The 43,220-nt window shown below is 66.5% G+C and carries 39 protein-coding genes, 1 tRNA gene and 1 pseudogene; 29 read left to right on the plus strand and 12 right to left on the minus strand.

What is annotated here, in order from left to right:
- Window positions 1–17 precede the first annotated feature (17 nt).
- The 6 genes from trpA (at window position 18) to NV1_RS17255 (ending at window position 5,454) form a co-directional block, all read left to right on the plus strand.
- A complete protein-coding gene (trpA, locus tag NV1_RS17230) occupies window positions 18–809 on the plus strand; it encodes a tryptophan synthase subunit alpha (RefSeq protein WP_084525476.1) in 792 nt (263 codons plus the stop codon).
- A 62-nt stretch (window positions 810–871) separates the two neighbouring features.
- The gene (gene lgt / locus NV1_RS17235) at window positions 872–2,092 is read left to right on the plus strand and encodes a prolipoprotein diacylglyceryl transferase (protein ID WP_067892441.1); all 1,221 of its coding nucleotides are present in this window, start codon (window positions 872–874) and stop codon (window positions 2,090–2,092) included.
- A 109-nt stretch (window positions 2,093–2,201) separates the two neighbouring features.
- Window positions 2,202–2,699: a TM2 domain-containing protein gene (locus NV1_RS44945; RefSeq protein WP_067892443.1), complete on the plus strand. Its 498-nt coding sequence runs from the start codon at window positions 2,202–2,204 to the stop codon at window positions 2,697–2,699.
- A 130-nt stretch (window positions 2,700–2,829) separates the two neighbouring features.
- Window positions 2,830–3,054, plus strand: coding sequence for a hypothetical protein (locus tag NV1_RS17245; protein WP_067892445.1), 225 nt, complete (start codon window positions 2,830–2,832; stop codon window positions 3,052–3,054).
- 81 nt (window positions 3,055–3,135) lie between these two features.
- The gene (gene pyk, locus NV1_RS17250) at window positions 3,136–4,557 is read left to right on the plus strand and encodes a pyruvate kinase (protein WP_084525477.1); all 1,422 of its coding nucleotides are present in this window, start codon (window positions 3,136–3,138) and stop codon (window positions 4,555–4,557) included.
- Complete coding sequence (locus NV1_RS17255; RefSeq protein WP_245713768.1) at window positions 4,558–5,454, plus strand: acyl-CoA thioesterase; 897 nt, start codon at window positions 4,558–4,560, stop codon at window positions 5,452–5,454.
- Between the two features lie 10 nt (window positions 5,455–5,464).
- Here the strand turns inward: NV1_RS17255 and NV1_RS17260 are convergent, their stop codons facing one another.
- The 4 genes from NV1_RS17260 to NV1_RS17275 all read right to left on the minus strand — a co-directional run bounded on the left by NV1_RS17260 (window position 5,465) and on the right by NV1_RS17275 (window position 7,683).
- Entirely contained in the window at window positions 5,465–5,827 is a 363-nt protein-coding gene (locus NV1_RS17260; RefSeq protein ID WP_245713769.1) for a hypothetical protein, read from the minus strand.
- A gap of 152 nt (window positions 5,828–5,979) precedes the next feature.
- Entirely contained in the window at window positions 5,980–6,606 is a 627-nt protein-coding gene (locus NV1_RS17265; RefSeq protein WP_067892449.1) for an arsenate reductase/protein-tyrosine-phosphatase family protein, read from the minus strand.
- A gap of 145 nt (window positions 6,607–6,751) precedes the next feature.
- The gene (locus NV1_RS17270; protein WP_067892451.1) at window positions 6,752–7,270 is read right to left on the minus strand and encodes a phenylacetaldoxime dehydratase family protein; all 519 of its coding nucleotides are present in this window, start codon (window positions 7,268–7,270) and stop codon (window positions 6,752–6,754) included.
- A 326-nt stretch (window positions 7,271–7,596) separates the two neighbouring features.
- A tRNA-Leu gene (locus tag NV1_RS17275) sits at window positions 7,597–7,683 on the minus strand.
- Between the two features lie 207 nt (window positions 7,684–7,890).
- Here NV1_RS17275 and NV1_RS17280 point away from each other — a divergent pair.
- The 8 genes and pseudogenes from NV1_RS17280 (at window position 7,891) to NV1_RS17310 (ending at window position 18,349) form a co-directional block, all read left to right on the plus strand.
- Window positions 7,891–8,511 carry an ANTAR domain-containing response regulator gene (locus NV1_RS17280; protein ID WP_067892454.1) on the plus strand — a complete coding sequence of 207 codons (621 nt, stop codon included), beginning with the start codon at window positions 7,891–7,893 and terminating at the stop codon, window positions 8,509–8,511.
- A 238-nt stretch (window positions 8,512–8,749) separates the two neighbouring features.
- Window positions 8,750–9,940 carry a branched-chain amino acid ABC transporter substrate-binding protein gene (locus NV1_RS17285; protein WP_245713772.1) on the plus strand — a complete coding sequence of 397 codons (1,191 nt, stop codon included), beginning with the start codon at window positions 8,750–8,752 and terminating at the stop codon, window positions 9,938–9,940.
- Between the two features lie 157 nt (window positions 9,941–10,097).
- Entirely contained in the window at window positions 10,098–11,132 is a 1,035-nt protein-coding gene (locus NV1_RS17290; protein ID WP_067892458.1) for a branched-chain amino acid ABC transporter permease, read from the plus strand.
- A 142-nt stretch (window positions 11,133–11,274) separates the two neighbouring features.
- The gene (locus NV1_RS17295) at window positions 11,275–12,507 is read left to right on the plus strand and encodes a branched-chain amino acid ABC transporter permease (protein ID WP_067892460.1); all 1,233 of its coding nucleotides are present in this window, start codon (window positions 11,275–11,277) and stop codon (window positions 12,505–12,507) included.
- A 41-nt stretch (window positions 12,508–12,548) separates the two neighbouring features.
- Window positions 12,549–13,460, plus strand: a pseudogene (locus tag NV1_RS47215) (ABC transporter ATP-binding protein); the annotation flags it as partial.
- A gap of 189 nt (window positions 13,461–13,649) precedes the next feature.
- The gene (locus NV1_RS47220; protein WP_245713773.1) at window positions 13,650–14,345 is read left to right on the plus strand and encodes an ABC transporter ATP-binding protein; all 696 of its coding nucleotides are present in this window, start codon (window positions 13,650–13,652) and stop codon (window positions 14,343–14,345) included.
- A gap of 158 nt (window positions 14,346–14,503) precedes the next feature.
- Window positions 14,504–17,239, plus strand: a complete 2,736-nt coding sequence (gene polA / locus NV1_RS17305; protein ID WP_067892462.1) for a DNA polymerase I — start codon at window positions 14,504–14,506, stop codon at window positions 17,237–17,239.
- A 675-nt stretch (window positions 17,240–17,914) separates the two neighbouring features.
- The gene (locus NV1_RS17310; RefSeq protein ID WP_067892464.1) at window positions 17,915–18,349 is read left to right on the plus strand and encodes an alpha-isopropylmalate synthase regulatory domain-containing protein; all 435 of its coding nucleotides are present in this window, start codon (window positions 17,915–17,917) and stop codon (window positions 18,347–18,349) included.
- A 66-nt stretch (window positions 18,350–18,415) separates the two neighbouring features.
- On the opposite strand, the gene trxA is transcribed toward NV1_RS17310, so the two are convergent.
- Window positions 18,416–18,790: a thioredoxin gene (gene trxA, locus NV1_RS17315; RefSeq protein WP_067892466.1), complete on the minus strand. Its 375-nt coding sequence runs from the start codon at window positions 18,788–18,790 to the stop codon at window positions 18,416–18,418.
- 446 nt (window positions 18,791–19,236) lie between these two features.
- Between trxA and NV1_RS17320 the strand changes: the two genes are divergently transcribed.
- From NV1_RS17320 to NV1_RS17335, 4 genes are all read left to right on the plus strand, one after another.
- Window positions 19,237–20,316, plus strand: coding sequence for an isocitrate/isopropylmalate dehydrogenase family protein (locus tag NV1_RS17320; RefSeq protein WP_067892512.1), 1,080 nt, complete (start codon window positions 19,237–19,239; stop codon window positions 20,314–20,316).
- A gap of 153 nt (window positions 20,317–20,469) precedes the next feature.
- On the plus strand, window positions 20,470–21,378 hold the full coding sequence (locus NV1_RS17325; protein ID WP_067892468.1) for an ABC transporter substrate-binding protein: 909 nt from the start codon (window positions 20,470–20,472) through the stop codon (window positions 21,376–21,378).
- Window positions 21,379–21,382: 4 nt separating this feature from the next.
- Window positions 21,383–22,339, plus strand: a complete 957-nt coding sequence (locus NV1_RS17330) for an amino acid ABC transporter permease (protein ID WP_067892470.1) — start codon at window positions 21,383–21,385, stop codon at window positions 22,337–22,339.
- Window positions 22,340–22,380: 41 nt separating this feature from the next.
- On the plus strand, window positions 22,381–23,133 hold the full coding sequence (locus NV1_RS17335; RefSeq protein ID WP_067892514.1) for an amino acid ABC transporter ATP-binding protein: 753 nt from the start codon (window positions 22,381–22,383) through the stop codon (window positions 23,131–23,133).
- Between the two features lie 118 nt (window positions 23,134–23,251).
- Here the strand turns inward: NV1_RS17335 and NV1_RS17340 are convergent, their stop codons facing one another.
- Window positions 23,252–24,160: a LysR family transcriptional regulator gene (locus NV1_RS17340; protein WP_067892472.1), complete on the minus strand. Its 909-nt coding sequence runs from the start codon at window positions 24,158–24,160 to the stop codon at window positions 23,252–23,254.
- Window positions 24,161–24,231: 71 nt separating this feature from the next.
- Between NV1_RS17340 and NV1_RS17345 the strand changes: the two genes are divergently transcribed.
- The 4 genes from NV1_RS17345 (at window position 24,232) to NV1_RS17360 (ending at window position 27,929) form a co-directional block, all read left to right on the plus strand.
- Window positions 24,232–25,602, plus strand: a complete 1,371-nt coding sequence (locus NV1_RS17345) for an FAD-binding oxidoreductase (RefSeq protein ID WP_067892474.1) — start codon at window positions 24,232–24,234, stop codon at window positions 25,600–25,602.
- Between the two features lie 259 nt (window positions 25,603–25,861).
- Window positions 25,862–26,803 carry an SPFH domain-containing protein gene (locus tag NV1_RS17350; RefSeq protein WP_067892477.1) on the plus strand — a complete coding sequence of 314 codons (942 nt, stop codon included), beginning with the start codon at window positions 25,862–25,864 and terminating at the stop codon, window positions 26,801–26,803.
- A complete protein-coding gene (locus NV1_RS17355) occupies window positions 26,803–26,985 on the plus strand; it encodes a type II toxin-antitoxin system antitoxin (protein ID WP_067892479.1) in 183 nt (60 codons plus the stop codon). The genes NV1_RS17350 and NV1_RS17355 overlap by 1 nt, the downstream gene beginning before the upstream one ends.
- Before the next feature lie 191 nt (window positions 26,986–27,176).
- The gene (locus NV1_RS17360; protein ID WP_067892481.1) at window positions 27,177–27,929 is read left to right on the plus strand and encodes a hypothetical protein; all 753 of its coding nucleotides are present in this window, start codon (window positions 27,177–27,179) and stop codon (window positions 27,927–27,929) included.
- A gap of 10 nt (window positions 27,930–27,939) precedes the next feature.
- Here NV1_RS17360 and NV1_RS17365 read toward each other — a convergent pair whose 3' ends face one another.
- Entirely contained in the window at window positions 27,940–28,839 is a 900-nt protein-coding gene (locus NV1_RS17365; protein ID WP_067892483.1) for a class I SAM-dependent methyltransferase, read from the minus strand.
- 279 nt (window positions 28,840–29,118) lie between these two features.
- On the opposite strand from NV1_RS17365, the gene rpsA reads away from it, so the two are divergent.
- Both rpsA and NV1_RS44565 read left to right on the plus strand, forming a co-directional pair.
- Entirely contained in the window at window positions 29,119–30,600 is a 1,482-nt protein-coding gene (gene rpsA / locus NV1_RS17370; RefSeq protein WP_067892485.1) for a 30S ribosomal protein S1, read from the plus strand.
- A gap of 83 nt (window positions 30,601–30,683) precedes the next feature.
- Window positions 30,684–31,316, plus strand: a complete 633-nt coding sequence (locus NV1_RS44565) for a TetR/AcrR family transcriptional regulator (RefSeq protein WP_067892488.1) — start codon at window positions 30,684–30,686, stop codon at window positions 31,314–31,316.
- On the opposite strand, the gene NV1_RS17380 is transcribed toward NV1_RS44565, so the two are convergent.
- On the minus strand, window positions 31,262–33,520 hold the full coding sequence (locus NV1_RS17380; protein ID WP_067892490.1) for an MMPL family transporter: 2,259 nt from the start codon (window positions 33,518–33,520) through the stop codon (window positions 31,262–31,264). The genes NV1_RS44565 and NV1_RS17380 overlap by 55 nt on opposite strands.
- Window positions 33,521–33,722: 202 nt before the next feature.
- Here NV1_RS17380 and NV1_RS17385 point away from each other — a divergent pair, with 202 nt between their 5' ends.
- On the plus strand, window positions 33,723–35,252 hold the full coding sequence (locus NV1_RS17385; RefSeq protein WP_067892493.1) for a phospholipase C: 1,530 nt from the start codon (window positions 33,723–33,725) through the stop codon (window positions 35,250–35,252).
- Window positions 35,253–35,262: 10 nt separating this feature from the next.
- On the opposite strand, the gene NV1_RS17390 is transcribed toward NV1_RS17385, so the two are convergent.
- A complete protein-coding gene (locus NV1_RS17390) occupies window positions 35,263–35,478 on the minus strand; it encodes a hypothetical protein (protein ID WP_067892495.1) in 216 nt (71 codons plus the stop codon).
- A 308-nt stretch (window positions 35,479–35,786) separates the two neighbouring features.
- Between NV1_RS17390 and coaE the strand changes: the two genes are divergently transcribed.
- Window positions 35,787–36,974, plus strand: a complete 1,188-nt coding sequence (gene coaE, locus NV1_RS17395) for a dephospho-CoA kinase (RefSeq protein WP_067892516.1) — start codon at window positions 35,787–35,789, stop codon at window positions 36,972–36,974.
- A gap of 4 nt (window positions 36,975–36,978) precedes the next feature.
- Here coaE and NV1_RS17400 read toward each other — a convergent pair whose 3' ends face one another.
- On the minus strand, window positions 36,979–37,506 hold the full coding sequence (locus NV1_RS17400; RefSeq protein ID WP_067892497.1) for a ribonuclease FAU-1 family protein: 528 nt from the start codon (window positions 37,504–37,506) through the stop codon (window positions 36,979–36,981).
- A 45-nt stretch (window positions 37,507–37,551) separates the two neighbouring features.
- Window positions 37,552–38,160, minus strand: a complete 609-nt coding sequence (locus tag NV1_RS17405) for a DUF402 domain-containing protein (protein ID WP_245713770.1) — start codon at window positions 38,158–38,160, stop codon at window positions 37,552–37,554.
- A gap of 270 nt (window positions 38,161–38,430) precedes the next feature.
- On the opposite strand from NV1_RS17405, the gene uvrB reads away from it, so the two are divergent.
- Complete coding sequence (gene uvrB, locus NV1_RS17410; protein ID WP_067892500.1) at window positions 38,431–40,602, plus strand: excinuclease ABC subunit UvrB; 2,172 nt, start codon at window positions 38,431–38,433, stop codon at window positions 40,600–40,602.
- 182 nt (window positions 40,603–40,784) lie between these two features.
- On the opposite strand, the gene NV1_RS17415 is transcribed toward uvrB, so the two are convergent.
- Window positions 40,785–41,258, minus strand: coding sequence for a VOC family protein (locus NV1_RS17415; protein ID WP_067892502.1), 474 nt, complete (start codon window positions 41,256–41,258; stop codon window positions 40,785–40,787).
- A gap of 77 nt (window positions 41,259–41,335) precedes the next feature.
- On the opposite strand from NV1_RS17415, the gene NV1_RS17420 reads away from it, so the two are divergent.
- Both NV1_RS17420 and NV1_RS17425 read left to right on the plus strand, forming a co-directional pair.
- A complete protein-coding gene (locus NV1_RS17420; protein ID WP_245713771.1) occupies window positions 41,336–42,199 on the plus strand; it encodes an AraC family transcriptional regulator in 864 nt (287 codons plus the stop codon).
- A gap of 493 nt (window positions 42,200–42,692) precedes the next feature.
- Complete coding sequence (locus tag NV1_RS17425; protein ID WP_067892505.1) at window positions 42,693–43,148, plus strand: universal stress protein; 456 nt, start codon at window positions 42,693–42,695, stop codon at window positions 43,146–43,148.
- Window positions 43,149–43,220 lie beyond the last annotated feature (72 nt).

The following is a 43,220-nucleotide window of genomic DNA, read 5'->3' on the forward strand; positions in this document are numbered from 1 at the left end:
TCGCAGGAGGAGCGGAAGTGAGCCGGTTGGCGGAGATGTTCGCGGCGTGCCGCGCCGAGCACCGGGCCGCGCTGATCGGTTACCTGCCCGCCGGCTATCCGGATCTGGCCGGTTCCATCGCCGCGTGCCGGGCGATGGTCGAATCCGGTTGCGACGTCATCGAAGTCGGCGTCGCGTATTCCGACCCGGTGATGGACGGGCCCACCATCCAGGCCGCCGCCGAGCAGGCGTTGCGGGCCGGGGTACGGGTGCGGGACGTGTTCGCCGTGGTCGAGGCGATCACGGCGGCCGGTGGCAAGGCCGTGGTGATGACGTACTGGAATCCGGTGCTGCAATACGGCGTCGACCGGTTCTCCCGGGATCTGGCCGCCGCGGGCGGCCTGGGCATGATCACCCCGAATCTGATTCCGGAGGAGGCGCAGGACTGGTTCGCCGCCTCCCGGGCGCATGGTCTGGACCGGATCTTCCTGGTCGCGCCGTCCTCCACCGAAGAACGTCTGGTCAAGACCATCGAGGCCAGCAGCGGTTTCATCTATGCCGCCTCGACGATGGGCGTGACCGGCGCACGGGCCGCGGTGTCCTCGATGGCCCCGCAATTGTGTGCGCGGATCCGGGCCCATTCCGATATCGCGATCGGCGTGGGCCTGGGTGTGCGCAGCGGTGCGCAGGCCGCGGAGATCGCCGCTTACGCCGACGGTGTGATCGTCGGGTCGGCCCTGGTCACCGCCGCCGGTCAGGGGCTGGACGAGGTTCGCGCGCTGACCGTGGAGCTCGCCGAGGGCGTGCGTTCGGCGGCCGTCGCCACCTAGCGCGTCGATGTCCGGCCGACCGCGCCGCGTGCGGTGCGAGCGGTTTCCGTTACGGTGGGCCCGTGACCTACCGAGTCCTGGCCGAGAGTGTTGTCGCCAACAGTGCCCTGCACGGTTCCGTGCTGGCCTATATTCCGAGTCCGCCGCGCGGCGTCTGGAATCTCGGGCCGTTACCGCTGCGGGCGTATGCGGTATGCATCATCATCGGCATCATCGCCGCGATCTGGTGGGGCGAGCGGCGTTGGCAGCAGCGCGGCGGCCGGGCGGGCGCGGTGCTGGACGTGGCGATGTTCGCGGTGCCGTTCGGCCTGGTCGGCGGGCGGCTCTACCACGTGTGCACCGACTGGTACCGGTATTTCGATACGGGCAAGAATCCCTGGGACGCGCTGAAGGTCTGGGACGGCGGTCTCGGCATCTGGGGGGCGGTGCTGCTGGGCGGCGTCGGCGCCTGGATAGGTTGCCGGGTATACCGAATCCCGTTGCCCGCCTTCGGTGACGCGATCGCGCCGGGCATTCTGCTGGCCCAGGCGATCGGCCGGTTGGGCAACTACTTCAACCAGGAACTGTACGGCCACGACACCACCAAGCCGTGGGGTCTGGAGATCTATCTGCGCTTCGACCACAACGGGCAGCTGGACATGATGAACGGCGTGTCCACCGGAGTCGTCCAGCGCATCGTGCAACCCACCTTCCTGTACGAGCTGGTGTGGAACCTGATCGGCGTGGTGTTGCTGATCCTGGCGGACCGGCGCTGGCGGATCGGCCACGGACGGCTCTTCGCGCTGTACGTCGCGATCTACACCTTCGGCCGATTCTGGGTTGAGCTGCTGCGCGACGACGACGCCACGCACATCTTCGGTATCCGGATCAACTCGTTCACCTCGACGATCGTATTCGTCTGCGCCATCGCCTATTTCGTGCTCGCCACCAAGGGACGTGAGGCCGCGGCGACGCTGCAGCCCGGTGGCGACCGGCCGTGGCCGTGGCAGTTCGGCGCCTTGCGCGAGCACGCCGCGCAATCGGCGGCGACGGAAGCGGATTCGGCGCTCACCACGAATGCCGACGACACCGAGGCCGCCGGGGCCGACGCCGAGGATCGGGCGCCCGACGAGGACGCCGGGAAATCGGATGCGTCATCGCGGGAAGCGGAGCAAGCTGAGCCCGGCGAATCCGGAGCGGACGAGCGGACTTCCGGTAGCGAAAACGAGGCCGCCGGCGATGAGGAGTCGACGGTGTCCGCAACGGCGGAGTCGTCGGGAACCGCGGCGAAATCCGCCGAGTAGAACCGGAATCGATATCCGATCCGCCACGACCCGGCGGGCGGGGTGAGGCGGGTCGCGGTGATGCGGCCCGCGGACGAGGAGGACAGATGACCGAGCACGAGGTGCGGCAGTGACCGACCCCTATCAACAGCCCGGCTACGGGCCGCAGTACGGCGCACCGGGCACCGGCCCGGGTATCGGCGGGCAGCCGTACGGGCAGCCGCAGTACCCGCAGGACGCGTACGGGCAGCCGCAGGACGCGTACGGGCAGTCCAACCCCTACAACCAGCAGGTGTACGCACAGCAGCCGGGCGGCTACCCGCAACCCGGCTATCCGGCCGGTCCGTACGGCCAGCCCGGAATGGATCCGCAGGCGCCGTTCGGTCGCGATATGTACGGCATGCCCTACTCGGACAAGTCGAAACTGGTGGCGGGCCTGCTGCAACTGTTCCTCGGCGGTTTCGGAGCCGGGCGATTTTACCTGGGCTACAACGGGATTGCCGTCGCACAACTGCTGGTCACCATCTTCACCTGCGGTCTGGGCGGTATCTGGCCGCTCATCGATGCGATCATGATCTTCCTGGGCAATGTGCCCGACACCTACGGCCGACCGCTACAGGAAAGCTGATTCGCCGGTCGCCGGAATTCGGCTCAGCGCAAGCGAAATCCTGTGGACAACGGGCGCGCATGTCGTGGGTTGCGCCGGTTCTGTTCGTCGGGCCCGTGTCGGCGGGCCCGCCTGGCGGAGCGGTAATCCATTGCACCGCAAGCTGTTCGCCGCCGTGCAGGAATTCGGCACCGCACTGATATCCCCGATTTCGGTAACCGAATTGTTGCCGGTGACGCGATCGACGGCCGCTCCGCCCCTCGATCCCGTCGGGCTCCCCGGCGTGGCCGCCCGCTATTGCCGGATGATCTATCTGGTGCTCGGATTTGCGCAAACTTGTGTCGAGACCGGGGTGGCCGGACATCTCGGCGGGTGAGCCGGATCATAGGCTCGCCCTATTGATAGCGAAGGGTATGCCCACTCGGCGAAGCGGACCGGGCAGGACTAGGCTCGAGCCGTGATGCGACGGACAAAGATTGTGTGCACCCTCGGGCCGGCCACAGCCTCCGAGGACCGGATCCGCGAACTTGTCGAAAGCGGCATGGATGTGGCCCGGCTTAATTTCAGTCACGGCGAACACGCCGATCACGCTGAGAACTACGAGAAGGTGCGGAAGGCCGCGGATCACCTGGGTCGCGCCGTCGGCATCCTGGCCGATCTACAGGGCCCCAAGATCCGGCTCGGCCGGTTCGTGGACGGCCGCACGACGTGGGCGACCGGCGAGGAGGTGCGCATCACCGTCGAGGACGTGGAGGGCACCCACGACCGCGTGTCCACCACGTACAAGGAACTGGCCGCCGACGCCAAGGCGGGCGACCGGCTGCTGGTCGACGACGGCAAGGTCGGGCTGACCGTACTGCGCGTCGAGAACAACGATGTCGTCTGCCGGGTGACCGAGGGCGGACCGGTGTCGAACAACAAGGGCGTGTCGCTGCCCGGTATGGATGTTTCGGTTCCGGCCTTGTCCGACAAGGACATCGCCGACCTCGAGTTCGCGCTGAAGCTGGGCGTCGACTTCATCGCGCTCTCGTTCGTGCGATCCCCGGCGGATGTGGAACTGGTGCACGACGTGATGGATCGCGTCGGCCGTCGCGTCCCGGTGATCGGCAAACTGGAGAAGCCGGAGGCGATCGACAATCTCGAGGCGATCGTGCTGGCCTTCGACGCGATCATGGTCGCGCGCGGCGACCTGGGCGTCGAGCTGCCGCTCGAGCAGGTGCCGCTGGTGCAGAAGCGTGCCATCCAGATGGCAAGGGAGAACGCCAAACCCGTGATCGTGGCGACCCAGATGCTGGAGTCGATGATCACCAATTCCCGCCCGACCCGCGCCGAGGCCTCCGATGTCGCCAACGCGGTGCTGGACGGCGCGGACGCGGTGATGCTCTCGGGCGAGACCTCGGTCGGCGAGTACCCGATCGAGACGGTCCGTACGATGGCACGCATCGTGCATGCCGTGGAATCCGAAACCTCCACGCGGGTACCGCCGTTGACCCATGTGCCGCGCACCAAGCGCGGTGTCATCTCCTACGGGGCCCGCGATATCGGCGAGCGGCTCAACGCCAAGGCGTTGGTCGCCTTCACCCAGTCCGGCGATACCGTGCGCCGCCTGGCCCGCCTGCACACCCCGCTGCCGCTGCTGGCCTTCACCCCGCTGCCGGAGGTCCGCAGCCAGCTGTCGCTGAGCTGGGGCGTGGAGACGTTCATCGTGCCGACCGTGCGCACCACCGATGAGATGATCGGTCAGGTCGACAAGGAACTGCTGTCGCTGAACCGGTACGCCAAGGGCGATCTGGTCGTCATCGTGGCCGGTTCTCCGCCGGGAACCATCGGTTCCACCAACCTGATCCACGTGCACCGCATAGGCGAGGAGGACCATTAGTTGAGTACGTCACTGGGCGAATCGGTGTCTACGGGAACAGGCGATCTGGACGTTCTGCTCGGTCTGCTCGACCTCGAGCAGACCGGTGCGGACACGTTCCTCGGCCAGCATCCGGAGAAGGTGTGGAGCCGGACATTCGGCGGACAGCTGGTCGCGCAGGCGATCATCGCCGCCGGGCGTACCGTCGGCCCCGAACGTCCGGTGCACGCGGTCAACGCGCATTTCGTGCGCGGCGGCGATGTGAAGAAGCCGATCGAATACCGGGTGGAACGGCACCGGGACGGCCGTGCCTTCGCCAATCGCACCGTCACCGCCTATCAGGACGATCAGGAGCTGTTCGTCATGCTGGCGGCCTTCCAGGACTACGGCAAGGGCCTCGAGCACGCCACCCCGCAGCCCCAGGTGCCCGATCCGGACGGTCTGCCGCGGGTCGAGGAGTCCTTCGAGGGTCTCGAGGACCGGCTGCAGATGTTCGTCCAGGCTCCGCATCCGATCGATATGCGGTACACCAACGATCCGGCGTGGATCCTGAAGGGTACCGGCGAAACCCTCAACCACAACCGGGTGTGGATGAAGGCGGACGGCACCCTGCCCGACGATCCGCTGATTCATGTTGCGACGCTGGGTTATTCGTCGGACACCACGGTGCTGGATTCGATCATCACCACGCACGGCCTGTCCTGGGGCTTCGACCGGATCGTCGCGGCGACGGTGAATCACTCCATCTGGTTCCACCGCCCGTTCCGCTTCGACGACTGGGCCCTGTACGCCACCCAGTCGCCCGTCGCCGCCGGTCAGCGTGGTCTTGCCATGGGGCACTTCTATTCTCGCGCAGGCGAATTGCTCGCCACGGTCGTCCAGGAAGGCGTCATCCGGCACTTCCCGGCCAGGCGCTGAGCCGCGCGGCTCAGATCAGTTCGCGGTTCTCCTCGAGGTCGAAACTCTCCCGGTACAGGGTGTGAATCTCGTAGGGGACCGCGTCCTCGGCGGCGATGCACAGCATCAGGCGGGTCTCCAGCCGGGCCAGATTGGCCTCGGTGAGCAGTTTCGCGTCGCCGACGAGGCTCAGCGCGATCTCGTAGGTGCGGCGATCGCCGGGGTCGCTGCCCGGATGGTCAAGGCGCCATTGGGTTTCCAGCACCGTGTGGCTCGGCTGATCGGGGTCGACCGGCAGCGTGAACCGCCAGGCGAACAGATCGCGGTCGGCCACGTGTTCGTCGACCACCCGGCGGACGGTGGCCACGACACGATCGAGAGTTTCGGGTGTCACGTAAACATGGAGCGAAACATCCGAAATGCGTTTCGGCATGTCTGAGTCCTGTTCTTGTGTCGAACCTTCGGCGGGCCATTCGCCCGGCAGTGTAGTCGCTCGCCGCCGCAAATGGGGAGGACGCTCCGTCCTGGAGAGTCGGCGCGAATTGCTCAGGCCTGGCGGCCGATTCGAGTGATGTCGATGACCGGCGGCTCGTCCTGCCGCCCACCGGGCAGTACCACCAGACGCGGTCGGCCGCGGTCGTCGGTGGTGCGCCCGGCCGGCATGCACAGCGCGAGCAGTAGCGGCCCGAGGGTTTCGGCGATGTGGTCGCCGACCTCGCAGTACTTCTCCGGGGACAGGCCCACCGGATCGGCGATGTTCTCCCGGCCCACCAACGCCAGATCGTTACGGGCCCGATCCATTTCGGGGACGGTGCGCGCACCGCTGACCTTGGCGATGCGGTGCGCCTGCAGCAGGGTGAAGGTGCGGGGCCGCGCGCCGGGAACGTGCGAGACGATATCGTCGCGAATCTGTTCGGTCATGGCCAGGACCAGATCGGCGCGGTCGACCATCTCCGGCTTCAGGCGGCGGGCGCGGAAACCGCTCGCGTTCGCGCCGAGTCCGGTGATCGTCTGTGCCGCAAGCGGTTCCACGCCGAAGCCGACCAATGCCCGGGTTCCCGCGCTCTCCGCGGTCAGCTCGTACAGTCCGTGTTCGTCCGCCAGTGCGCGGGTGAGGCGTTCGGCGATCACCGAGCGGCACACATTGCCGGTGCAGACGAACAGGACATGCATGGCAGGTACGGTATGCGCCCGCGGGCGCGGCGAGAAGACACCAATAGCGGAAATCGGTCATTGTCGCCAGATGTTCATTTCCGTGTAGCGAGTCGCGCGAGAAACGTTTGCTTGCGAGTCGCTGAATTCCCTCGAATGCGGGAAATTATTTGCCGCCGGAATCTTCGCGATAATAAGTCTTTTCACCGACCACGGGCGCGGTCTTCGGATCCGCGTCCTCGACCCGCCCGCGCGTGGAGAACAGCCGTCCGCGCATCGGCACCGTGGGCGCGACGCGGGCCAGCCCGGTCGGGGTGGTCATATCGTCGTACATGGTGTCGATGCCGCCGCGCCGGAAGTACGCCTCGTGCCAGAATCCGGTACCCCCGGAATCCCGCAGAAAACGCTGCCACCAGTCGCGATGCGGTGCCGAGCGGGTCCATCGCTCCAGGCTGTCCAGGTCGCGCCAGTACTGTCGCGCACCCCAGTGCGGCGGGAAAAGCGACCAGATCAGATCCTCGTGCAGCAGCAGCCCGTCGGGGTGATCGCGATGTGAGCGATAGAGTTTCGGCCCCAATCCGAGCAGTCGCAGCATGCCCCGCGGCCGCCGCACGCGCATACCCAGATAAACGACGACCAGGTCCGGATATTCGGACAGATCCGCGGTGAGTCGATTCACGCGCATTCGCGACCTCCCATCGAGCCGGGGTGCGGATAACCCCTGTCCTGTTTGCACGTAATACGCCGGTGATCGGTTCGATCGGCACGGTCGTCGGGGGCCCGGGAGCCGATTCGGGTCCGATATCCTCCGCCATCGATTGTCCGTCGATTTGCTGATCGGCGAAAGTGTCATCACGGTCGAAGTCGGCTCGATATTCCGCCGGACCTGCTCGGCGTCGCGGGGCCGCGAGGGGCGATTACCTCGGAGACGGTGATCGGCACGGCTCGCCGCGACGCCGGACAACGTTGTGCGGCAATGCAGTACGACAGGAGTCGCAGCGGCCGCGAACTTGGTGCCGAGTGTGGGACTCGAACCCACACGTCCTTTCGGACAACGGTTTTTGAGACCGTCGCGTCTGCCTGTTCCGCCAACTCGGCGCACCGGATCCAAATCATAGCCGGTGACCCTGCCGAGAACCGAATCGGTGTGATACTGCCCCGGTTCGTGCTGGGTAAGTGGGTTCTCGGCGGTGTTGAACGGTACGCTTCAGGGAACTCGGATGCGTATCGTAGCGGTCCGTCGAGGGCGGCGTCGGACTGTATCGGAGCATCGAGTGTCGGCATCGGAATACGAGGGGTCTGTCTATGGGAACGTCAACAGGGGGCGCGAAGAAGGATGGGGCGACCGCCGCCAAGCGCGTGGTCGTGGCCGAGGACGAGGCACTCATCCGGATGGACCTGGTGGAGATGCTCACCGAGGAGGGATACCAGGTCGTCGGCGAGGCGGGCGACGGCCAGCAGGCGGTCGATCTGGCCGCTGAGCTGCGACCCGATCTGGTGATCATGGATGTGAAGATGCCGCGCCGCGACGGTATCGATGCCGCGGCGGAGATCGCGACCAATCGTGTTGCTCCCGTTGTGATTCTGACCGCGTTCAGCCAGCGCGACCTGGTCGAGCGGGCGCGGGACGCGGGCGCGATGGCCTACCTGGTCAAACCGTTCACCAAATCCGATCTGGTACCGGCGATCGAGCTGGCGGCCAGCCGTTTCCACGAGATCACCGCACTCGAGAGTGAGGTCGCGAGCCTGTCCGAGCGGCTCGAGACGCGCAAGCTCGTCGAGCGCGCCAAGGGTGTGCTGATGCAGACGCAGGGGTTGTCGGAGCCGCAGGCGTTCAAGTGGATACAGCGGACCGCGATGGACCGCCGCACGACGATGAAGGCGGTTGCCGAGGTCGTATTGGACAACCTCGCACCCAAGTCGTAGTAGCGACCTATTTGCCACCGATTTACACGGCGGAAACACGATCTTGACGAATATTCGGGATCGAAGTAGCACTTATGGCTCGAATGTGATGCGGAGCTAACGTCACACCGCTATGTTCTGAGCTTGGCCGACATGGTCGGCCCTCTCGGCAACCCCGGGGGATCGGTGAACATAGAGGTGAATCGTGCTTGGTTCAATAACGCGGAGCACCACGCGCACTCGCGTGGTTCGCGGAGCGTTGGTGATCGGAGCGGCGGCCGTACTGGCCGTGGCCGGTTGCAGTAGCAAATCGACGTCGAACAGCGCCGGTGGCGGCAGTGGAACCGGTCTGTCGATCAAGTCGCTGGTGCAGATCGATAGCCAGGGCAAGGCGGTAACCCAATCGGGTACGGCCCAGGCCGCCGATCCCGCGGGCGACGGCAAGGCCAAGTGCGCGCCCACCACGGCGATCGCGATGGCCGGTGCGCTCACGGGGGCGAATTCCGCACTCGGCATCAACATCGTCGATGGCGTGAAACTGGCTGTCGAGCAGCACAACAAGGCCAACCCGGGGTGCCAGGTGCTGGTGAAGCCGTTCGATACCGAGGGCGATCCGCAGAAGGCGAGCCAGGTCATCCCGACCGTCATCAGCGATCAGTCTGTGACCGCGCTGATCGGTCCCGCCTTCTCGGGTGAGACCAAGGCGACCGGCCAGATCATCAGTGACGCCGGACTTCCCGCGCTGACCTCCTCGGCCACCAACGCCTCGCTGACCAAGAACGGGTGGAAGACCTTCTTCCGCGGTCTGGCCAATGACGATCTGCAGGGCCCTTCGGTCGCGCACTACCTGACCGGCGCGGGCGGCTTCAAGAAGATCTGCGTGGTGCAGGACGACTCCGATTACGGTGTGGGCCTTGCCAAGTCGGTGATCGCCGCGCTCGGCTCGTCGTCCGATGAATCCTGCGCGGCTCAGGTGAAGACCGGTGACAAGGACTTCTCCGCGACAGTTTCCAAGCTGTCCGCCGCCAAGCCGGACGCGATCTTCTACGCCGGGTACTACGCCGAGGCGGCCCCGCTGGTGGAGCAGCTGCATTCGGCCGGGGTGACCGCGACCTTCGTCTCCGACGACGGCACCAACGACCCACAGTTCGTCAAGCAGGCCGGTGACTCCTCCAAGGGCGCACTGCTGTCCTGCCCCTGCGGCCCCGCGCCGGACTCCTTCGCCACCGCCTACAAGGACCTGAACAAGCAGGATCCGGGCGTGTATTCGGTCGAGGCGTACGACCTGACCACGATCGTGCTGAAGGCGATCGACGCGGGCAAGGTCACCCGTCCCGAGGTGCTCGATTTCGTGCGCAACTACGATGGCCAGGGCCTGGCCCGGCACTACAAGTGGGATGGCACGGGCGAACTTTCGAACGCCCTGATCTGGATGTACCAGGTCAAGTAGGGACCAACCCCGTATCGGCAACAGCGTGCACCGGTAGGCGAACCCATCGTCCCGGTGCACGCCCCTTCCATCACCTCGGCAGGGGCACCGTGCTTCCGCTCCGGCGGCGCGCATCGGGACTCGGGCACGCTGTTTCCCACGATGACGAGAGTGTCGAATGTCTGTAACCGTATTGGCGGATCCCGCGCTGTATGCCGGGACCATTGATTTCAACATTTCCGGGGTGGCCGACCAGTTCTGGCAGCTCACCGTCGACGGTTTGAGCTACGGCGCGATCTACGCGCTGGTGGCCGTCGGTTACACCCTGGTCTACGGCGTATTGAGGCTCATCAACTTCGCCCATTCGGAAGTCTTCATGTTCGGCATGTTCGGACAGTATGTCGGATTGGAGCTGCTGGGGTTCTCCGCCAGTGGGAACACCTATTCCGAGGGCCTGCTGATGACGATCGTCTACCTGCTGGTGGCGATGCTGATCGGCATGGCAGTGTCCGGTGCGACCGCCGTCGGCCTGGAGCGGGTGGCCTACCGGCCATTGCGCAAGCGCGGCGCCAAACCGCTGATCTTCCTGATCACCGCGATCGGCATGTCCTTCGTGCTGCAGGAGTTCGTGCACTACGTGCTGCCGAAAATCGTGCCCGGGCTGGGCGGCACCAATCCGCAGCAGCCGATCAAACTCGTTGCGCCCAAACAGGAATTCTCCCTGTTCGGGGCCTCGGTGACGAATGTCGCGATCGTGATCGTACTGGCCGCCGTCGCGTTGGCCGCGCTCACCGAGATCCTGATCAACCAGACCAGATTCGGCCGCGCCATTCGCGCGGTCGCCCAGGACCCGGACACCGCGACGCTGATGGGCGTATCCCGCGAACGGGTCATCATGCTGACCTTCCTGATCGGCGGTCTGCTGGCCGGCGCCGCCGCGACGCTCTACACCTTGAAGGTGCCACAGGGCATCGTCTTCAACGGCGGATTCATCCTGGGCGTCAAGGCGTTCAGCGCCGCGGTGCTCGGCGGTATCGGCAATCTGCGCGGCGCACTGCTGGGCGGTCTGCTGCTGGGCCTGGCCGAGGACTACGGCCAGATCCTGTTCGGCACCCAGTGGCGTGACGTGGTCGCGTTCGTGGTGCTGGTGGCGGTGCTGATGTTCCGCCCGACCGGCATCCTGGGGGAGAGTCTCGGAAAGGCACGGGTATGAGCGTCAGGCCCGGAGGCGGCAGCTTGCGTAACCACGGAGGGCCCGTGAATGCCCGGATGGACGCTGCTATGAGCGTCAGGCCCGGAGGCGGCAGCTTGCGTAACCACGGAGGGCCCGCGAATGCCCGGATTGGACAGAGCGCATGAGCGAGGCGACGAAGGTTCCGGTGACCTCCACCGCACCGCGGCAGCCGCGTGGTGTCGGTGATGCGATTCGCGGCTGGTGGGGTGGGCTGTCCCGGCCCGCGCAATGGGCGTTCGGCGTGCCCGCGGTCATCGTGCTCGGGCTGATCGCACTGTTCCCGCCGCCGCTGATCAACACCCCCGGCACCAGTTTCGGCGGGGTGATGGCGCAGTTCGCGATGTACGCCCTCATCGCCATCGGCCTGAACGTCGTGGTCGGGCAGACCGGCCTGCTGGATCTGGGTTATGTCGGCTTCTACGCGGTCGGGGCCTATACGGTCGGAATTCTGACCAGCCCGAACAGCCCGTTCCACTCGAATTCCGGTGTTTTCGATTCGAAGTGGGCGTGGCTGCTGTGCGTGCCGCTGGCGATCCTGGCGACCGCCGCATCGGGTCTGATTCTGGGCACCCCGACGCTGCGGCTGCGCGGTGACTATCTGGCGATCGTGACGCTCGGATTCGGTGAGATCGTGCGATTGCTCGCCGACAATCTGGGCGGGGTCACCAACGGCAGCCTCGGCCTGGCGGGCATTGCCTATCCGCATCTCGGCGAGTCGAAAACCCACACCGGTGGCTACTTCTCGGCCGGGAATCTGGGTGATCGCAATTCCGGGAACCTGCTGGACCGGGCGAACTCCGGGGTCTGGTGGTTCTGGCTCGGCATGCTGCTCGTGGTCGTCGTGCTGATCCTGGTCGGCAATCTGGAGCGCAGCCGTGTCGGCCGCGCCTGGGTCGCGATCCGCGAGGACGAGGACGCCGCGGAGATCATGGGCGTGCCCACCTTCAAATTCAAGTTGTGGGCATTCACCATCGGCGCGGCGGTGGGCGGGCTGTCCGGCGCGCTGTACGCCGGTCAGGTGCAGTTCATCAATCCGACCGGATTCAACGTCATCAACTCGATGCTGTTCCTGTGCGCGGTCGTGCTGGGCGGTCAGGGCAACAAGCTCGGCGTGATCGTCGGGGCGTTCCTGATCGTGTACCTGCCGAACCGGTTCATGTCGGTGAACGTGGCGGGCCAGTCGCTGGGCGACTTCAAATATCTGTTTTTCGGTCTCACGCTGGTGGTGGTGATGATCTTCCGTCCGCAGGGGCTGTTCCCGGCGCGGCAGAAATTGCTCACCTACTCCAGGCAGGTGTATCGAGCGGTGCGGCGGCCGGCACCGGCCGCCGAGGCGACGGGAGTGGGCGCATGACGGGGCCGGGCGCGGGTGGTGCGCTGTTCGACAACGAGGACATGTCGGCGGGATATGTCAGCGAGCCGGAGGAGGGTACGGCAGGTGTGGTCGATGTCGGCGCCGTCGTGCCGGAACTGGCCGATACCCAGGTCGTCGCGGAAGTCGTTGCGCCGCACCGGGAAATCGAGACCGCGGTCGGTGAGCCGCTGTTGCGCACCGAGGGACTGAGCATGCGGTTCGGCGGTCTGACGGCGCTGGATTCGGTGAGTTTCGAGATCCGTCGTGGTGAGATCCTCGGGCTCATCGGGCCCAACGGCGCGGGCAAGACGACCTGCTTCAACGCCATCACCGGTGTGTACCGGCCGTCGGCGGGAACGGTGTATTTCGACGGCAAACCGCTCACCAAGACCAAGCGCAACCAGATCACCCGGCTGGGCATCGCCCGGACCTTCCAGAACATCCGGTTGTTCGGGGAGATGACAGCGCTGGAGAACGTGGTCGTCGGCACCGATGCCCGGCACCACACCTCGGTGCCCGGCGCGGTGTTCCGCAGTCCCCGGCACCGCCGGGAGGAACGCGACGCCATCGAACGCGGTATGGCGCTGCTGGAGTTCGTCGGCATCGCGCCGCGGGCGGTGGAGAAGGCACGCAATCTGTCCTACGGCGATCAGCGCCGGTTGGAGATCGCGCGCGCGTTGGCGACCGAGCCGAAGCTGCTGTGCCTGGACGAACCCGCCGCCGGCTTCAATCCGAGCGAGAAGTCGGCGCTGATGGATCTGATCCGCAAGATCCGCGACGACGGGTTCACGGTGCTGTTGATCGAGCACGATATGCGGCTGGTCATGGGCGTCACCGACCGGATCGTGGTGCTCGAGTTCGGGCGCAAGATCGCCGACGCGCTGCCCGAGCAGATCCGGGACGATCCGGCGGTGATCGCGGCCTATCTGGGTGTGCCGGACGAGGAGGCCGCGGCAGCCGCGCGGGAGCCGGAGGTTCCCGGCGAAACTCCGGGCGAGGTCCCGGAGCCCGCGGCGGCCGGTGAATCCGGCACTCCCGACGTGGCGTTCATCCGGCCCGAACCGGTGGCGGTGTCGCCCAGCGCGCTCACCACCGGCGGTCCGGGGCAGGGTGGCACCGAACCGCTGCTCGTGGTCGAGGACATGGTCGTCGGCTACGGCAGAATCCAAGCGCTGCACGGTATTTCGTTGCAGGTCGCGGAGGGTGAACTGGTCACGCTGCTGGGTGCGAACGGCGCGGGCAAGACGACGACCATGCGCGCGCTGTCCGGGCTGCTGCCACTCGGGCGCGGGCGAATCATGTTCGCGGGCAAGGACATCAGCAAGATGCGGGCGCACGAGCGGGTGGTCGAGGGGCTGATCCAGGCTCCGGAGGGACGCGGCGTGTTCCCGGGAATGACCGTGCAGGAGAACCTCGATATGGGTTGTCACGCACGGCCGTTCAAGCAGAAGTCCGAATACGGGCAGACGCTGGAGCGGGTCTTCGAGCTGTTCCCGCGCCTGGCCGAACGCCGTAAACAGGTGGGCGGCACCATGTCCGGCGGTGAACAGCAGATGTTGGCGATCGGCCGCGCGCTGATGGCCCGGCCGAAGCTGCTGCTGCTGGACGAGCCCTCGATGGGCCTGGCGCCCATGGTGATCCAGCAGATCTTCCGGATCATCAGTGAGATCAACGCCAACGGCACGACCGTGCTGCTGGTCGAGCAGAACGCGCAGCAGGCGCTGACCCGCAGTCACCGCGCCTACATCCTGGAGACCGGTGAGATCACCAAGACCGGCGACGGCCGCGCGCTGCTGACCGATCCGGCGGTCAAGTCGGCGTATCTGGGCGTCGCGTAACCGTGCGGAATCCGGCCGCGCACGGTGCGGCCGGATCCCGTTCGAACTGGTTGCCGTTGCGACACTGCGAACCGCCCGAGCGAGCGAGGGCCGAGGATGCGGCCGAGGATACAGAGGTCCGGCAACGCTTGTCGGTGCCTGTCCCTAGACTCTGTGCCGTGACTTCAGCCACCAGCGATCAGCGCCCGAGCACCGTGCCCGCAGCCACCGACGGCGAGCGGCCGACCCTGTTGTTGCTGGACGGGCACTCGCTGGCCTATCGCGCGTTCTTCGCGCTGCCCGCGGATAATTTCAAGACGGTCACCGGGCAGACCACCAATGCGGTGTACGGGTTCACCGCCATGCTCATCAACCTGTTGCGCGACGAGAAACCCACTCACGTCGCCGCCGCGTTCGACGTCAGCCGCAAGACCTTCCGCACCGAGGCGTACCCGGAGTACAAGGCCAATCGCTCCCAGACGCCCGACGAGTTCCGCGGTCAGGTGGAAATCACCCAGGAGGTGCTGGGCGCGCTGGGTATTCCGGTGATGGCGATCGACGGCTACGAGGCCGACGATGTGATCGCCACCCTGACCACCCAGGCCGTACCGCAGGGGTTCCGGGTGCTGATCGTCACGGGTGACCGGGATTCGCTGCAACTGGTGTCCGACGACGTCACGGTCCTGTACCCGAAGAAGGGCGTCTCCGAACTCACCCGGTTCACCCCCGAGGCGGTGCAGGAGAAGTACGGTCTCACCCCGGCTCAGTATCCGGACTTCGCGGCCCTGCGCGGCGACCCGAGCGACAATCTGCCCGGCATCCCGGGGGTGGGGGAGAAAACCGCCGCCAAGTGGGTGCGCGAATACGGCGATCTGGCGACGCTGGTGGATCGCGTCGACCAGGTGAAGGGCAAGGTGGGTGATGCGTTGCGCGCCAACCTGTCCAATGTCGTGCTGAATCGTCAGCTCACCGAGATGGTGAAGGACGTCGCACTGCCGTACACCCCCGATCAGCTGGCCCAGCAGCCATGGGACCGGGACAGGATCCACCGGCTGTTCGACGATCTGGAATTCCGGGTGCTGCGCGATCGGCTGTTCGACACCCTCGCCGCACCCGAGCCCGAGGCCGAAGGCGGATTCGAGATCAGCGGCGGGGCCATCGAGCCGGGCGGCGCCGCGGACTGGTTGGCCGAACATGCCAAAGCTGGTGTGCGTCATGGTATTTCGGTTGTCGGCAGCGGAACCCCGGTGACCGGAGACGTCACCGCGATCGCGATCTCCGCAGCCGACGGCGAGGGGGCGTATTTCGATGCGGTAGCGCTGACTCCGGAGGACGAGGCGGCGCTGGGTGCGTGGCTGGCCGATCCGAAGATTCCCAAGGCCGTGCACGAGGCCAAGGCGGCGTTGCACGCACTGCGCGGGCGGGGTTGGCGTCTGGCCGGGCTCGCCAGCGATACGGCGCTGGCCGCCTATCTGGTGCGGCCCGGACAGCGCACGTTCAATCTGGACGATCTGTCCCTGCGGTACCTCTCGCGCGAGTTGCGGGTGGAAACGGATGCGCAGCCACAGCTGTCCCTGTTGGACGAGGAGGGCTCGGTCGACGCCGAACTGGCGCAGACCGAGATGCTGCGCGCCCGCGCGGTGGCCGATCTGGCCGATGCCCTGGAGGTCGAACTCGAGCGCATCGAGTCCACCAGGTTGCTCACCGATATGGAGTTGCCGCTGCTCGAGGTGCTGGCCGAGTTGGAGGAGGCGGGTATCGCCGTCGACATCGCCGAACTCGAACAGCTGCAATCCGAATTCGCCGATCGTGTCGCCGATGCCGCGAGCGCGGCCTACGGGGTGATCGGCAAGCAGATCAATCTCGGCTCGCCCAAGCAGTTGCAGGTGGTGCTGTTCGACGAGCTCGAGATGCCCAAGACCAAGCGCACCAAGACCGGATACACGACCGATGCCGATGCGCTCGAGTCGCTGTTCGAGAAGACCCAGCATCCGTTCCTGGAGCATCTGCTCGCACACCGCGATGCGACCCGGCTGAAGGTGACGGTCGACGGGCTGCTCAAAGCGGTCGCCGACGACGGCCGCATCCACACCACGTTCAACCAGACCATCGCCGCGACGGGCCGGTTGTCCTCGACCGAGCCCAATCTGCAGAACATCCCGATCCGAACCGACACCGGCCGCCGCATCCGCGACACCTTCGTCGTCGGGCCCGGTTGCGAGTCGCTGATGACCGCGGACTACAGCCAGATCGAGATGCGGATCATGGCGCACCTGTCCAAGGACGAGGGGCTGATCGAGGCATTCAACTCGGGGGAGGATCTGCACAATTTCGTCGCCTCCAAGGCATTCGACATCCCGATCACCGAGGTGAACCCGGAGCTGCGCCGCCGGATCAAGGCGATGTCCTACGGCCTGGCCTACGGGCTGTCCGCCTACGGGTTGTCCCAGCAGCTCAAGATCAGCGCGGAGGAGGCCAAGGCCCAGATGGAGGTCTACTTCTCGCGGTTCGGCGCGATTCGCGACTATCTGCACGAGGCGGTGGAGCAAGCACGCAAGGTCGGCTACACCGAGACGCTCTTCGGTCGGCGTCGCTATCTGCCCGATCTGGACTCGAGCAACCGCCAGCGTCGCGAGGCCGCCGAGCGGATGGCCCTAAACGCGCCCATCCAGGGCACCGCCGCCGACATCATCAAGGTGGCCATGATCAATGTGCAGCACGCGGTGAAAGAGGCCGGGCTCGCCTCGCGCACCCTGCTGCAGATCCACGACGAGCTGCTCTTCGAGGTCGCCCCGGGCGAGCGCGAGCAGCTGGAAGCCCTTGCACGCGAACATATGTCGAATGCCATCGAACTGTCGGTGCCGCTCGAGGTATCGGTGGGAGTCGGCCGCAGCTGGGATGCCGCCGCGCATTAGGAGCCGAAGAAAAACCGTGGCCGCCGGTCGGATGAGGGGGACGCCCGGCGGCCACGGAGTCGGTCGGCGCATCGAAGCGCCGTACTCGGTCGGGCCGCTGGGCCCGCCCCGGCTGGCTGGTTACCGGTCAATCGTGCGTTGCCCGCCTTACGGCCGGATGATAGCGACCTTCGAGAAGGCTGAGAACGTCGTCCGGCAGCGGTGAAGTCGCTGTGCCGAACGGCCGGACCGGCGTGATGGATCTCGGTGAAAGGGGTATTCGGAATCGATTGCCTGAGGATTGCCGAAACGCCACGCCGGACGCTCGAGCACTGATTGTCGCCCACCGAGCCGGTTGCTGGGGGTGTCGTCGGCCGTTGGTGCGCCGTTTACGGACGATTGTGACGAAGTTACCCATCGGTTCCGCCTCGATGTGGTTGCTATCGGCGGTAACAGTCCATATTCTCGAACCGTGCCGAACCCCGCCGCTAGCCACAGCGCCGCTCGCAATGTCGCCGACCGCGACCGCGCGGCGCTAATGCCGCTGACCGCGGTGGCTACCGGTCGACTTCTCGTAGTTCTCCGCCGTAGCGGGGTCTGATTCGGACCGGCCCCTCGCTGCGGCCGTAGAACCTTTTCACTGCGCTGGTCCCCTCTGTCAATCGGACACGACAAGCCTCGGGAAGACCTAGTCACATGCCACTGACCATCGACACTGCCTTCATAACCGCCGCCCCGCGCGCCCTGCGGGCCGAGAGCGACGGCCTGACCCCCGCCGAGTTCCACCAGCGATACTGCGATCTCGCAGGCCCGGTCAAGCTCGGCGACTGGATACCCGCCGGGCAGCGACATGCCTCGGCAACCTACACCGCCACACTCGAATTCAACGGACACCTGCGGACTGTCGTGTCCGCGGGCAACCCGGTGGCCGCGATCACCTCGGCCCTCTACGACGAGGGCTATCCGGTCGAGATCCTGCAGTTCCACCAGCGGCAAACCGCTTCGGGCATAGCGACTTTCGTCCGGTGTGAGTTCAACGGCCGTCGCGGCTGGGGTGCCGCCGTCGCCGACGAGGGCGCGGAATCCTCTGTGCGAGCGATACTTTCGGGTATCAACTCGTTCGCCAACTGAAACCCATACGACTCGCCCCCGCCGCGAACGACGCGGCGGGGGCGAGATGCGTGGCAGGGTCGAGTCTTACTCGCCCTGTTCCGCGGACTGCTCGGCGATCTGCTTGCGGACGTCGTCCATGTCGAGTGCCTTCACCTGAGTGACCAGATCCTCGAGGGCGTCCGGCGGCAGCGCGCCGGGCTGCGCGAACACCAGCACACCCTCGCGGAAAGCCATGATCGTCGGGATCGAGCGGATGTTGGCCGCGGCGGCCAGGCTCTGCTCGGCCTCGGTGTCGACCTTGCCGTGAATCACATCGGGGTGCTTGTCCGAGGACTTGTCGTAGGTCGGCGCGAACTGCTTACACGGTCCGCACCAGTCGGCCCAGAAATCGACGAGCACGACGTCGTTTCCGGTGACGACCTCATCGAAATTCTGAGCGGTCAAAGTCTGGGTGGCCATGGGGTCCTCTCCTGTTGGTAGCGCCCTGTACAACGCATAACCATGCCCTGTGCTTCCCGCCTCCCCGGGGAACGGCTCGGCTCCCCGGGACTGCTTACCAGCCTCCCCGGGGCTTCAACGTGTCGATCGGCGCCTCGGGCTGTCGCGTCGGGCCGGTGGTTGCGAGCGTGGTTGGTTTTCGGGCGTTCCCGGGGAGTTACCCATGTGGTTACGAGATCAATCGTCGTGAGGCGATGAGCGTCACAATTGCACGCTAGTGCGTGTGGGAAGACTTTTTGCACGATTCGCGTGGTGATCGCCGTCGGCGCCGGTAATTGCGGGTGCGCCGGAACGGTGTGAGGACAACGCCCGATCAGCGGCAGACACCTGCTTGCCGATAGGTTGCTTGGCGTGGCGAGGGATGACCCGGATGCGGGTGGTCCGGGGCCGGCGTCGAGGATGGGGTGGTGACTTCGGAGACGGTTCGGCTGGGGTTGATCGACGGGGACGGTATCGGGCCGGAGGTGGTGGGCGCCGCTCGGGAGGTGGCCGATGAGGCGTTGGGGGCGGCAGGGGCGCCGACTGTGCAATGGGTGCGGCTGCCGATGGGACAGCGTGCGATCGAGGAATTCGACGATCCGCTGCCGCTGATGACGCTCGAGGCCTTGGCAGGGTTGGACGGATGGATTCTCGGTCCGCACGACAATGCCTCGTATGCACCGGAATTCCGTACATCGGCGCCGCCGGGCGGGGCGATCCGCAAGCGGTTCGACCTGTTCGCGAACATCCGTCCCGCGCGGGCGTTCCGCGGTGTGCGCGCGATCGCGCCGGAGACCGATCTGGTGATCGTGCGGGAGAACAGCGAGGGTTTCTACGCCGATCGCAATATGTTCGCCGGTTCCGGCGAGTTCCGGCCGACACCCGATGTGGCGATGTCGGTGGGGGTGATCACCCGAGACGCCTGTGTGCGGATCGCGCGCGAGGCCTGTGCGCTGGCATCGACTCGCCGCAAGCATCTGACCATCGTGCACAAGGCCAATGTGCTGCCGATGACGATGGGCTTGTTCCGCGACGTCTGCTACGAGGTGGCCGCGGGCTATCCCGGCCTGCGGGTGGACGACGAGCACGTCGATGCGGCCGCCGCACACCTGGTGCGCGCGCCGGGGGATTACGACGTACTGGTCACCGAGAATTTGTTCGGCGACATCCTGTCCGATCTGGCCGCCGAACTCGGCGCATCGCTCGGCACCGCCGCCGCGCTGAACTGCTCACGTACCCAGGCGATGGCCCAGGCCGTCCACGGTGCGGCGCCGGTGCTCGCCGGGCACAATCGCGCGAATCCGGCGGCACTGCAACTGTCCACGGCAATGCTGTTGCGCTGGTTGGGATCCCATCGCGCGGAGCCGACCTTGACCCAGGCGGGCGAACGTATCGAACGCGCCGTGGCCGCGGCCTTCGAGGCCGGCATCGCGACGGCGGACCTGGGTGGGCTCGCCTCCACCAGCGAGTTCACCGAGCAGGTCCGCGCGCGTGTGCATCGCTGGTGATAGGGTTCCGGACTCGGCGCGTATAGGCGCTCGCCGCACCCAGCGAGCATTAACCTTCGGTAACCGACCGGCACAGTCGGTTCGAATCGCATACATTTCGAACGGCGGGCGACAGCGTTGAAATTGTCGCTCACCCAAACATGGAGGGCTGCTGTGTCTGTTCGATCCGGAGCTCGCGGGTACGTTCTGCGAGCCGCATGTGTTGTCGCCGGTGGCGCGTTGCTGCTGACGGGCTGTACGAAGAACACCGAGAGCACCGCCCCTGCGGTAGCCAAGGTGCAGGTCAGCAAGGTGGATGCCCTGGCGGCGCAGGTGCCGGACAAGGTCAAGCAGGCAGGCAAGCTCGTGGTCGGGGTCAATATCCCGTACTCGCCCAACGAGTTCCGCGATCCGTCCTCGGGCAAGATCGTCGGTTTCGACGTGGACCTGATGGACGCGGTGGCCACCACCCTGGGGCTGACGGCGGATTATCAGCAGGCGGATTTCGAGAAGATCATTCCCAGCATTCAGGCGGGCACCTACGACCTGGGCATGTCCTCGTTCACCGACAACACCGACCGCGAGAAGTCGGTCGATTTCGTCGACTACTTCTCCGCGGGCAGTCAGTGGGCCCAGCAGAAGGGCGCGTCCATCGACCCGAACAACGCCTGCGGTAAGAAGGTCGCGGTCGAGCGCACGACTGTGCAGCAGACCGACGAACTCCCGGCCAAGAGCAAGGCCTGCACCGACGCGGGTAAGGCGAAGATCGATATCGTGGCCTTCGACGATCAGGCCGCCGCGGCGAATGCGCTGGTGCTGGGCCAGGTCGACGCCTTCTCGGCGGATTCGCCGGTGACTGCGTACGCGGTCAAGCAGAACAAGGACAAGATCGAGACGGACGGTCCGATCTTCTCCTCCGCGCCGTACGGCTGGCCGGTGGCCAAGGGTTCGCCGCTGGGTCCGGTATTGCAGGCGGCGGTGCAACATCTGATGGATTCCGGCGACTACCGCAAGATCTCCCAGAACTGGGGCGTCGAACAGGGTGCGATCACCAAGTCGGTAATCAACGGGGCCAAGGGCTGATTCGATGAGTTCCGCGGACCCCGACAACGCGCGCACCGCCGGGGCGGTCGACATACCCGCCGAGCCCGCGCCGATCGAGGCGGTGCCGCTGCGGCGGCCGGGCCGGTGGGTGGCCGCGATCGTCATCGGGATCCTGCTCGCGCTGTTCGTCTACGGTGCGGCCACCAACGACGGCTACCAGTGGAGCACCTACCGCGACTACCTGTTCGATACCCGGATCGCCGAGGGCGCACTGGTCACTCTCGAACTGACCGTGCTCGCGATGGTGATCGGCGTGGTGCTGGGTGTCACCCTGGCGGTGATGCGGTTGTCGCCGAACCCCGTACTGCGCTCGGTGTCGTGGGGGTACCTGTGGATCTTCCGCGGTACTCCGGTCTACGTGCAATTGCTCTTCTGGGGTCTGTTCCCGTCGCTGTACAAGGTGATCGAGCTCGGAATCCCGTTCGGCGGACCGCATTTGACGCATTGGAACGTGCAGCAGTGGCAGGCGCCCTTCCTGTTCGCCATGATCGGCCTCGGGCTGAACGAGTCGGCCTATATGGCCGAAATCGTCCGCGCCGGAATCAATTCCGTCGACGAGGGGCAGCGGGAGGCATCCTACGCGCTGGGGATGTCGTGGTCGCGGACGATGTGGCGCACCGTGCTGCCGCAGGCGATGCGGGTGATCATTCCTCCGACGGGTAACGAGCTGATCAGCATGCTCAAGACCACGTCGCTGGTGACGGCGATTCCGCTGACCACCGATCTGTACGGCCGGGCGCACGACATCTCGAGCGTCAACTTCCGGCCGGTGCCGTTGCTGCTCGTTGCCGCGACCTGGTATCTGGCGATCACCAGCGTGCTGATGATCGGTCAGTACTATCTCGAGCGGTACTACTCGCGCGGTGTGACCCGGCGCCTGACCGCGCGCCAGTTGCGCGCGTTGGCCGAGTCGACCGCTCTGACGGAGGTGGGCAAATGACCTTCGCCGCAACCGATTCCGCACAGGGGCACAGCGCCTCGATGATCAGCGCGCAGCAGGTGTGCAAGAACTTCGGCGCCCTGCGGGTACTCAAGGGCATCTCGCTGGAGGTGGGGCGCGGCGAGGTGACATGCCTGATCGGTCCGTCGGGATCGGGCAAGTCGACCTTTCTGCGCTGTATCAACCACCTCGAACAGGTCAATGCCGGAAGGTTGTACGTCGACGGCGATCTGGTCGGCTACCGGGAGAAGGGCGGACGGCTCTACGAGCTGCATCCGCGAGAGGCCGCGCGCCAGCGCCGCGATATCGGCATGGTGTTCCAGCACTTCAACCTGTTCCCGCACCGCACGGCCCTGGAGAACGTCATCGAGGCGCCGACCCAAGTGAAGAAGATCCGCAAGGCCGAGGCGATCAGCCGCGCGGAGGAGCTGCTCGACCGGGTCGGATTGGCGGACAAGGCCGGTAGTTATCCGGCGCAGCTGTCCGGCGGCCAGCAGCAGCGGGTCGCGATCGCGCGGGCACTGGCGATGGACCCCAAGCTGATGCTGTTCGATGAGCCGACCTCGGCGCTGGATCCCGAACTGGTCGGCGAGGTATTGGGCGTGATGCGCGAGCTGGCCGCGTCGGGGATGACCATGGTGGTGGTCACCCACGAGATGGGGTTCGCCCGCGAGGTCGCCGATCAGCTGGTCTTCATGGACGGCGGCGTGGTCGTGGAGTCGGGCGAGCCGCGCAAGATGCTTTCCGATCCGCAGCACGAGCGCACGAAGACGTTCCTGTCCCGAATTCTCTAGCGGGGTGCGGAGTCCGGGTGTGCACCATGCCCTGGAGGTCGCCGATTTGCGTTGGAGAAAGTGACTTTCGTGCCGGCGCACGAGGCGGACCTCGGCGTGACCACGATCACGTGCGGGCTCAGCCGGCCTGTGCTCGCGGTGCGGCCAGTGCGATACGGAGCTGTCCCAGCAGTACTTTCGCGGCCGGGGCCGCCGGGCGGTCCGCACGCCAGGTGAGGGCGAGGCGGCCGCGTAGTTCGGGGTCGATCTCGACCATGCGGACGCCCTCGGCCGCGGCCTGTGCCGGGGACAGATCGGGGACTACGGCCACGCCCAGGCCCCCGGCGGCGAGACGGATCAACAACGGCGGTGCCGCCGCCTCGAATTCGACGCGCGGTTCGAAACCCGCTTCGGCGCAAGCGCGTTCGAGGACACCGCGAATCCCGGTGCCACGGGACAGGCAGATCAGCGGGTGGTCGCGCAGGTCGGCCAGCGTTGTCCGAGCGCCGAATTCCCGGTCGTCGGCGGCGACGGCGGCGTTGACGCGGGTGTCGAACACGATGTCCACACCCAGGCCGGGATCCGGTTCGGCCCCGGTCAACGCGACCAGCGCGATATCGAGATCGCCGCGCACCACCGCGGCGAGCATACGGTCCGAGGTGTCCTCGGTCAGGGTGATGCCGACCTGCGGATGATCGCGGTGGAAGGTTGTGAGCACAGCGGCGATATCCACCTCGCCGAGGGCCGCACCGGAGATGAGCCCGATCCGGACGTGGCCGCGCAGCAGGCCGGTGAATTCGTCCACGGTATGTGAAATCTGCTGTGCCGCTTGTAATGCCGCGCGAGCATGCGGCAGCACCGCGGCGCCGGTCGCGGTCGGGGTGACCGACCGGCCGGAGCGATCCAGCAGTGGCTGACCCACCTCCTTCTCCAGCTGCCGGATCTGGGCCGACAGGCCGGGCTGGGTCAGATGCAGGCGAGCCGCGGCCCGGGTGAAATTCGCTTCCTCGACCACGGTCACGAAGTAGCGCAGCTGGCGCAGTTCCATAACTGGAAATTATAGACATGAGAAGAACTATCTGTTTTACTTCTGAATCGCGCACGGGCAGAGTACGAAATATGACCACTACGCGCTTGCTCCCCGAACTTCCCGAAGTCACCGGGCCGCTGTTCCAGCCGGGCACACCCGGATACGACGAGGAGGTCGCGGGCTTCCAGACCGCCTACACCCATCGGCCCGCCCTGGTGGTCGGCGCACTGCATGCCGAAGACGTCCGCAGTGCGGTGGAATACGCAGCGCGGCACGGGCTTCCGGTCGCGGTGCAGGCGACCGGGCACGGGCTGTCGGTGGCCGCGGACGGCGGAGTGCTGATCAGTACGCGGCGAATGCGAGAGATCGCCGTCTATCCGGATACTCGTACCGCCCGGGTGGCAGCGGGTGTGCGGGCCGAGGCGTTGATCGAGGCGGCGGTGGCGCACGGACTCGCGCCGTTGAACGGATCATCGCCGAGCGTCGGGGTGGTGGGCTATCACCTCGGCGGCGGTCTCGGCATTGCGGCCCGGACCTTCGGCTATGCCGCCGACCACGTCCGGGCGGTCGAACTGGTGACCGCGGACGGACGATTGCGCCGACTCACCCCGGGCGACGAACTGTTCGGCGCGGTTCTGGGCACCGGCGGCAATTTCGGCGTGGTGACCGCTCTCGAGGTCGAACTCTTTCCGGTCTCGGCCGTCTACGGCGGTCGGCTGATCTTCGACGCCGGACTCGTGGAACCGGCCCTCGAGGCGTGGCGGCAGTGGACCTGGGACCTGCCCGAGGAGCTGACCTCGGCGATCACGGTGATGACCATGCCCGACCTTCCGGTGATCCCGGAACCGTTGCGCGGCAGGTACATCGCGACGGTCAACATCGCGTACACCGGTTCGGGGCGGGACGGCGAACGGCTCGTCGCGCCGCTGCGCGCGATCGGGCCCCGCCTGGCCGACGACCTGCGTGTGATGCCCTATGCGGACACCCACACGATCTACAGTGACCCGCCTTTCCCGCACGCCTACACCGCGACCAACGCCTTGTTGCCGGAGTTGACCGCCGACGCGGCACAGGCGTTTCTGGACGTGACCGGTCCGGACAGTCCGGTGCCGGTGGTCGCTGGTCTCCGTCATCTCGGCGGTGCGCTGCGTCGTCCGGGCCCGGCGAACGTCGCGGTCGATAACCGCGACGCGGAATACCTCGCCCGGTTCATCACCGGCCCGGAGGGCGAGGGCGCCGCGGTCGGCGACCACCACGACGTGATCGCAAAAGCGTTGTCCTCCTGGACGATCGGCCACATCCCCACATTCCTCTACGGTGCCGGCGAGCGAGCCGACGAGGCGCAGACCCGCGCCGGTTACACCCCGGCCACCTATTCCCGCCTGGCCGCCCTCAAATCCGATCTCGACCCGGCCAACCTGTTCCGCTACAACCGCAACATCCGCCCGGCCCGTTCCTGATCCCGCCTGGCTCGCTCGCGACCCCTTCGGATGTGAGCGGGCAGTCGCGCGGTGGCCGGTCCGTTCGGCGTCGAGCGCGCCCGTGGTGATGAGACCTGCGGCGAAGTCCGGGATGTCCGGCGCGGAGTGGTCGGTCCCGCCGGCCGCGGTGGCGCTCCGGCCCGGCGTGTGCCCCGGTGATTCGGGGCATGCGACCGCTGGACACCCGAGACTTCAGAACGATATTGTAGTGATATCACTTCAATATTGGGAGGATGTCATGGAGTTGCGGCGGGCCTTTCGGGTCAACGGGTTCTTGATGCTCGTGCTACTGCTGGTCGTCGGGGCAGCCGGGCTGATCGGCGGGATCGCGGCGTCGGGGTCGGCGGCGAACGGGGACGGTGTGGCCGGCGGGGCCGTGGTCGGATATGTCGTGCTGGGTCTGGCGGTGCTCGCGCTGACCGGGCTGACGACCGTCGGGCCGAACGAGGCGAAGGTGCTGCAGTTCTTCGGCAAGTACATCGGCTCGGTCAGCGATGCCGGATTCTTCTGGGTGGTCCCGCTGACGGCCAAGCGGCGAATCTCGTTGCGAGTGCGCAACTTCGAGACCCAGAAGCTGAAGGTCAACGATTCGGACGGCAATCCGGTCGAGATCGCGGCCGTGGTGGTCTATCGCGTGGTGGACAGCTTCAAGGCGGCCTTCTCGGTCGACGACTACGAGGAGTACGTACGCACCCAGTCCGAGACCGCGGTCCGGCATCTGGCGACCACGCACCCGTACGATGCCGCGCCCGACGCGGTGGCCGCGGCGGTCACTCAGGCGACCTTCGCCGCGTCCGAGGCTTCCGCCGGGGATCAGCCGCGCACCAGCCTGCGTAACGGCACCGAGGTGGCCGAGGAGATGACCGTGGAACTGCGCGAGCGCACCGAAATGGCCGGTATCGAGATCCTCGAGGCCCGGATCACCCACTTGGCCTACGCGCCGGAGATCGCCCAGGCGATGCTGGTGCGTCAGCAGGCCAGTCAGGTGGTCGCCGCGCGCAGCCGGATCGTCGACGGGGCCGTGGGCATGGTCGGCATGGCGCTGCAACGGCTCTCCGACGAGGGCATGGTCGATCTCGATGAGGAGCGCAAGGCGTCGATGGTGTCGAACCTGCTGGTTGTGCTGTGTGGGGATCGTGCCGCACAGCCCGTGGTCAACACCGGGACCCTGTACGCCTGATGGTCGCGCGCGAGCCCAAGAAGGTGTTGCTGCGCCTGGATCCGGCCGTCCACGAGGCGATCGCCAAGTGGGCGGCCGACGATCTGCGCAGTGTGAACGCCCAAATCGAGTACGCGCTGCGAAGGGCCCTCGAGCAGGCGGGCCGATCACCCAAACCGCGAGCCGCGCCGGGCTCGGATTGACCGAGTGCGGATGCGAGAAAGTGATGGGCCGTGGTTCGCGAACCACGGCCCATCGGCATGCTCGGGCAAGTGCCCGGGGAGGAAACAAACTAAACGTCGGTTTTGTCCAGGATTGGTTACCAACACGTCACGTATTGAGCACAAAACGCCCCAGGACATGCGTGGACACCACGGATAGGTAGCGTGGTCGCGTGCCAATCTCGTTCGAAACCGGGGGACTGCAACAGCTCGACCAGAACACCTGGGGGGATCCGAAGACTCGTGACATCATCACGCTGACCTACATCGACGCGGTGCCCGATCTGCCTGCGCCGCTCGAGGACGAGGACACGCTGCGCCGTCGGCTCACCGAGCTGCAAGCCGAATTCGGCTGTCTGCTCGAGGCGCATTCCATCACGGTGAACGGCCAGCCTGCGCTGTTGCGGTTGGAGAAGTTCCCGTTGCCGGACCGCGAATCGGGTCTCGGATTCACCGCCGGGATCGTGGTGCCCAAGGCCACCTGCAGCGCGATCCTGAAGATCATGTGCCCGGAGAACGGGCGGCCCGGCGCCCGGGAGGCGGCGGTGGTACCCAAGGTCGGCTTCCCGAACATGTTCCCCCCGCACCCGTACGCGCCGGAAGTCCGGGGCAAACTGCCCTACAACGCCGCCGACGACATGCGCTGGGACTCGATGTTCCCCGGTCACGCCCTCACCCGCGCCCGCGCCTGGATCGTGCACGCCAGCCGGACCGCCAAGATCGACCCCCGCTACGCCGCCCTGCCCCCGTTCACCGGGCCGGCCGCGGTCGGCGCGAAAGTGGGCGCCGCGGAGACGAGCGGCAGCGCGAATTCCGGTTCGAGCGGGACCAAGGCCGACGCGGCGAGCGAGAGCGCCGCCACCGAGGCGATGCCGATCGCGTCGGCTCCGGCCTCCCCGGAGACGATGCCGATCCCCAAGGCGTAGGGCGCCGCACTCAGTCCCGGGGGTGCGGACGGCGGGCGCTGATCGGCTTCTCGGTGACGAAAATCGCTGTGCCGGGAAAGATTTCGCCACGCAGCGGACTCCACTGCCCCCATTCGCGGTCGAGCCATTCCGGCCAGTCGGGCTCGATCAGATCGACCAGGACCAGCCCGGCCGCCACGATCTCGCGCACCCGATCTCCGACGGTGCGGTGGTGTTCGACGTAGGTTGGGTTGTCCTCGTCATCGACCTCGACGTAGGGAGTGCGGTCGAAATACGGCATGGTCGCGCGCAACCCGTCCGGGCCGGGGTCGTCGGGGAAGATCCAGCGCATCGGATGATTCACCGAGAACACCCAGCGCCCGCCGGGCCGCAACACTCGTGCCACCTCGCGCATGACGCGGGCGGAATCGGCGACGAAGGGCACCGCGCCGAAGGCCGAACACGCCAGATCGAACGATTCGTCGGCGAACGGCAACTCCTCCGCGCCGGCCTGCACCAGCGGCACCCGCGGACCGCCGCGCGCCATGGCGGCGAGCCCCCGTTCGAGCATCCCGCGCGAGAGATCCAGTCCGACCGGATGCGCGCCGTGCGCGGCCAGCCATCGCGAGCACGGGGCCGATCCGCAGCCGATCTCCAGGATCCGCTTATCGGCGATGTCGCCCAGCAGATGCCAGTCGCCCTCGTGCAATCCCTCGGGGCACCAGACGAATTCGCCCTCGGGGGAGTCCACGCCGAGGAAGTCGGCGTGTTCGTCGTGGTACTGCGCCGCATCGGCGTCCCACCAGGCCCGGCTGGCGCGGGCGCTGGCGCCGGAGTCGACGCGGGTGCGGCTCACTCCGGTCGTGCCGAGCGCGGCGGTGGCCTGCGCGTGACGCTCTTCGGAGGAGAAATCGGGACGGTCTCGAGGCATGATGGAAGGGTATCGACATACCGGGGGACCCTTGTTTGCTTGGTACAACGCACGTCGCGTACGCTGTTTCCCGCGAGTGTCTTCAGTGCTCGCGTACCGGGTACGTGATTGCTGATGTCACTCGTGAGCTGTGAGTCCAGGTAATGAGTACAGCGTTGTGCTGTGTCGCGGCGATGTGCTGTGCAGGTCCAACGTAGTTCCCATGGCTGTGAGTCAGCAGCGAAACCGAAAGTTCCAATGTCCACTACCGACCACAATCCGTCCGGAGCAACCCAACATATGCCCACCACCGTCACCTCGCCGCAGGTAGCCGTCAACGACATCGGCTCCGCCGAGGACTTCCTCGCCGCAATCGACAAGACGATCAAGTACTTCAACGACGGCGATATCGTCGAAGGCACCATCGTCAAGGTCGATCGCGACGAGGTTCTGCTCGACATCGGTTACAAGACCGAAGGCGTCATCCCTTCCCGCGAACTGTCCATCAAACACGATGTCGACCCGAACGAGGTCGTTTCCGTGGGCGATGAGGTCGAGGCCCTCGTTCTCACCAAGGAGGACAAGGAAGGCCGCCTGATCCTGTCGAAGAAGCGCGCGCAGTACGAGCGGGCGTGGGGCACGATCGAGGAGCTCAAGGAGAAGGACGAGGCCGTCAAGGGCACCGTCATCGAGGTCGTGAAGGGCGGTCTGATCCTGGACATCGGCCTGCGCGGCTTCCTGCCCGCCTCGCTGGTCGAGATGCGCCGGGTGCGCGATCTGCAGCCGTACGTCGGCAAGGAGATCGAGGCCAAGATCATCGAACTGGACAAGAACCGCAACAACGTGGTTCTCTCCCGCCGTGCCTGGCTGGAGCAGACCCAGTCCGAGGTTCGCAGCGAATTCCTGCACCAGCTGCAGAAGGGCCAGGTCCGCAAGGGCGTCGTGTCCTCGATCGTCAACTTCGGCGCGTTCGTCGATCTCGGCGGCGTCGACGGTCTGGTGCACGTCTCCGAGCTGTCCTGGAAGCACATCGACCACCCGTCCGAGGTCGTCGAGGTCGGTATGGAGGTCACCGTCGAGGTTCTCGACGTCGACCTGGACCGCGAGCGGGTTTCGTTGTCGCTCAAGGCGACTCAGGAAGACCCGTGGCGTCAGTTCGCCCGCACCCACGCCATCGGCCAGATCGTGCCCGGCAAGGTCACCAAACTGGTTCCGTTCGGTGCGTTCGTGCGCGTCGAGGAGGGCATCGAGGGCCTGGTGCACATCTCCGAGCTGGCCGAGCGCCACGTCGAGGTGCCGGACCAGGTTGTCGCCGTGGGCGACGACGCGATGGTCAAGGTCATCGACATCGACCTGGAGCGTCGCCGGATCTCGCTGTCGCTGAAGCAGGCGAACGAGGACTACCACGCCGAGTTCGACCCGTCGAAGTACGGCATGGCCGACAGCTACGACGAGCAGGGCAACTACATCTTCCCCGAGGGCTTCGACCCCGAGACCAACGAATGGCTCGAGGGCTTCGAGAAGCAGCGCGAGGAGTGGGAGGGCCGCTACGCCGAGGCGGAGCGTCGCCACAAGATGCACACCGCGCAGATGGAGAAGATGGCCGCCGACGCCGCCGCCGAGGCCGCGAACGGTGGTTCGTCGAACTACTCCTCCGAGAGTGGCGCACAGTCGAACGCGTCGTCGTCATCGTCCTCCTCCTCTTCGGAGTCGGCCGGTGGTTCGCTGGCCAGCGACGCGCAGCTCGCCGCGCTGCGCGAGAAGCTGTCCGGCAACGCGTAATTCGCACATCCGACGAAGGCCCCGGTCGATCGACCGGGGCCTTCGCCCGTTTCCGGGAGTATCCCGGTATCCTCGGCGATGACATGTCCGAGTCTGCCGCGGAATCCGCACCGACCCTGTGGGAGCGCCGGAAGTACGAGGCGATGGCCCGTATCCAGCGGGTTGCGCTGGATCTGTTCGACGAGCATGGTTATCGCGAGGTGACCGTGGAACGGGTCGCCGCCGCGGCGGGGGTCTCGCCCAGTTCGGTCTACCGGTATTTCGGTACCAAGGAGATGCTGGTCCTCTACGACGAGGCCGATCCCAAACTTCTCGACGTGCTGCGCACCGCGGGCGGGGGTGCGGCCTTCGATGTTCCGGCCCTGATCGCATTGGCGCGGGCGCTGGTTCCGGTGGTCACCGATGCGCTGGTCACCGATGAGGCCGAGCAGCGGGTGCGTCGCAGTCTGCACTACGTCCGCACGATCGCGGAGGTGCGTGACGGTCAGACGCGCCAGATGCGGGAGATGGAGGACGAGGTCCGGATCCTGATCGCGGATCGCGCCGGCCGCGATCACAACGATCTGCGCGTCCGCCTGGCCGCCGCGACCGCGATCTGGGGTGGTGCGGCAGCCCTGGACCATTGGGCCGCAACGGGTTTCGCGGCACGCTTGAAGGACGTCTACCGCGAAGCGGTGGGTTCGATCATCGATGCGGTCGAAGCGATCTTCCGGTGACGCGGTATCGGTAGCCGGGGCAGCCACCAGTTCCAGCGGCCGAACAGTCGCATGAACGCGGGTACCAGCACCAGCCGCACGATCAGGGCGTCGAGGGCGATGGCCACGGCGAGTGCGAAGCCGATCTGTTTCAGTTCGAGTACCTCGGCGGTGATGAAACTGGCGAAGACGGCCACCATGATCGCCGCGGCGGCGCTGATCGGCCGCGCGGTGCGCTGCAGGCCCTCGGCGACCGCGGAAGCGTTGTCCGCGTGGTGATCCCACGCCTCGCGCATGCGCCGGATCAGGAACACCTCGTAATCCATCGACAGCCCGAACAGCACCGCGAACACCAGCATGGGCAGGTAGACCTGTAGAAAACCCGTGCTGTGGAAAGCGAGTACGGATTCGCCCACTCCGTGTTCGAAGACCAGCACGGTCAGCCCCAGCGCCGCGCCGGTGGCGAGCAGATTGAGCGCAATCGCTTTCAGCGCCAAGACGATACTGCGGAACGTGATGACCAGGAAGATCAGCGAGACGCTCAACACCAGCGTGATCACCCACGGGAAGCGACTGGTGATCCGCGCGGACACGTCGGCGAAGGTGGCCGTCGTGCCGCCCACCAGGATCTGTGCCGAGCCGACATTCTCTGCGCGGGAACGGATATCGGAGACCAGGCCGGAAACTCCGGTGGAGTCGAACGACTCTCGCGGTACCACGACGGCCAGCAACCGTCCGTCGCCCGGCTGGGACAACACCGTCGCGATGCGCGAATCGTGCGACAGTTCCGCGATGAACCGATCGGCCTGGGCCGAACCCGCGGGGGTGAGCGGGTCGTCGTCTGCACCGGTCGCGACCACTTCGATCGGGGCGAGCAGGCCGGGACCGAAGTTCTCCTGGACCAGCCGGGTGGCCTGGCCGGTAGGTTGCCCGGCCACCGACCGCAAGCCCATATCGACGCCGTAGCGCAATCCGGTGAGCGGCAGCGCCGCTACGGCCAGCACGGCGACACCGGCCGAGCCGAACAGCACGGGGCGTCGCATGACCGCATGCGCCCATCGCGCCCAGCCGTGCGAGGCCGTCGTCGACCGCGTCTCGGCCGGACGTAGCCGAGTTGGCAGGGCACCCCGGTTGATCGCGGGCCCCAGCAGACTCAGCATGGCCGGCAGCAGGGTGAATGCGCTGGTGAGCGTCGCGAACAGGGCCGCGAGCACCCCGGCCGCGACACCGTCGAGCATGGGCAGTCCGACCACGACCAGCGAGCACAGCGAGATCGCGACGATCAACCCCGAGGCGAGGACCGTTCGCCCGGCGGTGTCCATGGCGACGCCGACCGCCCGGCCGACGGCCTCGCGCTCCCGTCGGCTGCGCACGCCGCGCCGGGTCAGCTCCTCGTTGAACCGGCTAACGATGAACATCGCGTAATCGATCGCGGTTCCGGTGGCGATCATCGTCGCCACGGACAGCACGAGTGAGTCGAAACTCAGGAATATGGTGAGCCCGAACAAGATTCCCACCGCGAGCGCGATTCCGGCGGCGGTTACCGTGATGGGGATCGCGGCCGCCACCGTAGCGCCGAGCGCCAACGCGAGCAGTACGGCCGCGACCGGGACGCCGATGGCCTCCGCGCGGGACAGATCGGCGGTCTCGGTCCGCATCAGATCCGCCTGGACCGGGGAGTATCCGGTGACCGAGACCTGTACGACCGAATCCGACACGGCCGCAATCGTTTTCTGTAACCGCTGGGCCACGTCGTTGCGCGCGGACATGGACCCGTCGACGCCGACCACGGCGAGAGCGGTGTGCCGGTCCCGTGAGATCTGCATGCTCGCCGAGCCGTCGAACGGCCCGATCGCCGTCACCACCCCGGTGACCGCGCGGGCGGCGGGCAGGGCGCGATCGATCGCGGCGCGGAACTGCGGACTGTCGGCGGAATACCCGGGGGAGTGGAAGACGAGCAGATCCTGTTCGATCCCGGTTCGCGAGAAGTGCTGCGTCACAAGGTGATCGACAGTCTGTGACGAGGACCCGGGCAGGGTGTAGTCGGGTGCGCCGAGGCGAGTGTGCAGGGTCGGATAGCCCGCACCGCACAGCACGGCGAGCAGCAGCCATGCGCACAGGACGATCCGGTGGTGGCGCGCGATGAATCTGCCCCATCGCCCAGCGGCGCGGAGCCGGGGCTCGGCGGCGGGCGCGGATCGCCTCGGCGTAGCGGTATGTGTCATCGTGCCTCCCTGTGGATACCTGAAAGTCACTGTCAGGTATGACTCACCATAGAGACCCGCCGGGCGTACATGCAAGTGACTGTCAGGAATGGCTGGAAGGCATCGCGCGCAGCGTGCGCCGCGACCGGATAGGTTGTGCGGTAGCGTCATCGACACAACTGAAATTGAGTCATTTCACAGTTCGGAAAGGGTTCGGGGCGGCATGAGTCTCTTCGAGGGGATCAATCGGCGGGATTTCCTGGCCAAGGCGATGGCGGCGGGCGGGGCCGCGGCACTGGCCTCGCTGGCGAATCCGATCATCGAACGCGCGTACGCGGCCGATCCGGCCGGTATGGGCGGGCTCGGCGATATCGAACACTTCGTGCTGCTGATGCAGGAGAACCGTTCGTTCGACCACTACTTCGGGACGATGTCCGGGGTCCGGGGCTTCGGCGACAAATCGGCGGCCTGGCGACAATACGGGTACGCCCCGGGCGTCGGGCCGAGTGCGGAGGGATACATTCTGCCGTTCCGGCTCGACACCAATCGCGGTGCGAGCCTGGACGGGGAATGTATCAACGATCCGGACCACAGCTGGCCCGGAATGCACCAATCCTGGAACGGCGGGCGCAACGACCGGTGGATGCCGATGTCGATCGCGAGCGTCGGCGCCGGAAACGGCCCTGCCGCAATGGGTTACTACACCCGCGAGGACATCCCGATCCACCACGAACTGGCCGAGGCGTTCACGATCTGCGACCACTACCACTGCTCGGTGCTGGGCCCGACCGACCCGAACCGGCTGTACTGGATGTCCGCGCACATCGATCCCGAGGGGGTGGCGGGCGGCCCGCTGGTGGATACGCCGACGACCCTGCCGCAGAACGCCTACAGCTGGCGCACCATGCCGGAGAATCTCTCCGCGGCCGGGGTCAGCTGGAAGATGTACAACAACCGCGACGTGGGTCCGATCTCCTCGGTCTTCCTGGACGGCATGCTGAGTTGTTTCAAACAGGCCGCCGATCCGAACTCCGAACTCGCGCGGCGCGGTAAGGCTCCGGTCTTTCCGAACGATTTCGCCGCCGACGTGGCCGCCGACAAACTGCCGTCGGTCTCCTGGGTGATTCCGGCGCTGATGAATTGCGAACATCCGGCTCTCCCGCCCGCATTCGGCGCGGTCGGCATCATGCAGGTCCTGGACATCCTCACCTCGAATCCGAAGGTGTGGGAGAAGACCGCGCTGATCGTCAGCTACGACGAGAACGGCGGATTCTTCGATCACGTGACCCCGCCGACGGCACCGCACGGTACGCCGGGGGAGTATCTGTCCGCCGACCTGAAGCGGGTTCCCGCGGCCAAGGGCGTCGCGGGGCCGATCGGATTGGGTTACCGCGTACCGTGTCTGGTCATCTCGCCGTACTCGCGCGGTGGGCTGGTCGCCTCGCAGACCTTCGACCACACCTCCCAGTTGCGTTTGCTGGAGCGGCGTTTCGGCGTCGACGTACCGAATCTGACGGCCTGGCGCCGCCGGACCGTCGGCGATATGACCTCGGCCTTCGATTTCGGCTCCGCCCCCGACAAGGCCCGGCCGCGAATCTCCGACCCGAATTCCCGTACGGCCGCGGCATTGGCGCAGTGCGGTCCGAATATCGTGCTGGGTACGGAGGACAAGGGCATTCCCTATCCGGTGCCACCCAATGCGATGCCCACGCAGCGGCCCGGCACCCGACGCCGGCCGAGCGGGCTGGTGTAATTCGCGAGCGTCAGCCGATGGCGGTCGCGGGAACCCAGGGCACCGCGGCCATGGCCGTGCGGCGTCGCATGGCGGCCCAGCTGTGCCGGGCCGGATTGATCAGGGCGATGAGCCAGGTGCGGCGGTATGCCGCCAATGCGGCCGCGACGGCGGGGATTTCGAGGCAGTGCACCCCGCCCGGCGTGCCAACTCGGTGGCGACCCGTCTGGATGTTTCGGATGCCCAATGCTGTTCCTTCGCTTGCTCGTCTGTGGCCTGGATCGCCTGCGGCGAAAGATTAGCGGAACGAAAGTGTGTGATCGACGATTTTGATCGACTTGTGTCCTTGCGTGTCGGAAATTCTCGGACCACAGGTCGGTATCGGCTGGAAAAGTTGCGAATTGATATCGCTGCCGTCACGGAATGAGAAATGTATCCGGAAACGGTGTGAAAGGCATTGTGGGTGTGGGTATTCCGCATGTTCGTGCCGGTTCGGCCGCCGGGTGCGGCCGGGTCGGGCGGGCCGGCGCCCCGCCCGGATGCGAAACTGGTCCGATGTTGCGTATCGGTCTCACCGGAGGCATGGGAGCGGGTAAGTCGACGGTGGCGCGGCTGTTGGTGGAACGCGGTGCGGTCCTGGTCGACAGCGATGCGATCGCCCGCGAAGTGGTGGCGCCGGGCACCCCGGGACTGGCCGCGCTGGTCGAGGCGTTCGGCGCCGACATCCTTTCCGCGGACGGCAGTCTCGATCGTCCCGCGTTGGCGGCCAAGGCATTCGCCGGCGACGAGGCCCGGGGCAAGCTGAACTCGATCACCCATCCGCTGGTCGGCGCCCGCACCGCCGAGATCATCGCCGCCGCGCCCGCGGACGGCATTGTGGTGCAGGATGTTCCGCTGCTGGTCGAGAACGGACTCGCGGCGATGACGAATCTGGTCGTCGTGGTGGAGGCGGAGTTGGAGACGCGGGTGCACCGGCTCGAGGAGTTCCGCGGCATCTCCCGCCAGGATGCGTTGGCCCGGATCTCGGCCCAGGCGACCGACGAACAGCGGCGAGCGGTCGCCGATGTGCTGCTGGACAATTCGGGTGTTCCGGAGGATTTGGAACCGCAGGTGCGTGCGCTGTGGGACGAGCGGCTGGTGCCGTTCGAACACAACCTGCGCACCCGGACCCTGCCCGAGCGCGGCCCGGTGCGGTTGACCGCCGCGGATCCGTCATGGCCCGCGCAGGCGCAGCGGATCATCGCCCGGCTCGCCCTGGCCTGTGGCGCCGCCGCGCTGCGGATCGATCACATCGGCTCGACGGCCGTGCCCGGACTGCCCGCCAAGGATGTCATCGACATCCAGATCACCGTGGCCGATCTGAAGACCGCGGATGGGCTCCGAGATGCGTTGCAGGACGCGGGGTTTCCGCGCGGGCGGCACCTCACCGACGATCCGCGAGCCGGAACCGATCCGGCGCTGTGGGCCAAGCGGATTCACGGCAATGCCGATCCGGCCCGACCCGCCAACGTGCACATCCGGGTGGACGGCCGGCCCGGACAGCGCTTCGCCCTCGCCTTCCGGGATTGGCTGCGGGCCGATCCCGCCGCGCGCGAGGAGTATCTGGCGGTCAAGCGCAAGGCCGAGGCGAGCGCGGCGGGGCTTACCGGCGAGGCGGCGATCGCGGCGTACATCGACGTGAAGACCCCGTGGTTCGACGAGATCTATCCCCGCGTGCTGACCTGGGCCGAGCAGGCCGGCTGACCGGCTACAGCCAGGTCAGCGTGACGCCCTGGGACGCTTCGATCCAGCGGCCGAAGTCGTGTCCGTGCCGCGCGATGCCATCGATCGCGGCCACGGCGACCTCGATCGCTCCCTGTGCCTGCGGCAGATCGAGATATCCGGCGGCGTGCGCGGCGAGCAGTTCGTCCACATCGAGCAGCCGCACATCGCGGCCGGTGCGCACGACGAGATCCAGATAGTGGTCGATCGAGCGCCACCGGCCCGGTTCGATCTCGCCGAATTCACCGATATCGATGTAGTAGTCCTGATCCCGGTGATGCGCTGGCGTGTAGTGAAAGACGGTGGCGCGCAACGATACCGCGGGCAGCAGCCAGGATTCGAGATAGTGGAATTCGGGATGGTCGGCCGTGCGGGCCATGTACAGCCCCCACGGCTCGACGTGATACCGCTCCACGGTCCGCACGAACCCCTTCGGGTCGGTGTTGGTGAGCTCACCGATGTCGAAGTACTCGACCTTGGGTCGATGCAGATGAACCGCTGGCACCTGGGACATGTCCCGAGAATCTACCCGGCATCGCCCGGCGGTTCAGGATTGCTGCTACAACCAGGTCAGGGTGATGCCCTCGGATCCGAGCCAGCGCTCGACGTGCCGGTCGTGCGCGACGATGCCGGCGACCACCGAATTGGCGCGTTCGATGATGCGCTGGGCCTCGGCGGCGTCGACGTAGCCCGCGTCGTGTGCGGCGAACAGATCCTCCAGGCCGTGCAGCTCGGGGGTGTGGCCGTTGCGGGAGACGATATCGATGTAGTGGTCGATCGCGCGCCACCGCTTGGGCTCGAGGCGGGTGTACTCGCCGACGCGCACGTGGTAGATCGGGTCGCGATCGTGTGCGTTGTTCGCGTGGCTCATCGTGATCCGCACCGCCGGATCCGGTAGCAGCCAGGCCTCGGTGAAGCGATCCGGGGGTGCGTCGGCCGCGCGCACGAGGTAGAGGCCCCACGGCTCGGTGTGATAGCTCTCCACCGAGTGGACGAAGCCGCGGGCGTCGGTCTTGGTGCAGTCGGCGATGTCGAAGTACTCGATCGACGGTTTGCGCGGGGTGCGCGCCGGTGCGGCGGCAGGGCTCGGACGCTGCGACGGGCCGTGCGTGTGCACGGTGGAGAGCAGGTTGCGTGCCGCGTTGCGCAATGGGTTGAGACTCGTCATTGCACTGCCCCTATCTGGAACTTCCTGGGAAACCGGATCGACAGTACACCTGGATTGCCTGCCGCGCCGGACCGTAAACGCCCATCTCGCGCGTCGTGACGAATTCGGCACCGATCGCGAACTCCGTTGCGTCACCGGACATTTCGGACATCTGGTGATCATTCCCAGGTGATCGGCGGCAACCGCGGGGCCGAGCGGCGCATCCGGGGCGGTGACGGTGCGGGCATCGAGCGGTGATTGTTGTCGGTGGGTGGTCCTACCCTGTGAACCATGGCTTTCGCATCCGAGCTGCCCGCCGAGGGCAACACACCGCTGGCGCATTCGGAGTTCCGGCCCATCGGCGAGATCGAGCGGGCCGGGGGGCGGTTCGAGGTGATCAGCGAGCACCGGCCCGCGGGCGATCAGCCCGCCGCGATCGAGGAGCTCGATCGGCGGTTGCGGGCGGGGGAGCGCGATGTCGTCCTGCTGGGCGCCACCGGCACCGGTAAATCCGCGACCGCGGCCTGGCTGATCGAGCGTACGCAACGCCCCACCCTGGTCATGGCCCCGAACAAGACCCTGGCCGCACAGCTGGCCAACGAGTTGCGCGAGATGCTGCCGAACAATGCGGTGGAGTACTTCGTCTCTTACTACGACTACTACCAGCCCGAGGCGTACATCGCGCAGACCGATACCTACATCGAGAAGGACAGCTCGATCAACGACGATGTCGAGCGGCTGCGCCATTCGGCCACCTCGAGCCTGCTCTCCCGCCGGGACGTCGTCGTGGTCGCCTCGGTGTCCTGCATCTACGGCCTGGGTACTCCGCAGTCCTACCTGGACCGTTCCGTGCAGCTCGAGGTCGGCGGTGAGGTCGATCGGGACAGGTTGCTGCGACTGCTGGTCGATGTGCAGTACACCCGCAACGACATGTCCTTCACCCGCGGCTCGTTCCGGGTGCGCGGCGATACGGTCGAGATCATCCCGTCCTACGAGGAGCTCGCGATCCGGATCGAATTCTTCGGTGACGAGATCGAGGCGCTCTACTATCTGCACCCGCTGACCGGGGATGTGGTGCGGCAGGTGGATATGGTCCGGATCTTCCCGGCGACGCACTATGTGGCCGGTCCGGAGCGGATGGAGCGGGCTGTGGCCGATATCGAGGTCGAGCTCGAACATCGCCTGGCCGAACTCGAACGGCAGGGGAAACTGCTCGAGGCGCAGCGTCTGCGCATGCGCACCCAGTACGACCTGGAGATGATCCGGCAGGTCGGGTTCTGCTCGGGTATCGAGAACTACTCCCGGCATATCGACGGCCGCGCGGCCGGCTCGGCACCGGCGACCCTGATCGACTATTTCCCCGAGGATTTCCTGCTCATCATCGATGAGTCGCACAACACCGTCCCGCAGATCGGCAGCATGTACGAGGGCGATATGTCGCGCAAGCGCAACCTCGTCGAGTACGGCTTCCGGCTGCCATCCGCGGTGGACAACCGTCCGCTGACCTGGGAGGAGTTCGCGGATCGCATCGGCCAGACGGTCTACATGTCGGCCACCCCCGGTCCCTACGAGCTCGGCCGGACCTCCGGTGAATTCGTCGAGCAGGTCATTCGGCCGACCGGTCTGGTGGATCCGCACGTCGTGGTCAAACCGACCAAGGGCCAGATCGATGATCTGGTGCACGAGATCCGCCTCCGCGCCGAAAAGGACGAACGGGTCCTGGTCACCACGCTGACCAAGAAGATGGCCGAGGATCTCACCGACTATCTGCTCGGACTCGGTGTGCGAGTGCGGTATCTGCACTCGGAGATCGATACGTTGCGTCGCGTGGAACTGCTGCGGCAGCTTCGGCTGGGCGAATACGACGTGCTCGTCGGCATCAATCTGCTGCGCGAGGGCCTGGACCTGCCCGAGGTGTCGCTGGTGGCGATCCTGGACGCGGACAAGGAAGGTTTCCTGCGCAGTACCACCAGCCTGATCCAGACCATCGGCCGCGCCGCCCGCAACGTCTCGGGTGAGGTGCACATGTACGCCGACAAGGTCACCGATTCGATGCGCAATGCCATCGAGGAGACCGAGCGACGTCGCGCCAAGCAGGTCGCCTACAACGAGGCGAAAGGAATCGACCCGAAACCCCTGCGCAAGAAAATCGCCGACATCCTCGACCAGGTGTATCGCGAGGCCGACGAGACGGAGGTCGAAATCGGCGGGTCGGGCCGCAATGCCAGCCGCGGCCGTCGCGCCCAGGGCGAACCCGGCCGGGCGGTCAGCGCGGGCGTCTACGAGGGCCGCGACATCAAGTCCATGCCGCGGGCCGAACTGGCCGATCTGGTGAAGGAGATGACCGACCAGATGATGAACGCCGCACGTGAGCTGCAATTCGAGCTCGCCGGTCGGTTGCGCGACGAGATCGCCGATCTGAAAAAAGAACTGCGCGGAATGGACGCGGCCGGGTTGAAATGAGTACCGTTCCACTGGGTTTCGGCCCGGCTCCCGTACCGCCCGGATTTTCGGTCGCGGTGGGGCATGACGCCCTGGCGGAACCCGGGGCCCAGGCACACGTGCACGCTGTTGTGCGCACAGGGAAGGTGTGCCTGGGTCCCGGTGTCCGCCGGGGCGGTGCGGGCCGTGCCCGGTGCGGTGGATCAGCTCGACTGGCTCGCCATCCACTCGTTCACGCGGCGTTCGCCCTCCTCGCGCGAGATGTCCTCGACTCGCGTCATGACCACCCAACGGTGTCCGAACGGATCCATGACCAGGCCGTATCGGTCGCCGGTGACGAAGGTCTGCGGATCTCCGACGCGTTTGGCGCCGTGCTCGCGGGCGAGTTTCGTGACCGCGTCCACATCGGGGCAGTAGTGGACGATGCTGGTGTGCACCCAGTCCGCGGCGGGAGCCAGCACTCCCTCCGCGGGAATGGGCATACCCATCTGGAAGGTCGAATCGCCGACCTTCAATTCGGCGTGTGCGGCCTGGCCGTCGGGGAGGTCGTTGCGGCTCAGTACCTCCGCGCCGAAAACCGCGCCGTAGAACTCGATGGCCGCATTGGCATCGGGCACGGCAAGGAAACAGTTGATCGAGTGATAGCCCTCGGGGATCGGATTCACGGTGTTCGTCATGGGCACGACTCTGCCGGTTGGCGCGCGGCGGATCTTGTAAGAACGCGACAGCTCGCCCGAGCAAGCGGAGCGCACCGTTGAACACCGTCGGCGAGGACGCGAAAGATCTTGCGCTGGAACGTGTTCCGATACCGCCACCGGAGGTCGTCAAGGGGATTCTGCATCCGCGCGCGCAGGCTCGGCATCGCACCCTGACCAGGGCTCCCGCGGGCCCGGAACTGTCCCGGTTCGTGGAGTGGTACTGGGAGGTGCGGTGGGATCTGCGGGGTTGCCCGCCGTTCGTGGCCGAGGTGCTGCCGTTCCCGAGCGTCAATCTGACCTTCGAGCGAACGACCGCTGGGACCGGTGGTTTCGTCAACGGCGTGTGCACCACCAAGTTCACCCGCGAGCTGGCCGAGGAAGGCGAGACCTTCGCGATGAAGTTCCGGCCCGGTGGTTTCGGCGCGTTCACCGGGCTCGATGTGGCCTCGTTCCGGGATTCGGCGATAGACCTCGTCGAAGTGTTGCCGCACGCGGCCGGGTTGACCGAGCGGGTGCTCGCCGAGCCCACCACCGAGCGGCGTCGCGATGCGGTCGAGAACTTCTTCGCCCAGCGGGCGCGCACGGCCGTCGTGGACGACAACTACCGACTGCTGCTGCGAATGATCGCGGCCATGGAGTCCGACCGCGATCTGCTCCGCGTCGACCAGGTCGCCGAACGCTTCGGAGTGCCGATCCGCACCCTGCAACGGCTGTTCCGGCGTTATGTCGGCGCCAATCCGAAGTGGGTGCTGCGCCGCTATCGCCTCCAGGACGGTGCGCAACTGCTCGCCGACGGCCGCACCGCTGATCTGGCGGCTCTGGCGCTGGATCTCGGCTACTTCGATCAGGCCCACTTCTCCCGTGAGTTCGCCCTCGAGGTGGGAATGGCGCCACTGGAATACGCACGCTCGGCGGATTGACCCCGCACGACGCATTTGCCCAGTACGTCGGCCGGTATCTCGGGACATCCGCCGTCACGACGAAACTTGGTGTAATTCACTACAATTACGCGGGATTTCCGGGCGAACTACCAGCGGGTCTACGTGAGCGGGTAAATGCTGTTCACTCCCGGCCTGGTGGCCGTGGTCGCCGAGCTTCCTCACGGGCCGGGCCCGACGGCACGCCGAACAGCACTACTGTGATGAGAATCCCAGTGCTGCAAGACCGTTCGCGATTGCGGCGTACGTCGCCGCAGCGGTTGGCGGCACCGGAGATTCGTGCTGGTAGTTCGGGCCCTCGCGGAGCGCTTCGGCGAATGTGTGGCACGCGCTACACGGCAGCCGGATGTGATGTGATGCAATTTCGGATTTTTCCGACTCGGTAACGGTTATGGTCTAGCGCAGTTGCCGCGCGGCGCCCGCAGTCGCGGACGTTATGCGCCGGCATCCGACCACTTGTACGTTTGGAGGAAAGATGACCACCGCCTACCGGTCCATTGTCGTCGGTACCGATGGCTCGGACTCGTCGTACGTCGCTGTCGAGAAGGCCGCCGCCCTGGCCGGGGCCTCCGGCGCGACCCTGTATGTCGCCTGTGCCTACTACCCGACCGACGATCGTGACGTTGCCGCCGCGACCGATGTGTTGAAGGACGAGGCCTACCAGGTCCGCGGCTCGGCGCCGACCAACGAGATCCTGCGCGTCGCCCGGGACAAGGCCCACGCGGCGGGCGCCACCGATGTGCAGGAGAAGGCGATCGTCGGCGAGCCCGTCGAATCGCTGCTGTCCCTGGTGAAGGAGGTGCAGGCCGATCTGCTGGTCGTCGGTAACCGCGGCCTGAACACCCTCGCCGGCCGTCTGCTCGGCTCGGTGCCCTCGGACGTCGCTCGCAAGTCCCGCTCGGACGTACTGATCGTCCACACCGTGCGGTAATTTCGGCCTCCGCTTCGCTGCGGCGGGGTTTCGGCGCTGTGAGGCTCGTCGTTCGGCCCTCGAGACTCGGCC

The organism is Nocardia vaccinii NBRC 15922, from assembly GCF_001613305.1.
Classification (GTDB): domain Bacteria; phylum Actinomycetota; class Actinomycetes; order Mycobacteriales; family Mycobacteriaceae; genus Nocardia; species Nocardia vaccinii.

What these genes read in the sequence shown, in the direction of transcription:
- NV1_RS17265 (WP_067892449.1), bottom strand. Translation starts at nt 6,606, where the DNA reads ATGCATGTCCTGTTCGTCTGCACCGGCAATGTGTGCCGCTCGGTGATC.
- NV1_RS17270 (WP_067892451.1), bottom strand. Translation starts at nt 7,270, where the DNA reads ATGCGCGTGAATCGACTCACCGCGGATCTGTCCGAATATCCGGACCTG.
- NV1_RS17280 (WP_067892454.1), top strand. Translation starts at nt 7,891, where the DNA reads ATGGGAACGTCAACAGGGGGCGCGAAGAAGGATGGGGCGACCGCCGCC.
- NV1_RS17290 (WP_067892458.1), top strand. Translation starts at nt 10,098, where the DNA reads ATGTCTGTAACCGTATTGGCGGATCCCGCGCTGTATGCCGGGACCATT.
- NV1_RS17295 (WP_067892460.1), top strand. Translation starts at nt 11,275, where the DNA reads ATGAGCGAGGCGACGAAGGTTCCGGTGACCTCCACCGCACCGCGGCAG.
- NV1_RS47220 (WP_245713773.1), top strand. Translation starts at nt 13,650, where the DNA reads ATGGTCGTCGGCTACGGCAGAATCCAAGCGCTGCACGGTATTTCGTTG.
- NV1_RS17310 (WP_067892464.1), top strand. Translation starts at nt 17,915, where the DNA reads ATGCCACTGACCATCGACACTGCCTTCATAACCGCCGCCCCGCGCGCC.
- trxA (WP_067892466.1), bottom strand. Translation starts at nt 18,790, where the DNA reads ATGGCCACCCAGACTTTGACCGCTCAGAATTTCGATGAGGTCGTCACC.
- NV1_RS17330 (WP_067892470.1), top strand. Translation starts at nt 21,383, where the DNA reads ATGAGTTCCGCGGACCCCGACAACGCGCGCACCGCCGGGGCGGTCGAC.
- NV1_RS17335 (WP_067892514.1), top strand. Translation starts at nt 22,381, where the DNA reads ATGATCAGCGCGCAGCAGGTGTGCAAGAACTTCGGCGCCCTGCGGGTA.
- NV1_RS17340 (WP_067892472.1), bottom strand. Translation starts at nt 24,160, where the DNA reads ATGGAACTGCGCCAGCTGCGCTACTTCGTGACCGTGGTCGAGGAAGCG.
- NV1_RS17345 (WP_067892474.1), top strand. Translation starts at nt 24,232, where the DNA reads ATGACCACTACGCGCTTGCTCCCCGAACTTCCCGAAGTCACCGGGCCG.
- NV1_RS17350 (WP_067892477.1), top strand. Translation starts at nt 25,862, where the DNA reads ATGGAGTTGCGGCGGGCCTTTCGGGTCAACGGGTTCTTGATGCTCGTG.
- NV1_RS17355 (WP_067892479.1), top strand. Translation starts at nt 26,803, where the DNA reads ATGGTCGCGCGCGAGCCCAAGAAGGTGTTGCTGCGCCTGGATCCGGCC.
- NV1_RS17365 (WP_067892483.1), bottom strand. Translation starts at nt 28,839, where the DNA reads ATGCCTCGAGACCGTCCCGATTTCTCCTCCGAAGAGCGTCACGCGCAG.
- rpsA (WP_067892485.1), top strand. Translation starts at nt 29,119, where the DNA reads ATGCCCACCACCGTCACCTCGCCGCAGGTAGCCGTCAACGACATCGGC.
- NV1_RS44565 (WP_067892488.1), top strand. Translation starts at nt 30,684, where the DNA reads ATGTCCGAGTCTGCCGCGGAATCCGCACCGACCCTGTGGGAGCGCCGG.
- NV1_RS17380 (WP_067892490.1), bottom strand. Translation starts at nt 33,520, where the DNA reads ATGACACATACCGCTACGCCGAGGCGATCCGCGCCCGCCGCCGAGCCC.
- NV1_RS17385 (WP_067892493.1), top strand. Translation starts at nt 33,723, where the DNA reads ATGAGTCTCTTCGAGGGGATCAATCGGCGGGATTTCCTGGCCAAGGCG.
- coaE (WP_067892516.1), top strand. Translation starts at nt 35,787, where the DNA reads ATGTTGCGTATCGGTCTCACCGGAGGCATGGGAGCGGGTAAGTCGACG.
- NV1_RS17400 (WP_067892497.1), bottom strand. Translation starts at nt 37,506, where the DNA reads ATGTCCCAGGTGCCAGCGGTTCATCTGCATCGACCCAAGGTCGAGTAC.
- NV1_RS17405 (WP_245713770.1), bottom strand. Translation starts at nt 38,160, where the DNA reads ATGACGAGTCTCAACCCATTGCGCAACGCGGCACGCAACCTGCTCTCC.
- uvrB (WP_067892500.1), top strand. Translation starts at nt 38,431, where the DNA reads ATGGCTTTCGCATCCGAGCTGCCCGCCGAGGGCAACACACCGCTGGCG.
- NV1_RS17415 (WP_067892502.1), bottom strand. Translation starts at nt 41,258, where the DNA reads ATGACGAACACCGTGAATCCGATCCCCGAGGGCTATCACTCGATCAAC.
- NV1_RS17425 (WP_067892505.1), top strand. Translation starts at nt 42,693, where the DNA reads ATGACCACCGCCTACCGGTCCATTGTCGTCGGTACCGATGGCTCGGAC.